The organism is Pseudoalteromonas sp. 78C3 (assembly GCF_002836695.1).
Taxonomy (GTDB): domain Bacteria; phylum Pseudomonadota; class Gammaproteobacteria; order Enterobacterales; family Alteromonadaceae; genus Pseudoalteromonas; species Pseudoalteromonas arctica.
On record NZ_PJAV01000140.1, the window covers coordinates 1 to 57671 of the forward strand.

The 57671-nt window shown below is 39.0% G+C and carries 47 protein-coding genes (1 of these 47 running past the window's edge); 31 read left to right on the forward strand and 16 right to left on the reverse strand.

All coding sequences use genetic code 11. From position 1 onward, the window contains the following. Positions 1-155 precede the first annotated feature (155 nt). Together CXF76_RS09040 and CXF76_RS09045 are read left to right on the forward strand one after the other, a co-directional pair. Entirely contained in the window at positions 156-1163 is a 1008-nt protein-coding gene (locus CXF76_RS09040) for a catalase family peroxidase (protein ID WP_101163485.1), read from the forward strand. A gap of 16 nt (positions 1164-1179) precedes the next feature. After that, positions 1180-1719 carry a cytochrome b gene (locus tag CXF76_RS09045; RefSeq protein ID WP_101163486.1) on the forward strand — a complete coding sequence of 180 codons (540 nt, stop codon included), beginning with the start codon at positions 1180-1182 and terminating at the stop codon, positions 1717-1719. Between the two features lie 79 nt (positions 1720-1798). On the opposite strand, the gene hisA is transcribed toward CXF76_RS09045, so the two are convergent. From hisA to hisG, 6 genes are read right to left on the reverse strand one after another with little or no spacing between them, the layout of a single operon-like run. Next, positions 1799-2524 carry a 1-(5-phosphoribosyl)-5-[(5-phosphoribosylamino)methylideneamino]imidazole-4-carboxamide isomerase gene (gene hisA, locus CXF76_RS09050; RefSeq protein WP_101163487.1) on the reverse strand — a complete coding sequence of 242 codons (726 nt, stop codon included), beginning with the start codon at positions 2522-2524 and terminating at the stop codon, positions 1799-1801. 33 nt (positions 2525-2557) lie between these two features. Next, complete coding sequence (hisH, locus tag CXF76_RS09055) at positions 2558-3148, reverse strand: imidazole glycerol phosphate synthase subunit HisH (RefSeq protein WP_002960265.1); 591 nt, start codon at positions 3146-3148, stop codon at positions 2558-2560. Next, the gene (gene hisB / locus CXF76_RS09060) at positions 3145-4206 is read right to left on the reverse strand and encodes a bifunctional histidinol-phosphatase/imidazoleglycerol-phosphate dehydratase HisB (RefSeq protein WP_007580650.1); all 1062 of its coding nucleotides are present in this window, start codon (positions 4204-4206) and stop codon (positions 3145-3147) included. Before hisB ends, hisH begins: the two co-directional genes overlap by 4 nt. After that, positions 4203-5312: a histidinol-phosphate transaminase gene (hisC, locus tag CXF76_RS09065; RefSeq protein WP_101163488.1), complete on the reverse strand. Its 1110-nt coding sequence runs from the start codon at positions 5310-5312 to the stop codon at positions 4203-4205. Before hisC ends, hisB begins: the two co-directional genes overlap by 4 nt. Then, the gene (gene hisD, locus CXF76_RS09070) at positions 5302-6603 is read right to left on the reverse strand and encodes a histidinol dehydrogenase (RefSeq protein ID WP_007580646.1); all 1302 of its coding nucleotides are present in this window, start codon (positions 6601-6603) and stop codon (positions 5302-5304) included. The genes hisC and hisD overlap by 11 nt, the downstream gene beginning before the upstream one ends. Positions 6604-6608: 5 nt before the next feature. Beyond that, positions 6609-7508, reverse strand: coding sequence for an ATP phosphoribosyltransferase (gene hisG / locus CXF76_RS09075; protein ID WP_007580644.1), 900 nt, complete (start codon positions 7506-7508; stop codon positions 6609-6611). Positions 7509-7927: 419 nt separating this feature from the next. Here hisG and CXF76_RS09080 point away from each other — a divergent pair, with 419 nt between their 5' ends. Next, the gene (locus tag CXF76_RS09080; protein WP_101163489.1) at positions 7928-8164 is read left to right on the forward strand and encodes a hypothetical protein; all 237 of its coding nucleotides are present in this window, start codon (positions 7928-7930) and stop codon (positions 8162-8164) included. Positions 8165-8276: 112 nt separating this feature from the next. Here the strand turns inward: CXF76_RS09080 and CXF76_RS09085 are convergent, their stop codons facing one another. Together CXF76_RS09085 and CXF76_RS09090 are read right to left on the reverse strand one after the other, a co-directional pair. Further along, positions 8277-10133, reverse strand: coding sequence for a cytochrome c/FTR1 family iron permease (locus CXF76_RS09085; RefSeq protein ID WP_101163510.1), 1857 nt, complete (start codon positions 10131-10133; stop codon positions 8277-8279). A 283-nt stretch (positions 10134-10416) separates the two neighbouring features. Further along, on the reverse strand, positions 10417-11700 hold the full coding sequence (locus CXF76_RS09090) for a cation:proton antiporter (RefSeq protein WP_007580638.1): 1284 nt from the start codon (positions 11698-11700) through the stop codon (positions 10417-10419). A gap of 332 nt (positions 11701-12032) precedes the next feature. Here CXF76_RS09090 and CXF76_RS09095 point away from each other — a divergent pair, with 332 nt between their 5' ends. From CXF76_RS09095 to CXF76_RS09105, 3 genes are all read left to right on the forward strand, one after another. After that, the gene (locus tag CXF76_RS09095; RefSeq protein ID WP_101163490.1) at positions 12033-13949 is read left to right on the forward strand and encodes an ATP-dependent DNA helicase; all 1917 of its coding nucleotides are present in this window, start codon (positions 12033-12035) and stop codon (positions 13947-13949) included. A gap of 9 nt (positions 13950-13958) precedes the next feature. Continuing rightward, positions 13959-14660 carry a tRNA (adenosine(37)-N6)-threonylcarbamoyltransferase complex dimerization subunit type 1 TsaB gene (gene tsaB / locus CXF76_RS09100; RefSeq protein ID WP_024591060.1) on the forward strand — a complete coding sequence of 234 codons (702 nt, stop codon included), beginning with the start codon at positions 13959-13961 and terminating at the stop codon, positions 14658-14660. 68 nt (positions 14661-14728) lie between these two features. Further along, positions 14729-15058 (forward strand): hypothetical protein, encoded by a 330-nt coding sequence (locus CXF76_RS09105; protein WP_101163491.1) that lies wholly within the window; start codon positions 14729-14731, stop codon positions 15056-15058. Positions 15059-15315: 257 nt separating this feature from the next. Here the strand turns inward: CXF76_RS09105 and CXF76_RS09110 are convergent, their stop codons facing one another. Beyond that, positions 15316-16605, reverse strand: coding sequence for an alkaline phosphatase (locus tag CXF76_RS09110; RefSeq protein WP_010552943.1), 1290 nt, complete (start codon positions 16603-16605; stop codon positions 15316-15318). A 413-nt stretch (positions 16606-17018) separates the two neighbouring features. On the opposite strand from CXF76_RS09110, the gene CXF76_RS09115 reads away from it, so the two are divergent. From CXF76_RS09115 to rnd, 3 genes are all read left to right on the forward strand, one after another. Beyond that, complete coding sequence (locus CXF76_RS09115; protein WP_101163492.1) at positions 17019-17870, forward strand: alpha/beta hydrolase; 852 nt, start codon at positions 17019-17021, stop codon at positions 17868-17870. A gap of 115 nt (positions 17871-17985) precedes the next feature. Continuing rightward, complete coding sequence (gene fadD, locus CXF76_RS09120) at positions 17986-19638, forward strand: long-chain-fatty-acid--CoA ligase FadD (protein WP_101163493.1); 1653 nt, start codon at positions 17986-17988, stop codon at positions 19636-19638. 51 nt (positions 19639-19689) lie between these two features. After that, positions 19690-20820, forward strand: coding sequence for a ribonuclease D (gene rnd, locus CXF76_RS09125; protein ID WP_101163494.1), 1131 nt, complete (start codon positions 19690-19692; stop codon positions 20818-20820). 316 nt (positions 20821-21136) lie between these two features. Here rnd and minE read toward each other — a convergent pair whose 3' ends face one another. Genes minE through minC form a run of 3 tightly spaced genes read right to left on the reverse strand, consistent with a single transcriptional unit; the run spans position 21137 to position 22921 of the window. Further along, positions 21137-21400, reverse strand: a complete 264-nt coding sequence (gene minE, locus CXF76_RS09130) for a cell division topological specificity factor MinE (RefSeq protein ID WP_004334706.1) — start codon at positions 21398-21400, stop codon at positions 21137-21139. A 1-nt stretch (position 21401) separates the two neighbouring features. Continuing rightward, positions 21402-22211, reverse strand: coding sequence for a septum site-determining protein MinD (minD, locus tag CXF76_RS09135; RefSeq protein ID WP_007583272.1), 810 nt, complete (start codon positions 22209-22211; stop codon positions 21402-21404). 5 nt (positions 22212-22216) lie between these two features. Beyond that, positions 22217-22921, reverse strand: coding sequence for a septum site-determining protein MinC (minC, locus tag CXF76_RS09140; RefSeq protein ID WP_007583271.1), 705 nt, complete (start codon positions 22919-22921; stop codon positions 22217-22219). Between the two features lie 155 nt (positions 22922-23076). On the opposite strand from minC, the gene CXF76_RS09145 reads away from it, so the two are divergent. Next, complete coding sequence (locus CXF76_RS09145) at positions 23077-23358, forward strand: YcgL domain-containing protein (protein WP_007583270.1); 282 nt, start codon at positions 23077-23079, stop codon at positions 23356-23358. Next, entirely contained in the window at positions 23351-24367 is a 1017-nt protein-coding gene (locus CXF76_RS09150; protein ID WP_007583269.1) for a lytic murein transglycosylase, read from the forward strand. The genes CXF76_RS09145 and CXF76_RS09150 overlap by 8 nt, the downstream gene beginning before the upstream one ends. A 40-nt stretch (positions 24368-24407) precedes the next feature. On the opposite strand, the gene CXF76_RS09155 is transcribed toward CXF76_RS09150, so the two are convergent. Further along, positions 24408-24953, reverse strand: a complete 546-nt coding sequence (locus CXF76_RS09155) for a GbsR/MarR family transcriptional regulator (RefSeq protein ID WP_010552940.1) — start codon at positions 24951-24953, stop codon at positions 24408-24410. A gap of 206 nt (positions 24954-25159) precedes the next feature. Between CXF76_RS09155 and adhP the strand changes: the two genes are divergently transcribed. Beyond that, positions 25160-26170 (forward strand): alcohol dehydrogenase AdhP, encoded by a 1011-nt coding sequence (gene adhP, locus CXF76_RS09160; RefSeq protein ID WP_007583268.1) that lies wholly within the window; start codon positions 25160-25162, stop codon positions 26168-26170. Positions 26171-26298: 128 nt separating this feature from the next. Here adhP and CXF76_RS09165 read toward each other — a convergent pair whose 3' ends face one another. Further along, complete coding sequence (locus CXF76_RS09165; protein WP_101163495.1) at positions 26299-28719, reverse strand: TonB-dependent receptor; 2421 nt, start codon at positions 28717-28719, stop codon at positions 26299-26301. Positions 28720-28937: 218 nt separating this feature from the next. Continuing rightward, positions 28938-30215: a Xaa-Pro dipeptidase gene (locus tag CXF76_RS09170; RefSeq protein WP_101163496.1), complete on the reverse strand. Its 1278-nt coding sequence runs from the start codon at positions 30213-30215 to the stop codon at positions 28938-28940. Positions 30216-30369: 154 nt separating this feature from the next. On the opposite strand from CXF76_RS09170, the gene CXF76_RS09175 reads away from it, so the two are divergent. From CXF76_RS09175 to CXF76_RS09265, 19 genes are all read left to right on the forward strand, one after another. Beyond that, a complete protein-coding gene (locus tag CXF76_RS09175) occupies positions 30370-32211 on the forward strand; it encodes a DUF885 domain-containing protein (RefSeq protein WP_101163497.1) in 1842 nt (613 codons plus the stop codon). Between the two features lie 97 nt (positions 32212-32308). Further along, entirely contained in the window at positions 32309-32821 is a 513-nt protein-coding gene (locus CXF76_RS09180; protein ID WP_024591051.1) for a YcgN family cysteine cluster protein, read from the forward strand. Continuing rightward, positions 32821-33339 (forward strand): RNA methyltransferase, encoded by a 519-nt coding sequence (locus CXF76_RS09185; protein ID WP_101163498.1) that lies wholly within the window; start codon positions 32821-32823, stop codon positions 33337-33339. The genes CXF76_RS09180 and CXF76_RS09185 overlap by 1 nt, the downstream gene beginning before the upstream one ends. Before the next feature lie 74 nt (positions 33340-33413). Beyond that, complete coding sequence (locus CXF76_RS09190) at positions 33414-34307, forward strand: substrate-binding periplasmic protein (protein ID WP_101163499.1); 894 nt, start codon at positions 33414-33416, stop codon at positions 34305-34307. 85 nt (positions 34308-34392) lie between these two features. Then, on the forward strand, positions 34393-35649 hold the full coding sequence (locus tag CXF76_RS09195) for a sugar MFS transporter (protein WP_101163500.1): 1257 nt from the start codon (positions 34393-34395) through the stop codon (positions 35647-35649). Positions 35650-35906: 257 nt separating this feature from the next. After that, a complete protein-coding gene (locus tag CXF76_RS09200; RefSeq protein ID WP_101163501.1) occupies positions 35907-37796 on the forward strand; it encodes a methyl-accepting chemotaxis protein in 1890 nt (629 codons plus the stop codon). A gap of 5 nt (positions 37797-37801) precedes the next feature. Then, entirely contained in the window at positions 37802-38884 is a 1083-nt protein-coding gene (locus tag CXF76_RS09205; protein ID WP_101163502.1) for a GGDEF domain-containing protein, read from the forward strand. A 13-nt stretch (positions 38885-38897) separates the two neighbouring features. Beyond that, positions 38898-39512, forward strand: a complete 615-nt coding sequence (locus tag CXF76_RS09210) for a DsbA family protein (RefSeq protein ID WP_024608111.1) — start codon at positions 38898-38900, stop codon at positions 39510-39512. A 241-nt stretch (positions 39513-39753) separates the two neighbouring features. Further along, positions 39754-40506 (forward strand): DUF3450 domain-containing protein, encoded by a 753-nt coding sequence (locus tag CXF76_RS09215; RefSeq protein ID WP_024591045.1) that lies wholly within the window; start codon positions 39754-39756, stop codon positions 40504-40506. A gap of 10 nt (positions 40507-40516) precedes the next feature. Next, the gene (locus CXF76_RS09220; protein WP_101163503.1) at positions 40517-41896 is read left to right on the forward strand and encodes a MotA/TolQ/ExbB proton channel family protein; all 1380 of its coding nucleotides are present in this window, start codon (positions 40517-40519) and stop codon (positions 41894-41896) included. 3 nt (positions 41897-41899) lie between these two features. After that, a complete protein-coding gene (locus CXF76_RS09225; protein WP_024591043.1) occupies positions 41900-42427 on the forward strand; it encodes a MotA/TolQ/ExbB proton channel family protein in 528 nt (175 codons plus the stop codon). Positions 42428-42481: 54 nt separating this feature from the next. Beyond that, the gene (locus CXF76_RS09230; RefSeq protein ID WP_024591042.1) at positions 42482-42892 is read left to right on the forward strand and encodes an ExbD/TolR family protein; all 411 of its coding nucleotides are present in this window, start codon (positions 42482-42484) and stop codon (positions 42890-42892) included. Between the two features lie 9 nt (positions 42893-42901). Further along, positions 42902-43507: an energy transducer TonB gene (locus CXF76_RS09235; protein WP_024591041.1), complete on the forward strand. Its 606-nt coding sequence runs from the start codon at positions 42902-42904 to the stop codon at positions 43505-43507. 45 nt (positions 43508-43552) lie between these two features. Next, positions 43553-44881, forward strand: coding sequence for a tetratricopeptide repeat protein (locus tag CXF76_RS09240; RefSeq protein WP_101163504.1), 1329 nt, complete (start codon positions 43553-43555; stop codon positions 44879-44881). A gap of 284 nt (positions 44882-45165) precedes the next feature. Next, positions 45166-49254, forward strand: a complete 4089-nt coding sequence (locus tag CXF76_RS09245) for a hypothetical protein (RefSeq protein ID WP_024591039.1) — start codon at positions 45166-45168, stop codon at positions 49252-49254. Between the two features lie 64 nt (positions 49255-49318). After that, positions 49319-52021 carry a TonB-dependent receptor domain-containing protein gene (locus CXF76_RS09250; protein WP_101163505.1) on the forward strand — a complete coding sequence of 901 codons (2703 nt, stop codon included), beginning with the start codon at positions 49319-49321 and terminating at the stop codon, positions 52019-52021. Positions 52022-52241: 220 nt separating this feature from the next. Then, positions 52242-53381 carry an aspartate-semialdehyde dehydrogenase gene (gene asd / locus CXF76_RS09255; protein WP_024591037.1) on the forward strand — a complete coding sequence of 380 codons (1140 nt, stop codon included), beginning with the start codon at positions 52242-52244 and terminating at the stop codon, positions 53379-53381. Between the two features lie 338 nt (positions 53382-53719). Next, complete coding sequence (locus CXF76_RS09260; RefSeq protein ID WP_232785110.1) at positions 53720-55609, forward strand: putative bifunctional diguanylate cyclase/phosphodiesterase; 1890 nt, start codon at positions 53720-53722, stop codon at positions 55607-55609. Between the two features lie 351 nt (positions 55610-55960). After that, on the forward strand, positions 55961-57085 hold the full coding sequence (locus CXF76_RS09265; RefSeq protein ID WP_024591035.1) for a DUF748 domain-containing protein: 1125 nt from the start codon (positions 55961-55963) through the stop codon (positions 57083-57085). A gap of 87 nt (positions 57086-57172) precedes the next feature. Here the strand turns inward: CXF76_RS09265 and CXF76_RS09270 are convergent, their stop codons facing one another. After that, positions 57173-57671, reverse strand: partial view of an ion transporter gene (locus CXF76_RS09270; protein ID WP_007583228.1) — the 3' portion only. The gene runs 311 nt beyond the window's last position; 499 of the gene's 810 nt are visible here — the last part of the coding sequence; its start codon lies beyond the right edge, outside the window; its stop codon occupies positions 57173-57175.

Sequence of the window (57671 nt, forward strand, 5' to 3'; positions counted from 1 at the left end):
AGTGTGTATAAGAGACAGGTATAACTAAATAAAAGCTATCCGATCTAAAGCATATCTCAGTAATGGTTAGCCATTAATTTAAAGACGTAATTAAAACTATGAAAAATTCCAAACATAATCATCATGAAAATAATCATACGAGGTCTAATCCTACCATGAGTAAAAAAATCACCTTAATTGCAATAATCACTTTATTTGCACTGACGATTTTATATTTTACCGGCGCTTTTAACAGCGATGCGGTTACTGCGCAGCGTTTTGTTAATTTACAACAAGGTGATCAAGCCCATGCGGGTTTTCGTCGTGCTCACGCTAAAGGTATTTGTTTAGCGGGGTCTTTTGAGTCTACCGGTGAGCTTGCTATATATTCACAAGCCAAGGTATTTGATTTAGGCGCCACTCCTTTTGTTGGCCGTTTTTCTATTGCAGGGAATAACCCAACCGCGCCTGATTTAAAAGCACCGGTGCGCAGTTTAGCGTTTTCTATAACTACCGATGATAACCAAGAATGGCGCGTGGCAATGAATACGCCTCCAGTTATGGCTGTAGCGACGCCAGATGCGTTTTTTAAACAGTTACAAGCGCTATCCCCTGATCCGGTAACCAAAAAACGCAGCCCTGAAAAAATTAAAGCCTTTTTTGCTGCGCATCCAGAAAGTGCCGCATTTAATAACTGGAAAGCCAGTTACAAACCAACCAGCAGTTTTGCCACTGAGCAATACCACAGCATTAACGCTTTTTATTTGGTTGATGAACACGGTAAAAAGCACGCCGTACGCTGGATTGCTAAACCACAATTAAATGATGAAAACATTCAACCACTTAATAATGATTCAGTCGATGCATTGCAGCTACAACTTAAAGATCAAGTAGCACAAGCCCCCGTTAAATTCGACATGCTGTTTAGCTTTGCAACCGCTGAAGATGATGAAAATAACCCAACTGTTTTATGGCCACAATCACGCAAAACAATTAACGCAGGCACATTAGTTATCTCAAGCCTTCAGGCGCAAGAAGGAGGCGTGTGTGCTGATATGAACTTTGATCCCTTGGTACTTCCTACAGGGATAGAGCCAAGCGCCGATCCTATATTACGTGCCCGTGGCGCGGCTTATGCTGAGTCATTTCGTCGTCGTGCTAAAGAAGTACTTTTAAATAATTAATAACAGGAAATATCGAATGAAAACAATTAATAAATACTCAGCGTCGAGTATGCTTATTCACTGGGCGATGGCATTAATCATACTTTCTATGTTATTTCTTGGTCTGTCGATGGTGCAAAGTTTAGCGGTTTGGCAAGTAGAGGCCATTGCGCTGCATAAGTCGTTTGGTGTTTTAGCGTTAGTGTTAGTTGCTATTAGATTAATCAATAAACTAGTCACCACCAGCCCTGCATTACCACCCAGTGTGCCTAAAGCTCAGGCATTAGCAGCGCATTTAACCCAAGTGGGTTTATATGCATCTATGATTTTAATGCCGATTTCAGGCTGGTTAATGCAAAGCGCTGATGGCCGCCATGTGAGCTTTTTTGGTTTATTTACTTTGCCTAGCCTAGTAAGTAAAGATATTGAACTATATGCTTTTTTCCGTGAAGCACATGGGTTTATTGCTTATGCATTTTTATTGTTTATTTTTATGCATGTTAGTGCCGCGCTTTACCATGGTTTAATAAAGCAAGATGGCGTATTAGGCTCTATGTTGCCGGGTAAGCATAAATAAACTGATTGTTTTATACAAAAAAGGCACAGATGCGCTCGCACCTGTGCCTTTTTTGATTTAGCTGCTTAGACCTATCTGTTTAGCTTAATTTAAGCGCCTCTTCTACGCTAAAGGCACCATCTAATAAAGATTTACCCAAAATTACGCCGCCCACACCAAGTTCGTTTAGCTTTTTAATATCATCCAACGAACTCACACCACCTGAGGCTTGTACTTTAATATCAGCGTTGTGCTTTACTAGGTCTTCGTATAGTTCAAATGAAGGGCCTGTCATGGTGCCGTCTTTACTGATGTCCGTGCATAAAAAATCAATAATGCCCAGCTCAACATAAAAATCAATAAGTTCAAATAGCCCAAACTCAGATTCATTTAACCAACCATGGGTTGCAGGCGCCCAACCGGACTCTGTTTTATTAACATCAAGGGCAATTACAAAGTGCTCAGCGCCAAACTTTTCAATCCAAGCTTTAACCTGTTCACGCTTTTCAACTGCCATAGAACCAATAACCACTTGGTTTGCACCGGCTTTTAGCCAATCGCTCACGTCTTGCTCTGAGCGAATACCGCCGCCCACTTGGTACGGTACGTTAAGTGCTTTGGTTGCAGCTTGAATATGTTTCCACTGCTTTTTACTTGGATCGCGTGCACCTTCTAAATCAACAAGGTGTAGTTTACCTGCGCCGCTGTCGGCGTATTCTTTTAAACGCGCGCCAAGTTCGAAAGGGTAAAACTGTGCTGTGTCGTATTTACCTTGGTACAAGCGCACAATTTGATTTTGTAATACGTCTAATGCTGGAATAATCACAAATAATCTCTTTTTTGTTAGTTAATGGGCAGCTTATAACTGCCAATCAACAAAATTTTGTAATAAACGTGCGCCAACTTTTGCGCTGCGCTCTGGGTGAAATTGCATGCCCGCGTAATTGTCTTTAGCAACAATGGCTGAAAAGGTTTGACCATATTCGCCGCTCACTAGTGTGGCGTCGTTTACGGTGTGCGCAAAGCTGTGAACAAAATACACTTGCTCATCGAGCGTCAGCCCTTTAGTTAATGCATGCTCTTTATTAACGCTTAAGTTATTCCAACCCATATGCGGCGACGTTAAATTGCCTACATCAAGCGCTTTTACTTGCCCTGGTATTTTACCTAGGCACTGTACGTTACCTTCTTCGGTGCTTTCGCACAGTAACTGCATACCTAAACAAATACCCATAAGCGGGCGCTGGTATTCATTTATAGCTTGTTGCCAGCCGTTATCGACTAGGCGTTTCATGGCAACCGACGCGTGACCTACACCTGGCAATATAGCGCGCTCAAAACCCGCTAATTGCTCTGGTGATGTAATTACTGTTGGCGTTTGCCCTAAGCGTTCAAACGCAAAACGTACTGAATTTATATTGGCACAACCGGTATTAATTATGGCAATCATAAACATCCCTTAGAGCTGGCTGTTTGTTGGGTCGTGTCTTGTGCTACTGCCATACGAAGTGCACGTGAAAACGCTTTAAATAAGCCTTCTACTTGGTGATGGCAGTTCCCGTCGCTTACCGATAAAATAAGGCTAATAGCGGCGTTATCACTTAAGCTTTTGAAAAAGTGCTCAACCATTTGTACGTCTAAATCACCGGCTTTTTCGCGGCTAAAGTTAGCGTTTAATACAAACGATGCACGACCCGATAAATCAATTTGTGCTTCAGCTTTACACTCATCCATAGGAAGAGCAAAACCATAGCGTGCAATTTGCGATTTAGTACCTAGGGCTTGTTTAAGTGCAACACCAAGAGCAATACCAATGTCTTCAACCAGGTGGTGCTCGTCTATGTGTAAATCGCCTTTGGCTTTAATGTTTAAACCAATGTTTGCGTGCGTGCGAATTTGATCAAGCATGTGATCAAAAAAGCCAAGTCCGGTGTCTATGCTGCCATTTTTAGTTTGATCTAGGTTTATTGCCACATCAATTTGGGTTTCTTTGGTATTGCGTGTAACACGACCTTCGCGGTTTGCAGTGGTCAATTTAGTTACTATCGCACTCCAATCGCCGTCGTATAAAATACCTTCACAACATAAGTTTTGAGCAAGGCCAATATCAGTTTCACGGTCGCCAATAACAAAAGAGCGCGCTAAGTCTACTTTGCCTGAGCGCATAAGCTCGGTAAGTAAGCCTGTTTTAGGTTTACGGCAATCGCAGTTTTGCTCGTTAAAGTGAGGGCAAATTAATACTTCGTCAAAGCTAATGCCTTGGCTTTGCATTATGTCCATCATTTTGTCTTGTGCAATATCAAAGTCAGCAGTCGGGAAGCTATCTGTGCCCAAACCATCTTGGTTAGATACCATAACTAAACGGTAACCTGCAGCTTGTAATTGTAATAACGCAGGGATAACGCCAGGTAAAAATGCTAGCTTTTCAAGGCTATCTACCTGTTTGTCGGTAATTGGCTCTTCAATGATAGTGCCGTCGCGGTCGATAAATAAATAGGGGTTACTCATGATACTTCGTTTCCTGCTAAAGATGCTGTGGAAGCTGGCGTTTGTAAGCCATCTAACCAAATTTTTACTTGTTCAAGTTCTTGTTCACTGCCAATTGAAATTCGTAGCCAGTCGTCTTCACCGTATAGCGTAAAAGCGCGCATAACCAAACCTTGCTCAAGTGCAATTTTAAAATAGTTTTTATCGGCTAATTTTAAAGTAACAAAGTTACCTTCACCAGTGAGAATTTTTAATGCAGCAGGGGAGGCGTTTAGCCAATCTACTAATTTAGCTTTTAAGCTATTTAAAATAGTCACTTGGCGGCGCATTGATGTAATTGCATCGGGTGCAATTGCTTGCGCTGCAATACTTGCTACAACACCTGATACCGGATACGGCGCAATGACTTTACGAATTGGCGCAAGAGTTGCTGCTTGTGCAAGGGTAAAGCCTGTTCTGAGGCCTGCCAACGCAAAGGCTTTAGAAAGCGTACGCAAAACCACTACATTACTAAACTCATTAATAAGTTTAGTAGCGCTTTGCTCTGGGCAAAACTCTATATAGGCTTCATCAACAATAACCAGTGCTTTACCCATAAGCGCTGTTGTAATCGCTTTTACTTTATCAAGTGGTGTTAGGCTGCCCGTTGGATTATTTGGGTTACAAATAAATACCAGTTTTGAGCTGCCAACAGCTGCAACTATTTCGTCAGCACTGCCACTTAATAATAATTCTTGGGTAAGCGCGTTAATACCAACGTTGTGTGTATCGGCGGTTACTTTGTACATACCGTAGGTTGGTAAAAATAGCGCAATACTATCTTTAGCTGGCTCACAGTATGTGCGCACTAAAAGCTCAATGCCTTCATCTGCGCCGCGCGTCATTAATATATTTTCGCTTTCAAGCTCTGTATAAGCGGCGTACCTGTCAATAACCAGTTGCGGTTGTGGATCAGGGTAGCGATTTAAATCTTCAATACTCAGTTCAAGATTTTTAGCATAAGGGCTTTCGTTAGCATTGAGCCACGTAGTACCGGTTAGCTTTTCACTTTTTGCAGAGCTGTATGCAGCAAGGGCTGCAATATTCTTAGGTAATAAGCTAGACGCTTGTGCGCTCTCATTGCTCATTTTTAATTGCCTCTAAACGAATTGAAACCGCATTAGCGTGGGCATCAAGGCCTTCTGCATCTGCAAGTGGTAAAATAGCTTTCGAAAGCTGTGTTAAACCACTTTTGGTAATTGTTTGCACTGTGTATGTACGAAAAAAATCAAGTAAGTTTAAGCTAGAATATGTTGCACTGTAACCATAGGTTGGTAACACGTGGTTAGTACCCGATGCGTAATCGCCCGCTGATTCTGGCGTGTAGTCACCTACAAATACTGAGCCTGCGTTTTTAACCTTATCTAGGTATGGTGTTGCATCGCCTAGTTGTAAAATTAAGTGCTCTGGTCCGTATTGCGCCGATACATCAAATGCTTGCTCAATTGAATCAACTAAAATAAGTGAAGAATTAGCGAGCGCTTGCTCGGCTGTTTCTTTGCGGCTCAAATTAGCTAACTGGCGTGTAAGTGCCTGCTGAGTTTGTTCTATAATACTCTCGCTGTTACATAATAAAATAACTTGCGAGTCTGCACCGTGCTCTGCTTGTGAGAGTAAATCGGCGGCTATAAATTCTGGGTTTGCACGTTCATCTGCAATAACAAGTACTTCAGACGGACCTGCTGGCATATCAATTGCCATACCTGGAATAGTTTGCGCAACGAGCTGTTTAGCCATTGTTACAAAGCTATTTCCTGGACCAAATATTTTGTTCACTTTAGGAACCGATTCGGTGCCATAAGCCATTGCTGCAATTGCGCCTGCGCCACCACTTTCTATTAAAGTAGTAATGCCACATAACTTAGCTGCATATAAAATAGCAGGGTTAATCGCTTTATCACCTTGTACCGGTGTAGCAAGTACAACGGTTTTTGCGCCGCTTAACTGCGCTAATACACCCTGCATAATAACCGACGATGGCAGTGGAGCACTGCCACCGGGTACATAAATACCGACTGCTTCGATGGCTTGATATTTCAGTTCACATACAACGCCTGGTTGGGTCGATAATTTAATATCTTTTGGCAATTGCGCTTCGTGAAAACGTTTAACGTTTGCATAAGCAGTATCAATTGCGTATTTAAGCTCTGCACTTAGTGCTTGCTCTGATGCGTTAATTTCATCAAGCGGAACACATAAGCGAGGGTTAGATCTATTATCAAACTCTTTAGCCATGCTAAGTAAGGCTTCATCGCCTTGCTCTTTTACGTTAGCTAAAATAGTTTTGCATATAGCTTCAACCTTGGCACTGGCAGAAACTGCAGGGCGCATTAGCGCCGCTGCTTGTACTTGTGAAGATTCCTCATTCCAACGAAGCATGGCACTTACTCCATCATTTTTTCAATTGGCATAACTAAAATAGAGTTAGCGCCTAAGGCTTTTAACTGCTCCATTGTTTCCCAAAATAATGTTTCGCTGCTTACCATGTGAAGTGCTACGTATTCATCGTTACCAGCAAGGGCAAGTAGAGTAGGTTGACCAGAACCTGGTAAAATTTCACAAATTTCATCAAGTTTGTTCTTTGGTGCGTGTAGCATGATGTATTTGCTTTCTTTAGCTTGTCTAACACCACGTAGGCGCGGCATAAGCTTATTGATTAGTGCTAGTTTGTCAGCATCTTGAAGATCTTTATTTTGAATTAAACAGGCGTTTGATTCTAAAATTGTTTCGCCTTGAATTAAGCCGTTAGCTTCAAGTGTTGCGCCAGTAGATACTAAATCACAAATTGCATCAGATAAACCCGCACGCGGTGCTACTTCAACAGAACCCGTAAGCATTACTGTACTTGCGTTAATGCCTTCGCGCTTTAACCACTGAGTTAAAATTTCTGGGTAGGTAGTCGCAATACGTTTGCCTTCAAACCAGCTCTTATCGCGAGCGCCAAGCTCTTGTGGCCATGCAAGTGCAAGACGACAGTAACCAAAGTCTAGTTTTGAAAGTTTGGTTACTTCACTTGGAACACCTTGTCGTTCACGTTCTGCTTGAACTTCTACAAGTACGTTTTCGCCAACTATGCCTAAGTCACATACACCGTCCATTACTAAACCCGGAATATCGTCATCGCGCACACGTAGTACGTCAATTGGCATATTAGTTGAGTGTGCAATTAAGCGTTGTTCACGAAGGTTAAGTTTAACACCTAACTGTTTAAGCAGATCTTGACAATCTTTAGATAGGCGGCCGCCTTTTTGGATGGCGATACGTAGACGATTACTGTTGTTCATTATTCATTTTCCTTTAATTTAAAAACTAAAAACCCCGAGGGGAACCTCAGGGCGAAAATGAATCAATGTTATTTGAATCGCCAGAGGTTCCTTTTAGGAATAACCTCTCAGCGAAAGACCTGACAGGTTATTCCGGTGAATGGTGGTGATGATGTACTGTTGTCAGGTTTAAGCGCATTTTTTATCCTATGTAACTGCCCGTTGTTTTGTTAACGTGCAGTTGTTATCTGTTTAAATAAATTTCGCACTCATAAAAACATAAACAGCTATATTATGGCAAGTTTTTTTTAGCTTAATTAAAGCATATGTTATAACTGTCGATAATATTAAGATAATAAGCGCAATTTTCGCCAACAATTGGTTGTTTATCACTCAAACCAAGTGGTTAATGAATAAAATGAAAAAATAAGGAAGTACTTATGGATATTATGATCCCTTATTTAGGAAGAATAACTAGGCTAGAAGTTGAGTCAAAAAGTGCTTTTCATATTGCGGGTGTGCAAAGTGGGGCTGCCGCTGAAAAAGTTGAATTAGAGAATAAAAAAAGGCGTGAGTTACAAAAAAAGAAAAAGCTCAATATGCTTGATGATCAAAATAGTAAAAAAAAGTCTAACGTAGATGATGACGAAAACACCCATTTAGATACATGGGCTTGATAATACCAACTTTACTAAATACATAAGCAATTAACTCAAAAAGGCCCTTGCGGGCCTTTTTACTATGTATTTTGCTTATGCCAATTAGCTTAAACTCTTAAGCAGATAGGCATTACTCTTGGTTTTTGCTTTTAAATATATAAAAGCTAAATATAGCGAACACACATACTTGAGCCACAATACCTTGCCATGTTGATTTTATACCAAGCCATGCAATATCAAAGCTCATTGGTAGCGGCGTAATACCTATTATGTCGGCCTCTTGTAATGCAATAACGGCTTTGCCCATAAGTACAAACGAGAGTGCAAATAATAGGTAAGTGGTAATTGCAAAAAACTTAGCAACCGGTAATTTAATTGAGTACTTAATTAATACCCACGTAATAATAGCCAGTATTGCTACAGCTATCGCAAAACCCGAAGCAATAGATGAATATTGAGCAGGCGAGCTTTGCGTTAATAAAGACTGATAGAACAGTACGGTTTCGAATACTTCACGGTATACGGCTATAAACGAAAGCCCTGCTAAACCCCATAATGTACCCGACTCAAGACGCTTATCTATATTGTCTTTGATGTATTTTTGCCATTGCTGCGCACTGGTTTTACTGTGCATCCATACGCCAACATAAAGTAAAATTACAGCGGCAAACAATGCACCAGCACCTTCCATAACTTCGCGACTTGCACCACTTATTTCTATTAATGTTTGCGCCGCAGCCCACGTTAAGCCACCAGCAATAAGTGCGGTTACCCAACCAACATGTACATATTTAAGTGCGTCTTGGCGTTTAGTTTTAATAAGTACAGTCATAAGGGCAATAATAACGAGGAGTGCTTCTAGGCCTTCGCGTAGTAGTATAACTAAACTCGCTGAGAGGAGTGCACCATCAGTTAGTTTGGTTTCGTTTAGCATGCTATCTGCTTTAGCGAGTTGAGCTAGCGCTGCACTTACTTTTTCGCCAACGATGGCTGCATCTTTCTCGTTTTTAAATGTTTGGCGCAGGTTCATCAGTTGTACTTCGATGTTTTTACGCAGTGTTTCGTCGTAGGCATTTAAGTTGTTTTCAACAAGCTCAAAGCCATCTAGGTAAGCGCTAATTGCTAAATCACTTGCTTGTGAGTAATTGCCTTTAGCATGCGCGGCTTGTGCTGCAAGTAACTGCGTGCGAGTAACCGTTATCGGATTCTTTTTACCGGTAAATAGTTGCTCTGGATTACCACGAAGCCATTTAACGTAATGAGCTTGTGCTTCACTTTGACCTGCCGATAATTGTGCAGGGTTTAAGTTTACAATCTGCGAAGCGGTAATGTTTTGCTCTAGATTTTGTGGTTTTTGAACATCTTTAAATGCCAAGCTACCTACATAAAAAGCTAAAGACCAACGTTGTTGTTCATTAAATTGAGTAAAAGCAACCATTGGCGTGTCGTTAATACCGTTACTTACAGCGTCAAATAACCCCATTAATGAGCGGTTAGTTGCGCGTTCTTCATCGGTAAAATTGGTAGGCTCTGGTGATAAGTTTTTTGCAAGCGGGCCGTCGCCTTGACCACTTGGGCCGTGACACATTGAACAGTTAGCAGCAAAAAGCGCTTTAGTTTGCTCAACAGGAAGTAGTGATGTAGGTAACGATAGTTGCGGCATAAAGGTCAGTAGCGACTCACGAAGCGCTGAGCTTGCTGCACGTACATCGGCAACACTCGCTTTATTAGCAATCGCTGTATGCAGGGCTTTAGCTTGTGCCTTTACTGTATCAAACTCATTTGTTTGGCTTGATAGTTGCCCAGCTTGCTCAATAATGACGTGCGAAAATTCAGTCATTTCTTGATATTCGTCAGGATCAAGTATTTCACCATTTCCAACAGCTGCCACGTAATCAACACCTACATACTCTGCAAGCTGTGCAATTTGTTTTATTTTTGTTTGCTCATTAGGCGAGGCTGAAACACTAAAGCTTGCCATGACCATTATAAAAAGCATAAAAAAACATTGAAATTGTCGTTTGCTCAGAGACACCAAATTTAAAAACATGTGAGAATTATTTATGGACATCGAAAAGCCCTGTAGAGGAAAAGTCAAAATTATAATTGTTTTCATTTGCATTTCAAGCGGATTAATTTAAACAAAGCAGATAAATAAAAAGGATAACAATTTATAGAACTTTAAAGTGTTTTTGTAACACGTGAGTAACAGTAACCAAGTGATTTTTATAATAACTTGGTTACTGAATGTGTTGCAGACAAAGCATTTATTACTTGGCTTGCTCAGCTGACTTAATGCTACTTTGAATAAGCGGCGAAATAGTTAAGCCTTGTACAATAATAGAAAATATAACCACTACGTAAGTAACAATAACGATTAGGTTATGTAGGTCTGAACCGCCTACAAAAACTTGCTCGCGTGGGATTGCTGCCGCCATTGCCAGAGCAAGGCCACCACGTAGTCCACCCCAGGTCAAAATTTTAACACTGTGTTTATCGTAAGTTCTAAAGCGTTTAAAAATTACAAATGGTGCGCCTACACTTATAAAGCGTGCTAGCAGTACAACAGGTACCATTAATAACCCTAAACCAATTTCGCCAAGCGTGATTGGCATAGTGACTATTAGCATACCTATTATTAAAAACAGTAGAGCATTTAGAAAGCTGTCGGTTGCATGCCAAAAATCTTTTACGTAGCGCGTGTCTTCGGGGCCCGTGCGCTCGGTTGCTTTAGTGCGGGTAATATTACCCATTAATATGCCACTGGTTACCATGGCAAGTGCGCCAGATATTTCCCAAATATTTGCTGCAGCAAAACCTGCTGTTGGGATAGTTAAGGTAATTAATAAGCGAATATTTACATCGCGGCTATTAATAATTAAAAAGTGGCCAACTAATGCAATGACTAAACCAAACGCAATGCCCCCTATTGCATCTACAAAGAATAGCTCTGCTATGTCACCAAATTGTGCATCTGTGCCATAAAAAGCAACAGAAAATATAGTGGTAAATATAACTAAACCAATACCATCGTTAAATAGCGACTCACCTTCTACTTGAACTGAGATGCCTTCTGGCGCTCGCATTTGTTTAATAATAGCAAGTACAGCGATAGGGTCGGTTGGGCTAATAAGCGCGCCAAACAGTAAACAATAAATAAAAGGGACATCAAAACCAAAAACTGAAAATAAATAAAAGCTTAAATAACCCACAATAAATGTGGAAGCAATAGTTGAAAACAATACTAGAGCAGTAATTTCCCACCGCTGCTTACGCAGGGCAAGTAGGTTTATTTCGAGCGCACCCGCATAAAGTAAAAACCCCAACATTCCTTTAAGTAGTAACTCGTTAAAGTCAATACTGGAAACAATTTGGGTCATTGCTAATGCGTTCTGATCGCCTAATAATTTTACTGCAATAATCAGTAATAAAGAAATAACCACAGAGCCAGTAGTAATGGCAATGGTAGTTTGCATTTTGAGGATGTACTGGTTTGCAAAGGCTATAAAAATTGCAATTGCAGAGAGAAAACAAATGAGGTACCAAGCATTCATTGATTAACCTTAACTATTTTTTAAACGACACACAAAAAGGAGGATTATAAACCCGCGTATGTTACTCCTGTAATATTTGAGAGTCACAGTATTTATGCCTAAATATAGCTTTTAATACGGATTGTTTTTAGTAAGAGTTAATAGGAAATTAGGCTTTGTAAATATTGTCATTATTAAATTAAATGTACGTTATAAATACAGTGTTTGTTGTAAACTTTAGTGGTTAATCACATTATTGAAACGTGTGTTGCATCATAAAATAAAAGTCGATTTTGTAATTACTTGCCCTAAATGCTTTGCTTACGTAAAATCCCGCTATTATTTATTTTAAAGTGATTGGTATTATCAAACAGCTGTTTAGTGCAACCGGGCCTTTGGCGTCATCGTTAGATGGATATACACCTCGCCAACCACAAATTGATATGGCAGTAGCTGTTGCAGATGCATTAAAAAACAGTTCGCAATTAGTTGTTGAAGCAGGCACGGGTACTGGTAAAACATTTGCATATTTAGCCCCTGCACTTAAATCAAAAGGCCGAACGATAATATCGACTGGTTCTAAAGCCTTACAAGAACAGTTATATCACCGCGATTTACCTCAATTAGTGAAAGCGCTTGGTGCTTCTAAAAAAACCGCCTTATTAAAAGGGCGTGCCAATTACTTATGTACCTACCGACTTAATCAGCATGTTGCGCATGTGCCTACTGACGACTCCGACGTAATGCATCAACTAGCGATGGTGGCTAAGTTTGCCAGTGAAACGCAATCAGGCGATTTGGCCGATTGTATTGGTATAGAAGATGACGCGAAAGTACTGCCTTATGTAAATTCAACAGCCGATAATTGCTTAGGTAAAGAGTGTCCAGATTTTCAAAGCTGTTATATACGCAAAGCACGTTTAACTGCGGCCGATGCCGACGTAGTTGTGATTAATCACCATTTATTTTTTGCCGACATGGCCGTAAAAGAAAGTGGCTTTGCTGAGCTTATGCCAAAAGCCGATGCGTATATATTTGATGAAGCCCACCAGTTAAGCGAAATTGCCAGTGATTATTTTGGTGAGAGTATTAGTACTAAAAAGCTGGTGGATTTAATTAATGATTTACGTGCTATTTATAGAGCCGAAATTCCCGATATGCTGCAGCTAGGTAAAAGCTTAAATAAGCTTGAAACAAGCGTTGCTGATTTACGATTACAGTTTGGTGTTGATGGCAGTAGAGGCGATTGGCGAGAAAAGCTAAGTGATAAACAAATATGCGCGGCACTTCATCGTGTGATCAGTGATTTAGATTTTGTTTATCAAGTACTTAAACTTTGCCTAGATAGAAGCGACAAAATTGAGCATCCATTTGAACGTGCACTTGCGTTTAAAGGACAGTTAGAGCGGGTTTTTGATACAGCCCAAACCGGCTTTAGTTATTGGTATGAAACAACGCGCCGTTATTTAACAATTAATATAACGCCATTAAATGTATCAGCTAAGTTTGCTCAAATGATGCAAGACACGGGCGCAGGCTTTGTATTTACTTCAGCAACACTTTCGGTCGACAACAAACTAGAGCACTTTAATGCAAGCCTTGGTTTAAAACCAAAGCAAAGCATGATGGTAGATAGCCCATTTGATTACCCTAATCAGGCGTTGCTGTGTTTACCGCGTTACTTACCTGAATCGCACGCTGATAATATGCCGCATGCGATTGTAAAATTAACACTTGAGCTTATAAAGTCAGCGCAAGGGCGTTGTTTTGTGTTATTTACGAGCTATCGAATGATGCACTTAGTTGCCGAAGGGCTCACCACACAAATAGACTACCCAGTTTATATGCAAGGGCAAATGTCTAAGCGTATTATTTTAGAGAAATTTACCCGCCATGGTAATGCGGTATTACTCGGCACGGCTTCTTTTTGGGAAGGTGTTGATGTACGCGGCAGTACACTAAGCTGTGTTATTATAGACAAATTGCCATTTGCAGCCCCTGACGATCCATTGCTTCAAGCTAAAATGCAAGATTGCCAAATGCAGGGAAAAGACCCTTTTTCACACATACAATTACCGCAGGCTGTTATTGCGCTAAAACAAGGTGTAGGGCGTTTAATTCGAGATAGTAAAGACAAAGGCGTACTTGTAATATGCGATAATCGCTTAGTTACACGCCAATATGGCCAAGTATTTTTAAAAAGCTTACCGCCGATGCGCCGCACGCGAAGCTTAGAAGATGCCAATACATTTTTAAAACAAATTAATTAGAGTAATAAAATGATCAAAAGTAATATTCTTGCCCTTGATGCTTCAACTGAAGCACTTTCAATTGTTTTACATTTTCAGGGCCAAACATTTCATCATTTTGAAGAATGTCCGCAGCAACATAGCCAAAAAATACTTCCACTTGTGGATGAGCTATTAACTAAAGCAAACTGTAAATTAAAAGACTTAGATGTCATTGGTTTTGGGCAAGGCCCGGGCAGTTTTACTGGTGTGCGTATTAGTGTAGCAATAGCACAAGGTTTAGCGTATTCAACTAATTTGCCGCTTGTAGGTGTGTCTACTTTGGCTATTATGGCGCAACAAGCATTTGAACAAAACGGTAGTCTTAGTGTTTATCCAAGCATAGATGCACGCATGGGTGAGATATACTTTGCACATTACCAAGCGCAAAATAATCTAATGCTTTTAGTTAACCAAGAATGCGTTATAAAACCTGATTTACTAAACAATGATTATATAGCGACCAGTGAGCCATCTGTAGCGGTAGGCACGGGCTTTAAAACCTATCCTGATGCGCTTAATGACTTTGAAAACGTGACAATTAATACTGATATTACATTGCCTGATGCGCGTTATATGTTAGCGCATGTTGAAGCCGCGTTTTTAGCGGGTGACGTTGTAAAAGCGAGTGACGCTCAACCTAAATATGTGCGCGATACGGTAACGTGGAAAAAGCTACCAGGACGTGAGTAATCATATTATTTGCAAATTGGTTGTTTTTAAATCATAATTTTATGCAATATTAAGGTTGGAGATGCGTAATGACGCTGCCTATTGGTTCAGGTTTTTTTACCGGAGATATTCCGGGTAGGGTTAGCCCTACTAAAGTTGTTACTAATAAACCACAGAGTTTATTAGACCAGCCGGCTGCTGAAAAAACGAATACCGATTATGTAAAAAGCAGTGTCGAGGGCGTCGAACTGGCTAATCAACTGTTTAAAAGCAGTGCTAAAAGCAATGAATACAGCCAAACAATTTACGACCAACCGACAGCTCAAGTAAGTAAAGCGATTTCTACTTATACTGAATTTGCCAATTTAGAACGCAGAGCCGAAGTACAAAATTTAATAGGCGTTGATATATACGCTTAAAGCTCATTCAAACGTTTTAGATAAATACAGCGATAAAATTCAATAAAAAGCCCGAACATGTGTTCGGGCTTTTTGTGTTAAAAACGAGGTGAAATTATACCAATTCGCTTAATTAAGTGATCTATTTTGAGGGAAGAAAATCGTGTCGATAACAAGGCAAAAATTTCGTTATTTAGTTGTTCTATATCAGAAATTTTTAACGTAGTTAACGTCAGATTTAACCCCTCAAATTGATTAAGTATTATTGCGGATTGGTATTACTGTTCAATAAAGCCAATTAGCTTATCGGCAATATCAGTATTATTTTGTGAGCCAATAAATTGCTCACTGCCTTTGCCATAGGCAAATACTTGAACGTCTACAGCGGTGTGTCCGCCGGTTGTCCAGCCAGTAAAGCTCGCATCACTAATAATACTTTTAACAGCTAAATTAAGCGCTTTTTCGCCCATTTTTTTAGCTTGCTCTAGTTTGATTTGGTTTTCGGTTGTAAATTCAATATTGGTGTTAGCAGTCCATACTGGTTTTAAGTCTTTAGACTCCATAAGTTTGTCTGTTAACTTACTAGCCGTTGCCTTAACACCTTTAATTACGTCTGTTTCCCATTTAAATTGGCCGTGCGAACCAATAGTTAAACCGCCCGTTGAGTGATCGGCTGTAACTACAAGTATCGTGTCTTTATTTTTATCAACGTACGCTTTTGCTTTTTCGATTGATTTAGCAAAGTCGTCCATTTCAGCCATCGCACAGGCTATATCGTTAGAGTGACCACACCAATCAATTTGGCTGCCCTCAATCATCACAAAAAAGCCTTCTTCGTTCTGGTTATCTAGCAAACCAAGCGCTTTAGATGTTAACTGAGTAAGGCGAGTTGGGTTCATATCAAGTGCAAATGGCAGGCCTTTGCTTGCATACAAACCAATGGCAGGTATTTGTGTAATTTGGCCCAGATTATTAATATCGTCACCGTATTGATAACCTGCCGCTTTAAATTCTTCAACTAAATTACGGTCATCACGAATAAAATATTTAGTACCGCCACCTAGCATTAAATCAACGGGTAATTTACCAGCAATCTTATTATCAATATAATCGTTGGCGATATCATCGTAGTTGTAACGAGATTCATTGTGAGCTGTAAAGCTAGCAGGTGTTGCATGGTTTATTTGTGACGTTACAACAAGCGCTGTTGTCATACCACGCTCTTTTGCTATTTCAAGCATAGTTTTAACTGGTTTCTTGTCTGTATCTACAGCAACTGCGCCATTATAACTTTTATGACCGCTACTAAGCGCTGTAGCACCCGCAGCACTGTCTGTTACATAAGTATGGTCGTCAGGGTAGGTATGAGCCATGCCTTTTAAAATAGTGTCAAAAACCGTGCCTTCTACTTCTTTTGTTGCAGGGTCGTCTTTAAAATAGCGATAAGCCGTGGTGTAAGCCGGACCCATGCCGTCACCAATCATATAAATTACATTTTTAGGTGCTGATTCTGCGTAAGCACCAGAAGCGGTGCATAAAAGTGCCAATAAGCTGATCTGTTTTTTCATGGTTGTACCTTATGAGTGTACCTTATTTAATAGCCGCTGATATTGTATACAGATAGGATGATAAATAAATGAATATCTGAGATATTTATAATTTATACTTTGATTTTATATACATAGAATTGTAGTTAACGCTGTTAGTTCTATTTATTTAAATTATACTGGTTATAGCCTAAGTACATATAATACCACTACCTTTTGATTGTTTGAAAAGTATACAAAACAAGCTTGTTGAAAACGGTTAGTTTGTTTTTTTAAATTTAAGTAGTTGATAATGTTAAGTTTGATTTTCATTCTTTGCTTTTTTTACATCATAAAGATAATTAAATCGTGAATTTGGCACCATTTTCTAAGTTAGTGGTCTGACAACTTGTATGCTATAAATAATGATGCTCTAAATTAATAAAGGACTTACCTTGCAGCCATTTAATATTGAAACCAATAATTTAAATATTCATGGCTTAAAAGTAGGTTCAGGGAATGAAATAGTAATAGCGTTGCATGGATGGTTAGACAACTGCCATAGCTTTATGCCAATGTTAAACAACGTTAACCCAGAGCACACTTGGTACTGCATTGACTTTGTTGGGCACGGTTTATCGTCTTGGCGAAGTGATGATGCACACTATTATTTTATTGATTATATTGATGATGTGTACCAACTTATAAATGCGCTTGGTGTTAAAAAAGTACATTTAGTAGGTCATTCAATGGGGGCTATGGTTGCAGGTCTTTTTGCTAGCTGCTTTAGCGATTATGTAAAGTCTATTACCTTTATTGAGGGAATTGGTTGTGTTACAACCCCTAGTGAAGGTGTGTGTGAACAGTTAAAAAGTGCAGTACTAAATAGAGCGCGTTTAAAAAATAAAAAGTCGAGAATTTATAAATCGAAAGAACTTATTTATGAAGCACGCGCTCAAACAACCGATTTAAATAGCGAGCTTATTACGCTATTAATGCAGCGAAATATAAAACAGGTTTTAGATGGTTTTGCGCTAACAACAGATCCAAAGCTCAAAAATCACTCAGGTTTTAGGTTTGATGAGGCGCAATGTATTGGTGCAATAAAAGATTTAATTGCACCATGTCAATTAATTTTAGGTAACGAAGGTTATTCGTTTGTAAAACAAAATTTGGCAAAGTATATTAGTTATTACAATAGCTTGAAGGTCATTAATGTAGATGGTGGGCATCATTGCCACATGCAAAGCAGTGAACACTGTTTTGAGCATATTCAAGACTTTATGCTGCAAAATGGTGCATGTTAATTGTAAGTTTGTGTTAAATGTGGGATTATTCCTGCATTAGAGTATTTGCTCAATTGTTAAAGCGCCTTACTTAGATTAAGGTTAATAAAAATATAATTATAAACAGGGGCTAAGAGTGGAAAAAATCTGGCTTAAGCGCTACCCAGAGGGTATGCCTGAAACAATCGATCCTGAGCATTACAACTCGTTACTCGAAGTGTTCGAAAAAAGTTTTAGTGACTACACCAATTTACCTGCATTTACGAATATGGGTAAAACGATGTCTTACGATGAAATAGACACAGCAACAAAAAAAGTTGCTTCCTATATTCAAAATGATTTGGGTCTTAAAAAAGGCGATAAAGTCGCCGTAATGATGCCTAACTTACTACAAACACCAGTCACAATTTTAGGTGTTTTGCGTGCAGGTTGTGTGGTTGTAAATGTTAACCCACTTTACACGGTACGTGAATTAGAGCATCAGCTAAAAGACTCTAACACTACGGCTATTTTCATCCTAGCAAACTTTGCTGACACACTTGAAAAGTCACTTGCTCATACTGATGTTAAGCATATTGTGGTCACGCAAGTAGGCGATATGGTTGGCGGGCTTAAAAAGCATGTAGTTAACTTTGTTGTGAAGCACATTAAAAAAATGGTGCCAAAGTTTAACTTGCCTAACACAATTAAATTTTCAGACGTTTTAGCTGCAGATGAAGCTAAATACACGCGCCCTGAAATGAGCTTGTCTGATCTTGCATTTTTACAGTACACCGGTGGCACAACAGGTGTATCTAAAGGGGCAATGCTGAGTCATGGCAACATGGTTGGTAACCTTGAACAAGTTTCAGGTTGTTTAGACAAAGTGTTAAACCGTGGTGAAGAAGTGGTTGTGACTGCTTTACCGCTTTATCATATATTTGCCTTAACAGCTAACTGCCTAACATTTATGAAGTACGGTGGTTTAAATATATTAATTACAAACCCACGAGATATGACTGGGTTTGTTAAAGAGCTGGGTCAGCACAATTTCACAGCTATTACCGGTGTTAATACATTATTTAATGGTTTATTAAACACACCAGGTTTTGCTGAACTTGATTTTAGTCATTTAAAAATGTCTTTAGGCGGCGGTATGGCCGTTCAACGTCCTGTTGCTGAAAAATGGCAAAAAGTGACTGGCTCAAAATTAATGGAAGGTTATGGCCTTACAGAATGTTCTCCTTTAGTTACTATTAGTCCTTTTGATTTGAAAGCATATAATGGCTCTATTGGTTTACCTGCGCCTAACACTGATATTAAATTGGTTTTAGATAACGGCGAAGAAGCAGCTAAAGGTGAACCTGGCGAGCTTTGTGTTAAAGGCCCGCAAGTAATGGTTGGCTATTACAAACGACCAGATGCAACCGCTGAATGTTTAAAAGATGGCTGGTTTGCTACAGGTGATATTGCGACTTATGATGACGAAGGATTCTTCTTTATTGTAGATCGTAAAAAAGACATGATCATCGTATCTGGCTTTAATGTTTTCCCTAATGAGATTGAAGAAGTAGTGGCTATGCACGAAGGTGTGCTTGAAGTAGCTGCTATCGGTATTCCTCACGATGTAAGTGGTGAACAAGTTAAAGTTTTTGTTGTGAAAAAAGACCCTTCTTTAACTGAAAAAGATATAATAAGTCACTGTCGTGATAATTTAACTAATTACAAGGTCCCCAAGCTGGTAGAGTTTAGGGATGAGTTACCTAAAACTAACGTAGGTAAGATACTCCGAAGAGCCTTGAAAGATTAGCAACCTATAAAAAAGCCGACATATGTCGGCTTTTTTATTGTAGGAGATTAAGTGCAATACCAATTGATCGAAACCCAAAATCAACTGAACACTTTTGTTGAACAAATAAAAAATAAACCTATTTTAGCTATTGATACTGAGTTTATGCGTCGTCGTACTTTGTATCCAGAAGTTGCACTTATCCAAGTTTTTGATGGTGAGCATTTAGCGCTTATTGACCCATTAGCGGAACTTTCACTATTTGATTTTTGGGAAATACTTAAAGATCCTGCAGTTTTAAAAGTACTGCATTCTCCTTCAGAAGATATTGAAGTTTTTCAAAAGTACGCAGGCTTTGTCCCAGCCCCATTATTTGATACACAATTTGCGTTGCAGCTACTCGGTGAAGGTAACTGTATGGGTTTTGCTCTTATGGTAAAAGAGCTGCAAGGTATTGAAATAGATAAAAGCGAGTCACGCACTAACTGGCTGCAACGCCCGTTAACTAAAAAACAATTAGACTACGCGGCTGCTGATACTTTTTACTTATTACCGTGTTTTGAGCTGATTATCGATCGCATTAATGCCGCTGGCTTCTTTGACATTGTAATAAACGAAAGTGAATTGATTGCCAAAAAACGTGCATTTCAAACACCTGACGAGCTTTTATATAAAGATATTAAAAATGCATGGCAACTTAAACCGCACGAACTAGCGGTGTTAAAAGAGCTTGCTGTATGGCGAAGAAATAAAGCTATCAAGAAAAATTTGGCGCTTAATTTTGTGTTAAAAGAACATAACATGACTGAAATTGCCAAACGTGGTCCTTCAAGTTTAAACGCTCTACGTCAAATTCCTGGTGTTGAAGCTATTGAAGTTAATCGCTCTGGTGTCGATATAATAAAGTGTATTGAAGCTGCCAAAGAAGTTCCAGATGCTCAGCACCCTGATGTACTTAAGCGCTTAATTGATTTTTCTACTTATAAAAAAGTAGCAAAAGATATAAAACAAAAAATCACTAAAGTAGCTAAAGAGCACAATATACCAGAAGACGTTATGGCCTCTAAAAAGCAAGTCAATCAACTGATTAGTTGGAATTGGAAGCTAACTAATGAGCAAAAACAGAGTCATATAAAGCCTGATTTACTTAGCTCTTGGCGATATACCTACGTTAAAGACGCTTTAAAAGAATGGGATACTTAAGACTAAATATTTTCTTTAACTGTGTAATACTTATACCAATCCGCAATAATACTTAATCATTTTGCGGCGCTAAACGTGTCGTTACCTGTGTTAAAAAAATCTCATTTAGAACAACTAAATAGCGATTTTTTTGCCTAGCTATCAACACGTTTTTCCATCCTCAAAATTGATCACTTAATTAAGCGAATTGGTATTATCTATAATTTTTGTGTTACATAGTGAAAAAGTTTTAGTTGCACGAAGGGGATTAAAACGTAGGTATTTAGAAAGTTATTGCGAAAATAAAGAGGGCGCTTATAAAGCGCCCTTTTTTCAATTACTTCTTTTCTTCATCAGGTAGTGTAACGTTTAGCTCAAGTACGGCTAAATCGTCTTCGTTCTGATCAAACTGAACCTGAACTGCATCGGTACTTACGTTCACGTATTTACGGATCACATCTAAAATGTCTTGTTTTAATTGTGGTAAGTAATCCGGCGTTCCTCGTTGAGAACGCTCGTGCGCGACAATGATCTGCAATCGCTCTTTTGCTAGTGACGCACTGTTTTTCTTTTCTGAGCGGAAGTAGTCAAGTAAAGACACGTTAACCTCCAAAAATCCGTTTAAATAAGCCTTTTTTCTCAACGTCTAAGAAGCGAAAATCGACGGTTTCACCTAGTAAGCGGTTAATTGCATCAGAATAAGCTTGGCCTGCATCAGATTCTGTATCCAATATAACAGGTTGGCCTGAGTTTGAAGCACTTAATACCGCTTGCGATTCAGGAATAACACCTAATAGTGGGATTGACAGAATATCTTGCACATCTTCTACCGATAGCATTTCACCTTTTTCAACACGACTAGGATTATAGCGTGTTAATAGTAAGTGTTCTTTAATGTTTTCTAGGCCTTCTTCAGCACGTTTTGATTTGCTGTGTAAAATACCTAAAATACGATCTGAATCTCGAACTGACGACACTTCTGGATTTGTTGTCACGATTGCTTCGTCAGCAAAGTACATTGCCATCATAGCGCCAGCTTCAATGCCTGCTGGTGAATCACACACAATGTAATCAAAGTCTTCTTTTAATTCGTTTAATACGCGTTCAACACCTTCACGAGTTAATGCATCTTTATCACGAGTTTGTGAAGCGGGTAGTAAAAATAATTTATCTACACGTTTATCTTTAATAAGCGCTTGGTTAAGGTTTGCCTCACCATTAATTACGTTTACAAAGTCATAAACAACACGGCGTTCACAACCCATAATTAAATCTAAGTTACGTAAACCAATATCAAAGTCGATAATAACTGTTTTATAGCCTTTTAACGCTAAGCCTGTGCCAATTGCAGCACTTGATGTTGTTTTACCAACACCGCCTTTACCTGAGGTAACGACAATTACTTTTGCCATGAGATTTATCCTTTAACCAAAGCTGAAATTTCTAATGATTCGTCTTTTTGTTGTATTTGCACTGCATTTCCCCAATGTTCACCTTGTAGTGAATCACTGATCCAGTAGTTACCATCTATTGAAACCAGCTCGGCCTCAAGTTTTTGGCAAAAAATGTGTGCTTCTTTAAAACCTTTTGCGCCTGCAATAGCGCGACCGCGTAGCGTGCCATAAATATGCACATTTCCATCGGCAATAACTTCAGCACCATGACTAACCGCGCCAAGTACTATCAAATCTCTATCTTTTGCATAAACTTGTTGTCCAGAACGAACTGTACCGCTAATAATTTGCGCTGGTAAATGCACTGTTTTTTCTACAATCGACGTATTAGCCTCTTGTTTAACAGGTTCGCTCTTAACGTCTTGTGAATAATTCAAAACAGATAAGCCAGCAGCTTTAGCTTGTGTATGTTGCTCATCTGAGCCATTACATACACCAACAGCGTTAAAGCTCATACGCTCGATTAATGACTTTAAGTGTACAAAATCAAGTGAACTGTTTTTAATTTCAATTAAATTAACAACAATAGGAGCACCCTCAAAAAACTTAGGGGCCTGGGCTATTTTTATATATAGTTGTTCTGCTAAAAGGTTTATATCAGTACTATAAAGATGCAAAACTGATAACGTAAAAAGATTCCCTTTTAACTCAAAAATTTGGTCCGACATACACGCTCAATTGAATTGTCTGATTAGAAATTAATTTTAGATAAACGTAGGCTGAATAGGGCCTTTATTGAAATTTCTAATCTAATTTTTCTAACTTATTATTACTCTCATGTTATAGTGTGCGGCATTGTTAAGCAAGAATTTATAGGGTCATAATGCTCACTGCAGTATATAAAAGTAAGAAAAAAGCGGATACGTTCTTATTTGTTGAAAAAAGAGATGATTTTGACAAAGTTCCGGAACCTTTAATGGCTATGTTTGGTCAACCTCTTTATGTGATGATCATCAACTTAGCAAAACGTGAGCATTTAGGTGGGTCTGATTTAGAAGCTGTAAAAGGTGCACTAAGTGATCAGGGTTATTATTTACAACTTCCTCCACCGGAACAAAATTTGCTAAGTCAGTTACGAAAAGAAAATGGAGTTGATAGTGATTAAAAAACTTATCGTTATATTATGTGGTGTATGTTTAAGCTCATCTGTGATGGCAAAAACACAGGCCGAATTTCAAGATTATTTAGCAAATTTAAAGCAAGAAGCCATCTCAAAAGGCTATGAAGCAAAACTTATTGATGATGCTTTTGCAACAGCAACATATAAAGAAAAAGTGGTTTCGGCTGATAAAAACCAGCCAGAAGTAAAAGAAACCCTTGAAACGTATTTACCAAAACGCGTACCACAGTGGAAAATAGACCGCGCACGCAAGCTTTATGCAGAAAACAAAGATGTACTTGAAAAAGTAGCGAAAGAGTTTGGCGTACAAGCACGCTTTATAGTGGCATTGTGGGGACTTGAAAGTAACTTTGGCGCCATTCAAGGTGGCCATAATGTTATTTCGTCACTTGTTACACTTGCTTTTGATGGACGCAGAGAAGCGCTTTATAAACGCCAACTTTGGGCTGCACTGGATATTTTAAAATCGGGTCACATTACCTTAGATAAATTTAAAGGGTCGTGGGCAGGTGCTATGGGGCAAACACAATTTATGCCTACATCGTTCAACGCTTATGCGGTTGATTACAATAATGATGGTCGCAAAGATATTTGGACCACAAAGGAAGATGCTTTTGCCTCAATTGCTAATTATCTAAAGCAAGAAGGGTGGAACGACTCTCTTACGTGGGGTCGCCAAGTTCAATTACCTGAAAACTTTGACAGTAAATACGTTTTAGTACGCGGTACTAAAACACGTAAGCAGTGGTTAGAATATTGGAATGACTCAGAGCGCTCATTAGCTGATTGGCAAGCACTGGGTGTTCGTAAAGCTGATGGTTCTGATTTACCTAATGTAGACGTACGTGCTGCACTGGTTATGCCTGATGATATAAATGGCCGTATGTACTTAGCGTACGATAACTACAAAGTGTTTATGCATTGGAATCGCTCGTATTACTTTGCTACTAGCGTAGGTTACTTGTCGGATAGAATTGGTTATCCAAAAATCTAATTATTAAAATATACATAAAAATAAAGCCGCAATTGCGGCTTTATTCTTTTTTGAATATCTTATCTTTTAAGTCAATAACTTTACCAATTCCAGAACCTAGCTTCATCAGCTTATTAAGTTGCTCTGGTGTTAAACGTTGCAGCTCTGATGACCATTTAGTGACGGTTTCAAGCAGGTTGTGAATTTCACCCATTTGTTTTTGTGCGTAAAGTTCATCGTCGTTACTGGCTTCGTCTAATAAATTATCGCGTAGTAATGTTAAGGTGGGCTCAATTTCGCGCTTTTTACGTTCTTCAAATACGCGATTAGCCATATCCCAAATATCGCCAGCAGGGGCGTAGTACTCTTTACGATCGCCAGGAATATGCTGCACTTTAATTAATTGCCACGATTGCAACTCTTTAATACCCATGCTTACATTACCGCGAGAAATACTAAGCGCATCTGCAATCTCATTGGCTGTCATAGGATTTTTAGTAATAATCAGCAAACCACACATTTGCCCAATCGTACGATTGAATCCCCAGCGGCTGCCCATCTCTCCACAATGCATTACAAAGGCAAAATTCTTTTCGGATAAACTCATAGCTTAGTAACTTTCAGTAATTTCAGAAAGTAAATGCTAGCACGCTCATTTTGGATAGCAAGTTCTTAGCCATTTTATAAATTGATTTTAACGACTAAAGTATGATTTAGATTAATATTTATACATCTATATTGGGATATGTTGTACACAAAAATACGTAAATAAATCCTTATTTTTAATTTTTTTTCACATACGATGGAATGACTATGAAAGCTGCAATTAATAATGAATACAAAGGTAAATTACAAATAACAGATCTGCCAATTCCTGAGGTTGGAATAAACGACGTTTTAGTAAAAATAGCGGCCTGTGGCGTTTGCCACACCGATTTACATGCCTGTCATGGTGATTGGCCGGTAAAGCCAAAAATGCCATTAGTTCCAGGGCATGAAGGAGTTGGTGTTATTGATAAAGTTGGAAGCAACATTAAGCACTTAGAAGTTGGCGATAGAGTGGGTATTCCTTGGCTCTATAGTGCATGTGGGCACTGTGAGTTTTGCCTAGATGGCAAAGAAACACTGTGTTTATCGCAGCATAATACTGGCTATTCTATTGATGGTAGTTATGCAGAATATTGTTTAGCGCATGGTGATTATGTTGTAAAAATACCTGAGGGATTAGGCTTTTCTGAAGCTGCTCCATTATTTTGTGCAGGTGTTACAACCTATAAAGCATTAAAAGTATCCGGTGCTAAACCTGGGCAGTGGGTTGCTATTGTTGGTGTAGGCGGGCTTGGTCATTTAGCAGTACAGTACGCTAAAGCAATGGGTTTTAATGTAATAGCTGTTGATACAGGTAAAGAAAAACTCGCGCTTGCTAAAGAGCTAGGCGCAGATATTACCCTCGATTTTAAAGAAGTTGTTCCTAGCGAAGCTATTTTTGAACAAGTAGGTGGCGCGCATGGCGTTGTGTGTACTGCGGTATCTAAAGCTGGGTTTGAACAAGCTTATAAAAGTGTACGCCGTGGTGGTAAATGTGTATTAGTGGGATTACCTCCAGAGGATATGCCGCTTCCTATTTTTGATACTGTGCTTAATGGCGTGTCAGTAGTGGGCTCTATTGTTGGTACACGTAAAGATTTGCAAGAATGCTTGGAATTTGCCGCTCAAGGTAAAGTAAAAGCAATTATTGAAGAAAAACGCTTAGAGGACATTAACGAAATTTTTGATGATATGCTCAAAGGTGAAATTAACGGTCGCATAGTGGTTACTATTTAATTTAGATTAAGCGTTGATCAAACACAAAAAAGCACGGCTTCTAAATTAGAATACCGTGCTTTTTAAGTATTTAATTAACCTGAGCTCTGGTTGAGATAGATTTATTATCCAGAGTTCAGGTTAGCTAGTTAAAGTGTGTAACTAAAACTTAGTTTTGCATTACGCTCTTCGCCTGGCATACCACCTAAAAACATCGCTTTTGAGTAATACTTTTTGTTGAACAAGTTATTTAAGTTTAACTGCATATGCCATTTATCCGTTGTATACGATACCGCTGTATCGTAAGTAGTGTAACTTGGTACGTAACCATCAGGAATCGAGAACGAACTTGAATTAGTACTTCTGTTATCTACAAATGTAATACCACCACTTATATTTACAGCTTCAGGTAAGTTAAACATATCCGCGTAGTAGGTTACCCACGTACTTGCTGTTACGTAAGGCACACCTTTTTGGCGTGTGTCGTAACTGCTGCTGTTAGGATTACTTTTGTCACGTGCATCTTGATAAATACCGTTTACGTTTACTTTCCATTTATCATTTAAGTAAGCGTTTAAATCAAGTTCAATACCTGTTGTTTCTTCTTTACCATCATAATAGCTTTCAGGTACATTTGAGCCTGATGTTAAAGCGTCATAAAGCGGATTTGCGTATTCTAAATTAGTACGAGAGCTTTCGAATATAACAACAGAAGCTAGTAGTTGATCATCAAACGCTTTAAATCTAAAACCTAAATCGTTACTCATTGATTCAGAATCTTCTCTGTCTGCTTCATTACCCGCCACAGAGCCTAATACACTATACGCTGTACGGCCTTTTGAATGATTTACAAATACAGATAAATCTTCAGATGGCTGATACGTCGCACCCAGGTTATACGTTAAGCCAGAATCTGATGTACTCGCTTCAGGTGTTGGCTCTGCGCGGCTTGAGCTATAGCGCTCATCTACACCAAAGTGCTCGTAAGTTTGCTCAATTCGGTTATATGCTACACCAATACGCGTTGTAAGCTCTTCAGTAAGATAACCAACATGTTGAATGCCTAAGCCCCATGCTTGTACTTTTTTATTGTAGTCGCTGGTTTTAAGTGGATCGAAGTCATCAAAGCTGCCAGATGGCCAATTTGGTTCTCTTATATCGTAAATATACGGCAATGAACCTTGGTACGTTACATCACCATCATTGTTTGTGAGTACGTAATCTTGATCCCATATTGAGAATTGTTTAAAACGAATATCTCTATCTTCGTAGTTTGCGTTAACAAGTAATTCGTTATCTACGTCGCCTAACATAAAGTCATAACGTAAATCTAAAAAGTACTGCCATGATTTTTCATCTGCTTCTACTTGGCGGTATTCTTGGCGGCGTGCTGCATACGGGTAAAGTACACCGTCTTCAACTAACGGAGCACGAGGGTCGTTATTAATAATTCCATCACGAGTAGAGTAAACGTAGTTATAAGCACCTGTTTGGCGCGCAAAACTTGATGTGTAGTTACGGTACTGTAGCTGCTGGTTTAAAAACAAATCGTCAGTAATGTAATAGTTATGCGTTAATTTAAAACGCAGTTCTTCACCTTCGTTAGCATCAGCCATTGGTGAAATAATACCATTTGTGCCAAAGCTATAAGGTGTTAATCCATCAGATGCAGATAGCGAATTAGCAAGTTGGTCGCGTTGTGCATCACTTAACTGTACGCCGCTTCCTGTCGGATCGTTTACTAAATCGGCACCGGTTACTTCACCCGCGCTTAAACCATTTGCAGTTTCTGCATTGTAAATACGAATAGGGTGACCAATAGAATCAACCGCTATTTCATCTTTTATATAGGCTGCAGAAAGCATGATGTTTTGTCTGTCGTTTAGCACGTATTTAAGCGAAGTATAAATTTCGTCGCGATCTTCTTTTAAATCTCGAAAGCCGTCACTTGACGCTGTTTTAGCCATTACACGATAGGCCAAGTCATCTGTTATAGCGTTAGTGCTATCAAACGATAATGAATAGCTATCCCACTGGCCAAGCTCAGCCGATACTTTGTGTTTTTCTTCAAACTCTGGCTTTTTCTCTATTAGGTTAATTACGCCACCCGCACTACCAATGCCATATAAACCTGTTGCAGGGCCTTTTAAAACCTCAACAGATTCAACATTTGTAAGTGAACGAGTTGGGTTAAATGTATTACCTAGGCCTGCACCACCATACATACCATCGTAGGTGTAGTTTGCATCTAAACCACGAATTACTAAGTTATCACCAATACCGTAGTTATTACCTGCTTGTGTTAAACCACTTACGTTTCTAACTAAATCTTGTAGGCTATCTACACCTTGAGATTCAATAAGTTCACGGTCAATAATAACAACCGGTGCAGGTGTTTCCATTAAAGACATGTCTGATTTAGTAGCAAGACCAGAGCTCATCACCACGCGGTTTTGTTTTTCGTATACGCTGATGCGTTCAATATCAGCATCAACTTGTGTATTTTGAGCAAATGCCATATTTGCATTTAAACAAGCAAGAGTAATAAGAGAGTACTTAAACGTTTTCATAGAGTGATAACTATTCGCGTTATTGAGTTTGCGCGAATGATAATGGTTATTGTTTTTAAAGTGAATAGAAAGTTCATTTTATTTGATTAAATAAAACTGTTCGGATAATTAATAAACAAAACCAAGCCTAATAAGGGTACGGCGTACCTTTTATAGGATATTTGAGATGGCTGAGGGGTTTATTAAGGCTAAGTAAGCTCAGCCTTAATAGCGTGTATTTACAATTGGTTTTTATAAACAACACCTGCTTTCATAACAAAGGGTACTGACTCTAAGGTTTTAATGTTTTTAAGAGGGTTTGCTTTTACAGCAATTATATCAGCTGCAAATCCGGTTTTAATTTGTCCTAACTGAGCATCCATTTTGAGTAATTTAGCGCTATTAATCGTGGATGCTTGAATGGCTTCTAGTTCTGTCATGCCAAATTCAACCATGCGGCTAAACTGTTTTGCATTGTCGCCATGCGGGTAAATTGCAGCATCGGTACCGAACACCATTTTAACGCCCGCTTTTACAGCACGGTTAAAGCTATCACGCTGCCTTTTAGAAACTTGGCGCTCTTTATTTAGGTTTTCTTCGTCTACGCCGTTTTGCTCGCCATAAGTTAGCGTGTATTCGGTGTTATAAATATCCATAGAAAGCCAAGTACCATGCTCTTTGGCAAGCGCTATCGCTTCGTCATCTAAAAAGCTGGCGTGCTCTACGCTATCAACACCCGCTTTAATGGCCGTTTTAATCCCGCTTGTACCGTGTGCATGAGCTGCAACAGGTAAATCTCGCATATGGGCTTCATCAACAATGGCTTTCATTTCTTCAAAGGAATACTGCTGTGCACCTACTTTAGTCCCTTTTGAAAATACTCCACCTGTGGCGCAAAACTTAATAGCGTTTGCCCCGTATTTAATGTTTTCGCGTACTTTTATACGCGCAGCCCATGGACCGTCTGCAACGCCACTTGAAGTATATTTAAGCTCAGGAGGTAGGCGGTTGTTATCACAATGCCCGCCAGTAATTCCGAGTGATGGGCCTGCAGCCCAAATACGAGGGCCAACTATGTCACCTGCATTTATGCCGTCACGCACTGCTATAACGCTGTAACCTTCAGCGCCAACATTACGTACAGTTGTAAATCCGGCTTCTAAGGTTCTTTTAGCAAAATGAGCCGCTTTAATCGCCATACGCGGTACCGATTGGCCTAAACGTTCACTGCGCGGCACTGTCGGATCGCTTGTTAAATGCACATGCATATCCATTAAACCTGGCATAAGGGTTAAATCAAGTAGTTGAATATGTTCATCATCTTTAGTCAGCGTTGGTTTTTTATTTTGTTCAATGTGTGTAATTACGCCATCATCAATAGTAATCAAGGGCGATTTAATGAGTTTGCCATCTTCCACATTAACCATGGCTTTAGCCGATAGGTATGTAACGGCATGGGCATTAAAAGTAGTTAAACAAAGTAAGGCAATAGAGGTGCTGAGTAGTTGTTTTTTCATTTTATTTTTCTTTTAAATCATATTTGAATTAATAGAAATGTAACAAGCTCAGATAAAAGTGCAAATTTAATACGATGAACGCAATCTATCGTAATTACTTTATTAAGTAAGGCTTAATGCGCATAATCAAAAAACGATATTAAAAAGGATTATCATGAAATCAATTAAATTAGCATTAGTTGCCAGTGGCGTTATGTTTGCTTTAAGTGGCTGTATGAATACTGGTATTAGTACACACACTAATACCAGTGCGCAGTTAAACACCGTTAACGCATCGGCAGGTATTGTTTCAGAGCTTTCGGCAGAGCAACAGCTTGATGTACTTGTTGCACAGTATTACGATGAATCGCTTACATATAGCCCCATCAGCGCAACGTATAATGGTCGTAACGAGTTTAACGATCAATTTACGCCTGAGATTTCAAAAGAAAATAGAGCTAAAAAAGCGGCTTTTTATAAAAAATATCAACAGCGCTTAAACTTTATAGATAAAGCACAGTTAACAGGGCAGTCGCTTTTAAGTTTTGAAATATTAGAGCGCGACCTTGCACTTAAATTAGAAGGCATGCAGTTTCCTGATTATTTACTACCAATTAACCAAATGGCGGGTGCGCATAACACCTTTGCAGGTTTTGGTTCAGGTCAAAGTGCTCAGCCGTTTAATAGTGTTGAAGATTACACGGCTTTTATCTCGCGTAGCGAAGGTTTTGTAAAGTGGCTAGCTAGTGTAGAGCGTTCAATGGCGCAAGGCATTAAACTAGGTATTACGTTACCAAAACCACTTGCTGAAAAACTGCAGCCACAATTTGCAGCTCATGTAGTTAAAAATGCCGAAGATTCACTGTTTTGGGGACCAATTAAAAAATTACCAGACTCGTTTAGCGCACAGCAAAAGCAAAAAATTACAGCGCAGTATCGTCAATTGATTATGCAGCACTTAGTACCGGCTTATAAAAGCATGAGTGACTTTTTAGCTAATCAGTATATTGTAAATAGCCGAGAAAGCGTTGGTTACAGTGACCTACCAAACGGTAAAGCATGGTACGAATACCAAATTAAGAAAAACACGACGCTTAGCTTATCTGCTGATGAAATTCATGACATTGGTTTAAGTGAAGTGTCGCGTATTTTAAGCGAAATGAAAAAAGTAAAAGAAACCGTAGGTTTTAAAGGTGAGTTATCTGAATTTTTTGACCATTTGCGCGATTCAGATGAATTTTACTACGACACGCCCGAGGAGTTAATTGCGGCATATGAAAACGTTAAGAAAAAAATAGACGCGCGTTTGCCTCTGCTTTTTAACATCGCACCCAAAGCACCTTATGTTGTAAAAGCTGTTGAAGCATACAGAGCGCAGTCTGCAGCAGGTGCATCGTACGCATCTCCGGCGCCTGATGGCTCTCGCCCTGGTATTTTTTATATCAATGCTTATAACTTAAAAGCGCAGCCTAAATTTTTACTCGAAACTTTATCGATTCACGAAGCAGCCCCGGGCCATCACTTTCAAATAGCACTTCAGCAAGAAATAGAGGGCTTACCTGATTTTCGCAAATTTGGAGGTTATACTGTGTTTGCAGAAGGTTGGGCGCTTTATGCAGAAAGCTTAGGCAAAGAGCTAGGTTTATTTACCGACCCTTATATGTGGTACGGACGTTTATCGGATGAGCAATTACGCGCTATGCGTTTAGTGCTTGATACTGGTTTTCATGCAAAAGGGTGGACGCGTCAACAAGGTATAGACTACATGCTTGCAAATTCGTCTATGGCTAAAAGTGATGTAATTGCTGAAGTAGAGCGCTATATAGCATGGCCAGGCCAAGCGCTTTCTTACAAGTTAGGGCAATTTAAAATTCAAGAATTACGTGATTTTTCTAAAAAAGAACTCGGCAATAAATTTGATATTAAAGCGTTCCACACGCAAATATTAATTGATGGCGCATTGCCAATGCCAATCCTTGAGGAAAAAATTAAGCGTTGGGTTAAATCTCAAAGCTAATTTGTAGCGCAAAGCCTGTACTTTGAAAGGGTATTGGCTTTGCGCCATTTACAGCAATACGGTAGAATGCGCGCTCTTTAGGGGGCACGAGTAAACTATGTTTGATCAACAATTAGCAAATACACAATTTTGGCTTAAAAAAAGCTTAAGCGACATGAGTCAAAACGAATGGGAAGCCATTTGTGATGGATGCGGAAAATGTTGTTTAAATACGTTTATTGATAGCGAAGATGAAGACGAATTTACCGCCACCGATCAGTTACGCGAAGGTGAGCAATTAATATTTACTAATATTGTATGTCAGTATCTTGATAACAACACCTGTGGTTGTAGCGAATACGAAAACCGCCAAACGCTTGTTCCTTCTTGTGTAAAACTCACAAAAGAAAACCTTAAAGACATCTTTTTTATGCCACAAAGCTGCAGTTACCGTCGTTTACATGAAGGTCGTGGTTTGGCTTCTTGGCACCCATTATTAAACAGTGGCGATAAAACAAAGATGCATGAGCTAGGTATTTCTGTAAAAGACAAAACAGTCAAAGATTGCGATGTAAAGCTAGACGACTTTGATTTGTACATTGCAGAGTGGCCAACAAAGGACGCTGAGTAATGAGCAAACAACAAGCGGTAATTGGTTTAATCAATCCTAAAAGCCCGACTAATGTTGGCGGTGTATTACGTGCAGCAGGTTGTTACGATGCCAAACAGGTGTTTTTTACCGGTAATCGTTACTTAAACGCTAAAAAGTTTCATACCGATACTAAGAACGCACTTGAGCGTATCCCTTTAACTGAAACCAATAGTTTAGAAGCGGTAAAACCAGAGGGCGCAACGGTTGTTGTTATTGAGCTTATTGAAGGTGCAACACCTTTACCTGAGTTTAAGCATCCTGAAAATGCGTTTTATGTTTTTGGCCCTGAAGATGGCTCTGTGCCAAAAGACGTTTTAAAGTGGTGTGATGAAGTGGTATATATTCCAACTATTGGCTGCATGAACTTAGCGGCTACCTGTAATGTTGTTTTGTATGATCGCTTAGCTAAATTAGGCGGCGTTGAGAGTAGTGACGATACTATTATTAGCTCTCGTGATACGAACAATAAAATGAAATGGCAAAAAGCATCTGATTAATTGAGGTTTATTTGTGCAAAAATGTTAGTTTTGGCTAAACTTAAAAACATTGTAAATCATAAATAGATACTAGAATGCGCTTGTTTTATTTTATATTATTACTGACAAGTAGTAATTGTTTTGCTGAAACATCAGTTGAGTATTATCAAAATGGTACTCAACATGTTTTAAATGGGCATTATCATAAATCAGGAGTGCTCTATGAAGCGAACAAACCCAAACAAACACTCCATTTAGCCACACTCGATTGGCCTCCTTATATTGGTAATAATTTATGTAATAAAGGCTGGGTTTATCAATTTTCAATTGCCTTGTTAAATAGTAAGGGCTACAGCGTATATATTGAATTTTTGCCTTGGGCAAGAGCTGTACGAAATGTAGAACTAGGCAAAGCTGATATATTAATGCCTGAATATTTTATAGAAGATACAGCCCCCTCCGATTATGTTAATGGTAAAACACGTCGAGAATTACTCGGTTTATCTAATTCATTTAAAGGTGGCGAAATTGCATTTTTAAAAAGGAAAGGCGATACAGACCGTTTCACTGGAAACTTAAAATCGCTTAAAGGGCAAAAGATTGGTGTTGTTCGTGGGTATCAAAATACGCCTGAGTTTGATGCTATGATGGACAATGCTGAGTTTGAAGTTATTACCTCTGTTGATGATTTACAGCTTGTTCAGCTTCTGGTTGCTAAACGTGTTGATTTGATTATAGGCGACCCTCAAGTTCTTAAATTCTCTGTAACTTATTCTTCTTTAACTAAACCTGAAAAACAATCTTTGCTTTCTTCTATTGAGCAAGAAAGCATTCCTCTGCAATACAACCCTTTATATTTTGCTATTAGTAAGCTTACACCTAAATGGCTTTTAGTCTTAGAGGACATAAATGAAGGGCTTTATCAGTTTCATAATAGTGGCGAGATAGACCGTATTATCAATACGACAAATACTCAATGTAAGCCATAAAATTGGAACGTTCCTTTGTTGTGCTGACTAATTTATATATAAACATGTAGAATCGTTTCCAACTTGTTAATGGAGTGAAAACGACGTGAGTGAAATAAATACAAATCAATCATTCGCGGTCAACGAACAGCCAAATAAAAATTATCTGTTTCCACTGACTGCAATGACGACCCTATTTTTTTTATGGGGTTTTATTACTGTTTTAAACGATGTACTAATACCACGATTAAAAGGCGTATTTGATTTAAGCTTTTTTGAAGCGATGCTAGTACAGTTTTGTTTTTTTGGTGCTTATTTTATTGTTTCTATCCCTGCGGGGATTTTAGTTAAGCAGTTTGGTTACAAAAAAGGGATTTTAACCGGTTTAATTGTGGCTTCAATTGGCTGTATGTTGTTTTACCCTGCTGTTGTAGTACATGAGTATTGGCTATTTTTAGGCGCTTTATTTGTACTTGCCGCTGGTGTAACGGTGCTTCAGGTTTCTGCCAATCCTTATGTTGCAGCTCTTGGGAGCGAAAAAACAGCTTCTTCTCGTTTAAATTTGGCACAAGCACTTAATGCGCTTGGTACTACCGTTGGGCCTTATGTAGGTGGTTTATTATTTTTTGGTACAGCAGGTAGTCTAGCTGCTTCTGCAGCAACTGCTGAGTCTGTAAAAGTGCCTTATTTAATGCTCGCTGGTGCCTTATTACTTATCGCTATTATATTTGCCTTTATAAAGCTTCCAGAAATTGAAGCCCATAAAGAGGAAAATAATGCTGCAGTAGAATCTCGTTCATTAACTCAAGCACCGCACTTAACTATGGGTGTACTTGCTATATTTTGTTATGTAGGTGGGGAGGTTGCCATTGGCAGCTTTTTAGTTAACTACTTTGGTGAGGCGCACATAGCAGGACTTGAAGAGCATACTGCGGCTGCACTTATTAGTTATTACTGGGGCGGAGCAATGGTAGGGCGTTTTATTGGCTCTGTATTATTACAAAAAATAGCGCCTTCTAAGGCGATCGCATTTAATGCATTTAGTATTATTGCGCTATTGCTGATCACCATTTTTACTCAAGGTGACGTCGCTTTATATTCAGTATTGGCAATTGGTTTATTTAACTCAATTATGTTCCCGACTATATTTTCAGTTGCAATCGAGCGACTAGGATCATTGACCAGTAAGGGTTCTGGTTGGTTGTGCTTAGCTATTGTAGGTGGTGCACTTGTACCATTACTGCAAGGGTTTATAGCTGACACAGTAAATATACAGCAAAGCTTTTTTGTTCCAATGTTATGTTATGTATTTATTGCATGGTATGGATTAAATGTTGTTCGCTTAGCAAATAAGTGGAAATAACAGACTATACAAGAGTGACTGAATACGTATTCAGTCACTTATAAAGCTACATTTAATAGGAACGTTCCATAAGTAATTAATACGAGTCACAATTTATTTCAATATTAGTCAGTTATCCCCTACAGCCTTTTGTTTTTTAATCCTTTATCCTTATTTTTATCTAATAACCTAGTCACAAGCCTTATTTATTAGGACATTTAGCTAAATTTTTGCTAAAACTGTATGGATAATAAAGATAAATAATAAAAAGGATGTATATGCTTAACTCGTTGAAATTTACTTCCAAAGTGACTATTGCAGCCTCTTTAATTTTGGTTTTGGTGCTAGGGTTATTTACTTTTAATAACTACATTGCGATGCGCAAGCAAACCGAGCAGCAGTTAAGCCTAGTATTACAACAAAATTCCGAATCTGTTTCACAAAATATAGCGAGTTGGTTAAATGCAAAGTTGGGGATTGTTATATCAATTGCTAAAACCCATAAAGCTAATGATTCTAAAGCACTCACCCTTTCACAATTAAATACTGCAGAGCTTGCCGGAAGCTTTAAAAATACGTATATAGGTAAATCCAGCGGCACGTTTATATTAAACGATCAATCAGTCGTTTTACCTGCTGATTTTGATGCGACCTCTCGCCCTTGGTACAAATTAGTCGAAAACAAATCAAATACCGCTTTTACAACTCCCTATATTGATGTAACAACTAACGAGCTTACAATTTCAGCGGTAGTACCCATGCTACAAAATGGCCAGTTTAGCGGCGTTGCAGGTGCCGATATTGATATGCAAACCGTGACTGAAATTATTAACGATATTGATTTTTTAGGTCTCGGTTATGGTTTTTTACTCGATAACAAAGGTCAAGTGTTAAGCCATCCTAATGCTAAGTTAAACTTAAAAAATACATCAGACATTTTTGGTACTAATACGCCCTTGCAAAGTGAGTTTACCCAATACGAGATAAATGGAGAGTCTAAGCTTATCTCGTTTACAAAAATCAGTGGTATTGAAAACGTAGATTGGTACCTAGGTGTTGTCATAGATAAAGATAAAGCGTATGTCAGCGTTTCTAACTTTGGCCAAACCGCGGCTGTATTTATGGTGATAGGGATCATTACTATCATTATTATGATGCAGCTTTTATTACGCTATTTAATGCAACCTATGAACCGTTTAAACGATGCCATTAAAGATATAGCACAAGGCGAAGGCGATTTAACAAGGCGCTTAACCGTTGAAAATGATGATGAGTTTGGCGACTTAAGCCATTCATTTAATATTTTTATCGAAAAAATTCAGCATTCAATAGAGCAAGTAAAAGAGTCAACAGAGCAATTAGATACAGCTATTGAGAGCTTGGTATCACAAACACATTCATCACTGTCTATGTATGATGATCAAAGTAAACGAACCGATAGCGTTGCAGCGGCTATTAATCAGTTTTCAGCTACATCAATGGATATTTCAAGTAATGCAGAGAGTGCTTCGCAGCTTGCTAAAAATGCAGATGAGCACTCAACACAAAACCAAGAAGCATTAAGCCACAGTGTTGCAACCATCCACCAGCTTTCAGCTAATATGGAGAAAGCTCAGCAAACTATAAACAGTTTAAATACACACACAGCCAGTATTGGGCAAGTGCTTGAAGTTATTAAAGGTGTAAGCGAGCAAACTAATCTATTGGCACTCAATGCAGCAATAGAAGCCGCTAGAGCAGGAGAGGCAGGACGCGGTTTTGCCGTTGTAGCAGATGAAGTACGCCAATTAGCACACCGCACTCAACAATCAACGCAAGAAATTGAAGACACGGTGAGCCAGTTACAAAAAGGCTCAAACCTTGCTGTAGAGCTTATGAAAACAAGCCTTCAAGACAGTGAAAAAAGCGTACAACAAGCAGATGCCGTCGGCAATTTAATGAGTCATGTTATACAAGCTATTAAGCAAATTAACGATGCAAATCATTCTGTGGCCAGTGCAACAGATGAGCAAAACCAAGTTGTTAAGTTATTAGATACTGATATTCAAACAATTAGTGCGCTTTCTATACAAGGCAAGGCTAACTTAAATGAGACACTTAACGAATGTACCAAATTAAAACAGCAGTTTAGTGCCTTAGAAAATATGGTTCAAAAGTTTAAAGTATAAAATTAATGACTAAAAAAAATGTAAATAAACCAAACTGGCTCAGTCTAATAAATATCGACAGTGTTTATAGCTCAGACATGCAACGCAAAGCGTTTTCTTTATTTACCATGATTGGGATATCAATTGTGGTGATTGCTGTATTAGTGTTTTTGAATTATAAGGTTTACTCACCGATACTCACTGCTTCATTAATTATCGTTAACATTACAAATATAAGCTGTTCTATCTACTTTATAAAAACGGGTAATCTTCAAGTAGTGGCATTAATAAGTATGAGCATTGTATGCATGATGTTTGTTGCACTTGTTTATACCGGTGGTAAAGACAACACCGCGCTATATTGGCTAATGTTTTATCCTGTAGTGACGTTTGCATCTTTAGGGGTCAGGTTAGGTGCTTGGTTAGGTTTTACTTTACTGTTTTCTTGTATTGTTATTTTATACGGCCCTGACTTTGGTCAAGTTAGCTATGGCAATGTAGAAAAAACACGGTTTATAGCGTCCTTTTCTATGGTGTTTTTATTCTCATTTATTGGTGAGTATTTTAGGCATAAAAGCCACATGGCTATTGCCGATATTACACTAGAGCAAAAACAAGATGCTTATACCGACCCCCTTACTGGTATAGCAAACAGACGTTTCATTACCTCTCATTTTTTAAAGCTTGCCCAAACACGCCCAGAGCAGTACTTACCTTTTTCAATTTTGTTAATTGATTTAGATAACTTCAAGTCTTTAAACGATACGCATGGTCACGATTTTGGTGATACGGTATTGATTGAATTTACCAAGCTCCTTGAATCTCAGTTTTTGGCAACTGCGTTAAAGGCCCGTTATGGCGGTGAGGAGTTTGTTGTTATTTTACCGCAGGTTACTGTTTCTACAGCCACTGTAATAGCAAACAAATTTCGAGAGGCTGTTGCAGGGCACGTTATATTTACTGATGACAAGCAGCGTATTTCAATCACCTGTAGTATTGGTATTTCCCAAGTAAATAAAGTAACTGATTATGATGATTCGTTAAAACAAGCTGATGAAGCTCTTTATAGTGCAAAGGCTGCTGGTCGTAATAGTGTCGTCTCGAACTAGTTGAAGGATTAATATGTCTCAAAGTAAATTAATATATGTTCATGACCCAATGTGTAGCTGGTGTTGGGGTTACTCACCAACCTGGCTTAAGCTAAAATCAGAGCTTGCTGGTAAAGTAGCAATTGAATATAAAGTAGGTGGATTAGCACCTGATAGCCAAGACCCAATGCCACAAAATATGAAAGAGATGCTTGAGGGGACTTGGCATAAAATTTCAGCGCAGTTAGGTACGCAATTTAATTATAACTTTTGGCGCGATTGCCAGCCAAGGCGTTCAACGTATCCCGCATGTAGAGCCGCACTTATAGCGCGCAAAGCAGATAAAGAAGCTCAAATGGTGGCTGCAATTCAAAATGCTTATTACCTAAATGCGCAAAACCCGTCTGATGAAAGTACATTAATTAGTTTGGCTGAAAAAATTGGCTTAGACAAAAATGAGTTTACCGCGCAGCTAATGTCAAGCGAGCTTAATGATGAATTTAATGCTGAGTTATCCTTTGTTCGTACACTACCAATCCAAGGTTTTCCCTCACTAGTGCTTATTAAAGGTAACAAAGCATACCCAATTGAAATAAATTACACTGATTGGCACTATTCTCTTAATCAAATTAATTCAATTTTAAAATAACCCAGCCTGTTTATAGGGCATTTGGTTAACAAATGCTCTTATCATCTTAAAAACCCCCTCGTAAGTCTTAATTATTACCACTGTCATAAAAGCGACTTTTTTGCGCAACATCCTTGTCATGTTTCATCTATAAACTCCTGCTCATTGAAATTATTAAGTCATAAATTATTTATATAACAAAGTTTATGACCTAAAAAAACAAACTAGCAAATCCGCTAACTAACGAGTAAAGGTGTATGCGATGAAAGGCGTTAAACCATTAATCTTAGCTGGTATTGTGGCCGCAAGTGCAGCAGTACACGCAAACGATTTAGATAAGGTTATTGATAAAAGCAGTGAAATTAATAAATCAGCTGCGCAATCACAAACAAAAATAGACAAGATTGCAGATTCAATGCAAGGACGTTTACAGCAATTTAAAACCCTCAATAAAGAAATTGACGGTTTAGCTGTTTACAACGCTCAGCTAACTAAACAGTTAAATAATCAAGTAGAAGAGATGGAATCTTTAAACCTGTCTATGGATCAGGTTTCTATTATTGAACGTCAAATTACACCTTTAATGATGCGTATGATCACAGGCCTTGAGCAGTTTGTATCACTCGACGTGCCATTTCTACAAGACGAGCGAGCAAAACGTTTAGCCTCATTAAAAACTATGATGGATCGCGCTGATATCACCTCAAGCGAGAAATTTCGCCGTGTTCTAGAAGCTTATCAAGTGGAAGTTGATTACGGGCGTACCATTGAAGCATATACCGCTCTATTAGAAGTCAGTGGTAAAGAGCGAGAAGTAGACTTTTTACGCATTGGTCGTTTAGAGCTTATTTATTTAACGCGAGATGGCAAGCAAGCAGGTAGTTGGGATACAGACACAAAAACGTTTGTAGCGCTTCCTGACTCTACTATAAGCCAAATTAACAAAGGTCTTCGCATAGCGCGTAAGCAACTTGCCCCAGATATGTTAACTCTGCCAGTACACGCAGCAGAATAAGAGGTTAAAAATGAAATTGTTTACTCAAATGACAAAAACGGCTCTTTTTGCTGCAAGTCTTACATTAAGCCTAGGTTTTACAGGTAATAGTATCGCGGCAGAGTCAATGAATCTTGACTCGTTACTTAAATCAATCGAAGACGGGAAATCGGTTCAAAGCGCACAAAACAAACAACGAGAGCAAGAATTTACCTCGCGTCAAAACCAACAAGTGCAAATGCTAAAAGATACACAAGCAAAACGCAGTCAAATGCTTGGTGAGTCAGAGCGATTAGAAACACAGTTTGAAGAAAACGAAGTTAAGCTTGCTAATTTAACCGACACTTTATCAAAGCGTATGGGATCACTTAAAGAACTATATGGCGTTCTTCAGCAAGTTGCTGGTGATTCAAGCAATAAATTTGCAACATCGGTTGTATCGGCAGAAATTCCGGGGCGAAGTGCTTTTATGGACGATCTCGCTCAAAAAATGGGTTCAACATCAAAGCTTGCTTCAATCGACGATATTGAAAAAGTGTGGTACGAGCTGCAACGCGAAATGACCGAGCAAGGTAAAGTAAGTCGCTTTAATACAACGGTTATAGTGGAAGGTGGTAATAAAGCACAGCAAGAAGTTGTTCGCGTAGGTGCTTTTAACCTTGTATCGGGCGGTAAGTATTTAGAATACAACCCTGGTACGAATACACTAAGCGAACTAACTCGCCAACCAGTATCGCGTTACACATCGACAGCGGGCGATTTACAAGACGCTAAAACAGGTGTTGTGCAGTTTGCACTTGACCCAACGGGTGGTTCAATTTTAGGTTTACTCGTTCAAGCCCCAGATACTGCAGAGCAAGTACATCAAGGTGGCGCTGTTGGTTACGTAATCTTAGGTGTAGGTTTACTTGCATTATTAATTGCAATTGAGCGTTTTGTATCGCTATTACTTGTTGGTGGGAAAATTCGCCGCCAGCTAAAAGACAGCGTAGCGAGAGATGACAATCCACTAGGTCGTGTTATGAAAGTTAAAGATGACTACCCAAATGTTGCCTACGACACGTTAGAGCTTAAATTAAGCGAAGCTATTTTACGCGAAATGCCAAAAATAACGCGTAACTTAACACTTATCAAAATTATATCGGTAGTTGCACCGCTATTAGGTTTACTTGGTACGGTAACCGGTATGATCAATACCTTCCAAGCAATTACACTATTTGGTACTGGCGACCCTAAACTAATGGCTGGTGGTATTTCTCAAGCACTAGTAACAACCGTATTAGGCTTAGTTGTTGCAATACCAACCGTATTTATTTACACGCTACTTAATACTCGCTCAAAAGGTTTACTGCTTATATTACAAGAGCAAAGCGCCGGTATTATTGCAGAGCGAAGTGAGAAAGGAGAATAAGCCATGGTGCTATTGATTGACTCAATCAATGCTATCCGTGATTTTCTCGACACTGGTGGCCAAGTTCTCTTGGTCATTGGGGTGTTAATCTTCGCGATGTGGTTATTGATACTCGAGCGATTTATTTATTTTTTTAATGGTTTTCGTGGTTATAAAAAAGACGCTAAAAGCACATGGAGTTCTCGCTGTGAGCGTAACAGCTGGAATGCAGAGCAAATTCGTCAAGCGATGATCTCGCGTGCAAGTATGCGCCTAAATACTAATTTACCGCTTATTAACGTAATGGTTGCGTTATGCCCGTTACTTGGCTTATTGGGCACAGTAACAGGAATGATTGAAGTATTTGATGTGATGGCAATTACAGGCACAGGCAGTGCGCGCTCAATGGCATCGGGTGTATCTAAAGCAACTATTCCAACAATGGCGGGTATGGTAGGTGCGTTATCGGGTGTATTTGCATCAACGTATTTACAACGCAAAGCCAAGCGAGAAGTAGAGCTACTACAAGACAGCATGGTTTTAGACCATTAAGCAAAATTTTGATAAGCGGCCCATTTAAAGCCGTTCATCCTAGGAGAATAAAAAATGAGAGCCCCTTTAGGTAATTTAATGCAAGAAGACGAAGCTGAAGAAATAAACATGACACCTATGTTAGATGTTGTATTTATCATGCTTATTTTCTTTATTGTTACAGCGTCGTTTGTAAAAGAATCGGGTATTGACGTAAACCGACCTGAAGCAGCAACAGCTGTTAAAAAAGAACGTGCAAACATATTAGTGGCGATTTCTGACACGGGTGAAATCTGGATTAATAAACGTCAAATAGACATACGTGCAGTGCAAGCCAATATTGAGCGTTTAAAAGCTGAAAACCCGCAAGGTAGTGTTGTTATTCAAGCTGATAAAAAATCAACAACCGATACTTTAATAAAAGTAATGGATGCAGCACGCGCAGCAGGTGTGTTTGATGTGTCGATTGCGGCTCAAGAAGCATAAGGGCAGGCAATGCGTTATTTAGTAGCATTAGTTATAGCCGGTGTAGTGACCTTTATGTTGTTTTTAGGCATGCAGGCACTTATTACTGGTGGCGAAGGTGTAATGAGTGAACCCGCCAAGGGTAACGTACTTGATTTTGTCAGGCTTAAAAAAGAAGAAAGCGTGCAAAAAAAAGAACGCAAACCACAAAAACCACCAACGCCTAAAGAGCCACCTCCGCCAATGGAATCGCCGCAAATGCAAAATAGCGACGCGACTGCGAACGCTAATAACTTCGACTTTGGCGCCAATGTGGATGCAGATGTAAATTTAGCCGGTGGTTTAGCGCTTGAAACAAGTGATGGTGAGTATTTACCTATTGTTAAAGTGGCGCCTGTTTATCCTCGTCGCGCATTATCACGTGGCATTGAAGGCTACGTTATTGTTGAATTTACAGTAACTAAGCAAGGTACGGTGCGAGACCCACAAGTGATTAAAGCAGAGCCTGAGTCTCTCTTTGATAGAGCGGCGATGGATGCAGCCCTTAAATTTAAATATAAACCGCGCGTAGTAAATGGTGAAGCCGTTGAAGTTGCGGGTGTTCAGAACAAAATATCTTTCCAAATTAGCGGTTAATTTAGTAATTAACCACGAGTAAACGGACAGAAATGCGAGGCGATTATGAAATTACTACCTATAGCTAAATTTTTAAAATTAACACTATTTTGTACTGCTGCGATCAGTACAAGTATTGTTGCACCAAGTGCCCTAAGCCTAATACCAGGGTTAAATGTAGCTACGGCATATGCAGAGCAAGAGCAAAAAACAAAACGTGTACCAGCGCTTCGCGAAAAGGTCTACAGCCAACTCGCACGTGCACAAAAACTCGCTGATGATGGCGATGTTAAAGCAGGCCTTGAAGCGCTTGATAGCATTCAAGAGCGAGCTTCGAGCATGAACTCGTACGAAATTGCGATGATGCATAATTTTTATGGGTTTATTTATTACAACGAAAACGATTTACCAAAAGCGATAGCTTCGTTTGAAAAGGTCGTAGCAGAGGAAGCCATTCCTGAGTCGCTTCGTTTAAGCACTACGTTTAGTTTGGCGCAATTAGCTATGGCTAATAGTGATTACACTAAAGTTATCGCATTTTTAGATGACTGGGACAGTATTAACACTAAGCCTAAAACAGAAGGCTATTACTTGTTAAGGGCTCAAACATACTATCAGTTAAAGGATTATAAAAAAGGGCTTGAGTACATATCTCAAGTAATTGCTTTAAGCGACAGCGAAGGCAAAATCCCTAAGGAAAACTGGTTAGTACTACAGCGTGCAATGTATTACTCACTTAATCAAACTGACAAAGTTGTTGAAGTACTTGAGCGCATGGTAAAGCTTTATAACAAGCCTGAGTATTGGGTACAGTTATCGGGTATGTATGGTGAAACAGGGCAAGAAAAGCAGCAGTTGGCGGTAATTGAAGCGGCTTATCAGCAAGGATTTTTAACCTCTAAGTCTGATTTACGTCAATTAGCGCAAGTGTATTTATATAACGGCTTAGCATTTAAAGCCGCAGACGTTATGAGCGATGCGATTGAAAAAGGGATTGCAGAGCAAAACGCTAAAAACTATGCCTTTGTAGCTGAGGCGATGATTCAAGCAAAAGAAGACGAAAAATCAATAAAATACTTTGTGAAAGCAGCCGATTTATCACCCAGTGGTAAGTATGATCAACGATTAGCTGAAGTATATGTTAATACTGAGCAATATGAAGAAGCGGCCGACGCAGCGCGTAAAGCACTTAATAAAGGCTCACTTGATTTTGAATCAAATGCATTTGTAGCCTTGGGTATGGCTCAGTACAACTTACAAAATTTTGATGCCTCAATTTTAGCGTTTGAACAAGCCGAAAAACATAAAAAATCACAGCGTTTAGCGCAGCAATGGATTAAATATGTAAAGCGCGAAAAAGTGCATGCAGAAACATTAAGAACGGCACTGCTTTAAGCTTTAGTAATAACGTTTAAATATAATTTCATAATCGCAAATCCAAACCACACTATTTTTAGTGTGGTTTTTTTATGTTTTTAATAAATTAACCACTTGAATTTTATGTAAATAACTTTGTCATCTTATGTTTATTAAAGTGTAACTGTAATGTCATATAGCTACCGTAAGGTAGGCGCTGCTGATAACTCAAGTGACCTTAAAGCATTACTTAATGTTTTAAGGTGACTTGAGTTTATTTAAAGCACTTAACAAAATAATTAAATACTTTAACGGAGTGAACAATGAAATTATCTGACTTATTTAAAGTTAGTTTGATTGCAACTGCAGTATCTTTAGCGGGTTGTGGTGGTGACTTAGTAGTATCTGAAGGCGACACAACAATAAATGAAGGCGACACAGTTACTAATGTTGTTGAAGGTGGCAGTGGTACAGTAGATGAAACATCATCGCGTGATGATTCTCAAAATGGAACTACGGGTTTCCCTGCTGATATCGACAATGCACTTGTTCAAGGCTTAGCAACGGATGTCTCAAGTGAATTTCCAGCAATAACAGATAAACCAGTGTATCGCTTAAGTGCTGATACAACATTGATTGCTGATGTTTCACTAACTAATGATGCACATTGGATTGTGAATGGTCGTACTGCTGTGGGTAATGACCGCGCAGATAGTACAACGCTTTATATTCAGCAAGGTACAACGATTATTGGTGAATCAGGTGATGACTTTTTAGTTGTGCGTCGTGGTTCCCAAATTGAATCAGTCGGCACTGCAAGCCAGCCAATTACGATGACATCAATTCAAGATGTTACGGGTAGCGAGACAGCAATTGGCCAATGGGGTGGTTTGGTATTACTTGGTAATGCACCTGCAAACTCATGTGGAGACCAACAAGGTGAAGCAACAGCTGATGAACTTGCTAATTGTGGCGTGTCAGCTGAAGGTGATGCAGGTCAGTTCGGTGGAAATATCAGTGATGATAATTCAGGTACTCTAAAATATGTACTTGTTAAGCAAGCAGGTAAAACGCTTGGTAATGGTGATGAGTTAAATGGTATTACGTTTGCCGGTGTAGGCTCTGCAACTACGGTTAATTATATCCAGGTTCATGAAAACCTTGATGATGGTATCGAGTTTTTTGGTGGTACGGTTAATGTAAGTAATGTAGTGCTGACTAACATTGGTGATGATTCACTTGATTGGTCTTTTGGTTGGACGGGTTCGGCTACTAATGTTTACATTCAACAAGCCGCTAACGTAGGCGATAACGCTATTGAAGCTGATAACTCTGAGTTTGATTCAAGCGCCACGCCATTAACACTGCCTACTATATCTAACGTTACAATCGTCGGTGCAGAAGGTAATAATGGTATTCGTCTACGCGCTGGTACTGCGGGCGCTCTTAAAAATGTATTTGTAACGGGTCCTGCTACTTACGAAAACTGTTTACGTGTAGGGTCTGATTCAGTTCCTCGCGCTGAAGATGGCACACTAACGATTGTAAACTCTATTGTGGCGTGTCAAACAACGGCAAATAATTTTGGTAGTGAAGTAATTAACGGTGGCGACGTACAATCTTGGTTTGAAGGACAAGATGGTAACCAAGTACTTACGCCTGCAGAGCTTATGCTTGCTGATGACGGTTACACGCCACTTGCTGGTTCACCGCTTATCGCAAATGGTCAAATTGGTGCTTTTGATGGATCAACTAACTGGATGGAAGGTTGGACTGTCGGTATTAATGGCGGCTTCCCTACTGATATTGATAACGCGCTTGCACAAGGCTTAGCATCAGATGTTTCTAGTGAATTTCCAGCAATTACAGATAAACCAGTATACCGTTTAACTGAAGATACAACGTTCACAGCAGATGTAACGCTTACTAACGATGCACATTGGATTTTAAATGGTCGTACTGCAGTTGGTAATGACCGTGCAGATGCAACTATATTATATGTTCAAGCGGGTACAACGCTAATTGGTGAAACAGGTGATGACTTTTTAGTTGTACGTCGTGGTTCACAAATTAATGCCAATGGTAATGCAACTGCGCCAATCACTATGACATCTATTCAAGATGTAACAGGCGCTGAAACAACGATTGGTCAATGGGGCGGCTTAGTATTATTAGGTAATGCACCCGCTAACTCGTGTGGCGATCAAACCGGTGAAACGACAGCTGAAGAATTAGCTAACTGTGGTGTATCAGCTGAGGGTGACGCTGGTCAGTTTGGTGGTGATATTATCGATGATAACTCAGGTGTTCTTCGTTATATTGTTGTTAAACATGCAGGTAAAACGCTGGGTAATGGCGATGAACTTAACGGTATCTCATTTGCAGGTGTTGGTTCACAAACGAAAGTTGAATACATTCAAATTCACCAAAACCTAGATGATGGTGTTGAGTTTTTTGGTGGCACAGTTAATGTTCGTAACATTGTACTAACTGATATTGGCGACGATGCATTCGATTGGTCATTTGGTTGGTCGGGTCGTGCACAAAATATCTATATTCAACAAAGTTCAGTTGAGGGTGATAACGCAATAGAAGCTGATAACTCAGAATTCGATTCAAATGCGACACCATTGACTAAACCACTAATTTCTAACGTAACAATTGTAGGTGCTGATGGTACTAACGGTGTTCGTTTACGTGCAGGGACAGCGGGCGTTCTACGAAATGTTGTTATAACGGGACCTGAAGGTTACTCAAACTGTTTACGTGTAGGCTCAGACTCTGCTGCTAATGCAGAATCGGGTGAGTTGTCTATCGAAAACTCAGCTGTTGCATGTAATGAAGATAATAACTTTGGTTCACAAGCAATTGGTAGTGGCAATGTGCAGTCTTGGTTTGAAGGTCAAACGGGTAACTTAACGCTTACAGCTTCAGCACTTAATTTAGCGACAGACGGCTTTACACCAAAATCGGGTTCACCTTTATTAGGTGCTGGTGGGGATTCATCTGAGCTTGACTCGTTCTTTACCAAAACAGATTACATCGGCGCATTCGATGGCGATAATAATTGGATGGATGGTTGGACAGTTGCTATTACACCAAGCTTTCCTGACGATATTGCTAATGCATTAGCACAAGGACTTGCAACAGATGTTTCTGCTAGCTTCCCTACAATTACAGACAAACCTGTATATCAATTAACCTCTGATGTTGTATTTACATCTGATGTAACACTGACTAACGATGCGCATTGGATTTTAAAAGGACGTACAGCCGTTGGTAATGACCGCGCTGACAACACTACACTTTATGTTCAGTTTGGTACAACGTTAATTGGTGAGTCGGGTGATGACTTCTTAGTTGTTCGCCGTGGTTCTAAAATTGAAGCGGTAGGCAGTGTAAATCAACCAATTACTATGACGTCAATCCAGGATATGACGGGCGGCGAAACTACGATTGGTCAATGGGGCGGTTTAGTATTATTGGGTAATGCACCTGCTAACTCATGTGGCGACCAACAAGGTGAAGCAACAGCAGAAGAACTTGCCAGTTGTGGTGTATCTGCAGAAGGCGATGCAGGCCAGTTCGGTGGTAATGACCCTGAAGATAATTCAGGTACGCTAAAGTATGTTGCAGTTAAGCAAGCGGGTAAAACGCTCGGTAATGGCGATGAACTTAACGGTATTACACTTGCGGGTGTTGGTCGTCAGACTGAACTAGATTACATTCACGTTCATGAAAATCTAGACGATGGTGTTGAATTTTTTGGTGGTACTGCAAATATTAGTCACCTTGTTTTAACAAGCATAGGCGATGATTCACTTGATTGGTCGTTCGGTTGGACGGGTAAAGCGCAATATGTACTGATTAAACAATCAGACTCTGAGGGCGACAATGCAATTGAAGCTGATAACTCTGAGTTTGATTCAAGTGCAACGCCACTAACAATGCCAACTATCTCTAATGTAACAATTATTGGTAATGTGGGTGTAAATGGTATCCGCTTACGTGCAGGTACTGCGGGTATGCTTAAAAACGTAGTGGTTACAGGTGGTGCAGACTATTCAAACTGTTTACGAGTAGGCTCTGATTCAGCGCCGCGAGCAGAGGACGGTACATTAACTGTTACTCACTCAATCGTTGCGTGTGAAACCGCTAACAACTTTGGTACGCAAGCAATTGGTACAGGGAATGTTGAATCTTGGTTCTTAGGACAAACAGGCAATTCAGTTCAAGTAGCCGCTGACCTTGGGCTTGCAGATAATGGCTATATGCCAACTGCTGAGTCGTTATTACTTGGTAATGGCTTTGATTCATCAAGCTTAGATAGTTACTTTGATTCTGTAGATTACATTGGTGCGATGGATGCACAAACAGACTGGACAGCAGGTTGGGTAAAAGTAGGCCTTTAACCCACACCACATTATAGCCGAGCGAAAGCTCGGCTAATGTCTTGTTTTGTTTCGGAGTATAAAAATGAAATCTTTTAAACCCTCTACACTTGCTTTATCAAAATTAAACTACGCTGTAATGGCTGCGTTACTTGGTTTATCAGTAAATACAGCCACGGCTGCTGAGCAGCAAGTAGAAGAGCAAGAAATAGAAGAAGTTGTTGCTGTAGGGCAACGATTAAAGGGCAGTGCGGGTGCTGTACTGCAAGAACGTCAAAACCAAGCGTTTGTTGCTGATATTATGGGTGCAGACCAAATATCACGTACTGGTGATGGCGATGCCGCCTCTGCACTTCGTCGTGTTACTGGTTTAACGTTAGTCGATGGCAAATTTATTTATGTGCGTGGTTTAGGTGAACGCTATTCTAGTACTCAGCTAAATAGCATGTATGTACCAAGTCCTGATCCTACTCGCTCAGTGGTTCCTTTGGATTTATTTCCATCTGAAATTATTGAAAGCTTGAGTGTACAAAAGTCATTTTCACCGGATATGCCAGCGCATTTTGGTGGAGGTAATGTAAATATTCGCACTAAATCAATTCCTTCTGACTTTTTATTAAAAGTACAAGTGGGTACATCGTACAATACTTCTAATAGCGATACCGGTTACTTTTACAGTGGCGGTGATGATGACTGGATGGGTCGAGATGATGGTTCGCGAGCATTATCGGATGTGTTTACTACTGCGCTTACCAGTGATGCTGGTCTTGAGGGCAATATAAACACTACGTTAGCTGAGCGTAAAAACCTGATTCAATCGCTTGATTGGGATGTAGGTATTTCAGAAAAGGATGTTGACCCTGCTATGAACTTCTCTATTGCCTTAGGTGATAGATTTGAAAGTGAGGTCGGTACTTTTGGTGTGCTTGCAGCCGTATCTTACGATAACGAGTGGGAAGTAGTTCAAGAGCAAAGCGGCTCAAGCCTTGGTAGCTTAGGCTGTGAAGACAAATGTTTTGCCCAGTATTACGATGGTACATCGACTGAGCAAAATGTACGTTGGAGCGGCACATTAAATTTAGGATATGAGTTAAACTCAAACCATAAGTTTGAGCTTACTAATATTGCACTTCATGACATGAGTGACCGCGTACGTAACCGCGATTACTTTGATGCAAATGAAACCGAAGAAGGTGTCACCGAATTACGCCGAGTAGATATTACGTACGAAGAGCGCGAAATGTTTTCGACTCAGCTTAAGGGGACGCACAACTTTCCAGAGCTAAATAATTTATTTTTTGATTGGTATGGCGGTTTAAGTCGAGCAAACCGTAATGCACCAGGTGGTTTAGATGTTGTTTATCAGCAAAACTTAGTTGATGGCGTGCTTGAATCTGAACAACTGCAAGATGTAGCTGCAACAAATATCACCCGTGAGTATCAAGTATTACACGACGATGTTGAAACATTTGGTTGGAATATGGGTATGCCTTTTTATGGTGACGGCTATGAGCTTGAGTTAAAAATAGGCGGCGATTTTTCAGAGAAAAAACGTGATGCAAGTAATGTGAAGTTTGGCATTACGCACCGTGGTATAAGCGATGAGTACTCGTTCGGCTCTAACGTAAGCGATATTTTTGCTGATGAAAACACGGCGAATGACGCTTTTTATGCAAGTGTAACCGGCTCAGGTATTTTTGATGACGGCACCACTGATGGTGATAAGTACAGTGCAGCGCATAAATTAGATGCTTATTATTTTATGGCGGATTACTTCTATCAAAACACTTGGCGTTTTACTGGTGGCGTTCGATGGGAAGATTTTTCTCAAGTATCAGTCGGTTATGAAGCGCATACTAATTTCTTTGAAAATACGTTACAAGAAATCCAAGATGTAGCTATTAATGAAGATAACTTTTTTCCTTCTTTAGCTGTTACGTACATCATGGATGAAGAAATGCAATTTCGCTTAAATTTAAGTGAAACAACCATTCGCCCTGATCTACGTGATGTAAGCTCTTCTTTCTTTGTTGACCCGTTAACTGAGTTTCTGGTGAGAGGATCACCTAGTTTACAAAGTTCTAATTTAAAAAATGTAGATTTTAGGTTTGAATGGTATATGCCATCAGGTAATAACCTTTCTGTTGCATTGTTTTATAAAGACATTGAAAACCCAATTGAAATGGTTGAGCTTGCGGGCGTAGGTGGTGCATCTCCACAGTTATTAACAGCAAATGCTCAGTCGGGTAAATTGTCGGGTATTGAAGTTGATTTTTTAACTGACTTTGGCTTTATAAATAAAGATTGGTCTTCAGCATTCTTGTCAGGCAACGTTACGCTATCTGACTCAAGTGTTAATTTGGGGATTAATGATTCAGACGGTGTTGACTCACTGTTTGAAACACAGCTTAAAGAAGCCCTTGAGGCCGATACAGTATCGAATATTGTAACTAACAATGAGCGTCGTTTAGTTGGTCATTCTGAGTGGGTTGCAAACTTACAAATGGGCTATGACTCGGATGATGGATTTCATTCTACTTCACTAATTTATAATGTGTTTGGCCCTCGTATAATTGTACCTGGTACACGTGGTAATGAAGATGCCGAAGAAAAGTCGTTTCACTCAGTTGATTTAGTTTATTCTTACTTCCCTAACTTTAACTCTAAAGTTAATTTTAAGGTTAAGAATATGCTTGGCCAAGAAAAAGAAATTGAACAAGAAGGTCTTACCCTTTGGGGACAAGACACCGGCACTGAGTTTAGTTTAAGTTATAGCTATGAGTTTTAAGCTTTATTTAAAATAAAACTCAAGGAATGAAATAATAAACTTCACTATCTATTAGCTCTGTATTTTAATACAGAGCTTTTTTGTGTTTATGCTCAGTATGAAAAATATTTAAGTTCTGTTTTATTCGCTAGTTTTAGCCGTCTACGAGTGTTAGTTTAGCGTTAATGAAAATTAAATCTCACGCAATGAATTTAATTTTTAATGTATTAAGGCATCTTTTATGAATCAAACAGTGGAACAAACAATGAAAAAAGTAGGATTAGTCGGTTGGCGTGGCATGGTTGGCTCTGTGTTATTAGAACGTATGCAGCAGCAAAGTGATTTTGCCCATATCGACACCACCTTTTTCACCACCTCACAAGCGGGTCAACTAGGCCCAGATATAGCAGGCGACGCAAAACCATTACTAGATGCAAGTGACATTAGCGAACTTGCTAAAATGGATATTATTGTTACTTGCCAAGGCGGCGATTACACCAATGCGGTATATCCAAAACTTCGAGAGTTGGGTTGGGATGGTTACTGGATTGATGCAGCTTCAGCACTGCGTATGAGTGAGGACAGCATTATAGTGCTGGATCCCGTAAACAAAGATGTTATTGAACAAGGCTTAGCGCAAGGCGTTAAAACCTTTGTGGGCGGTAACTGTACTGTATCGCTGATGCTACTTGCATTAGGTGGTTTATTTGAGCAAGACCTAATTGAGTGGGTAAGCCCAATGACTTACCAAGCGGCTTCGGGCGCTGGTGCACGAAATATGAAAGAGCTTATTGCACAAATGGGCGCTATTCATGCAAGTGTTGCAGATAAACTAGATAACCCAAGCTCTGCTATTTTAGAAATTGATAAAATAGTAAGCGAAACAATGGCGTCAAATGACTTACCACAAGACCAGTTTGGTGTGCCATTAGCGGGCAGTTTAATCCCGTGGATTGACGTACCTATGCCAAGCGGTCAGTCTAAAGAAGAATGGAAAGCACAGGTTGAAGCGAACAAAATTTTAGGTTCTTCTAAGCAACCAGTGCCAATTGATGGTTTATGTGTACGTATTGGCGCTATGCGTTGTCACTCACAAGCGATGACCATTAAATTACGTGAAGATATTAGCGTAGAAAAAATTGAAGAAATTTTAGCGTCTCATAACGAGTGGGTTAAGATTATTCCTAACGAGCGTGAAATTAGCGCAACAGACTTAACACCCGTTAAAGTAACAGGCACTTTAAGCATTCCTGTTGGCCGTATTCGTAAATTAGCGATGGGGCCAAAATACATCAGCGCATTTACAGTAGGCGATCAGCTTTTGTGGGGAGCGGCAGAGCCACTTCGTCGTATGCTACGCATAATTGTTAATGGTGAGTAATACCAATTCGCAATAATACTTAATCAATTTGAGGGGTTAAATCTGACGCTAACTACGTTAAATATTTCTGATATAGAACAACTAAATAACGAAATTTTTGCCTTGTTATCGACACGATTTTCTCCTCTCAAAATAGATCACTTAATTAAGCGAATTGGTATAATATATAATCAGTATTAACAAAAGGGGTTGGCAATTTGCCAGCCCTTTTTAGTTTAATGGCTTATAAAACCGCTTAAGAGGCTTAAACAATACTTTTTTATGAATGTTCACTGTTGTTTATTATTGAACTTAAGTAAACTGTTTACATTGTGCAACAGCCTATTCAAGTAACATTAATGACCTCTCACATAAATAACTTTGCCAATAAGCGATTAGCATTTGTTAGCTCCTATTTTAGTTCTGCAATTGCTATAAACACGGTTGTTTCTTGTTTTCTTATTTTTAGCAGTATTAACCACAGCGCCTCGCAAGAAAAACTTTACTGGCTTTTTACATTATCATTTATTTCATTACTTCGAATAGCCAGCCATGTATTTGTTAACAACACCCATGCTTTTAAATATCATCTGTATTTTATAGGTTTATTATTAACGGCTTTAACATGGGCTGCTTTCCCCATTTTATTTTATGAAAATATGCAAATGCAGGAGAAGTTTGTATCACTCGTTGTTTTTAGCTCCCTTGCTGGTGGCGGTGTAAATGTTTTAGCTTCTGATATTCGTTCCTCCTTGTCGTATATAACCTGTTTACTGGTTCCTTTTAGTATCTTATTACTTTTACAGCCTATTGAAGATGAGAATGTACTAGGTATTTTAGGGCTCGTTTTATGGTTTATTTTGTGTTTTGTTACTGCTGTACGTTCTGCCAAAGATGTAAAGTCATCAATTAATAATGAACTTAAGTTAGATCAATTTATTGAAAACTTAGAAAACGAAGTGCAACTTCGTACCGAACAAATAATCCTTTTAGAGCAAAAAGACAATTTAACTAAATTGTTTAATAGAGGGAGCTTTGTTTCTAATGTCGAACTTGATTTAGCCAATCAAAATGATGATATTAAAGCCGTTTTATTTTTAGATATGGATGACTTTAAAATCATCAACGATAAATACGGTCACGATTTTGGTGACTTTGTGCTGGCCCAAACAGGTAAACGATTAGTTGAAACGCAAACTCAAGGCGATTTTATTGCTTGTCGTTGGGGAGGGGATGAGTTTATTTTTTATTCTCGTAGTAACACCGAAGACGAACTTTTTGACTGTGTTTTTAGATTAGTTAAAACTTTAACGAAAACAGTAAGCATGGATAGCTATCAAGTAAACCCTTCTTTTAAAGTTGGGCTGTATTTTACGCGTGAAAATTTTAACCTTGAAGACGCGATTAAATATGCTGATGTTGCTATGTATGAAGGTAAGAAAAGCCGTAATGAAATATCGGTATTTGACGAGCAAATGCATGAATCGCTTAAAAGAGAAGAAGTACTTCGTAGCTCAATTAAAGAGTGCGTAGAAAAAGGTGACTTTCATCTGTGTTATCAACCTATTGTTGATATAAGTACAAATGAAATAACCACGTTTGAAGTACTACTTCGTTGGCAGTTTAATGATGAATTTATTCCCCCTTCAGAATTTATAGATATTGCAGAGCGATATGGAAAAATTAATATATTAGGTGAATTTGTACTAGAGCAAGCCATTGCGAGTTTAAGTAAGTTAAACGCTGTGAATAGTAAGATTGGATTGTCGATTAATGTGTCGGTGTTGCAACTAGAAAACCATAATTTTTTAGATTTTTTAGTTGCTCTTCTAAATAGATATGCTGTTAAACCATACAATGTGCATTTAGAAATAACAGAAACAGTGATGATTAAAAATTTACCGTATTTGTCAAAAGTGATTACGGCCATAAAAAATACCGGTGTGCGTATCTCTATTGATGATTTTGGTACTGGGTTTTCTTCTATATCGGTTTTAAAAGAGCTGTCAGTTGATTACATTAAAATAGACAAATCTTATATTGATAATATTTGTGAGTGCTCAAAAGATAAAAGTATTGTATCTGCGGTAACTAACATGTCGCATATGATTGGTTGCCAAGTAATAGCGGAGGGCGTAGAAAATACAGCTCAGTTAACGTTATTACAAAGCTTACAAATTGATAAGTATCAAGGTTTTATATTCAGTAAACCAGTTAGATTTGATCAAGCATTTTCACTTATAAATTAAAGGGATACACTCGCTTTATATTCAATTAAGCATTGCTGTATAAATTACATTTTACAGCAATGTCTTATTTTAAATACTGGATTTACATCATTTTTTCAGAAAAACTTAAAATCTATATTGCATTTTACTACCTTAGAATATTTCCCTACTCGTACTTTTGAATCTTCATATTCATCGTTCACTCTTAAAGTGGTATAACCTTTGCTTTTAATAAGTAGATTAGCCTGTTTAGCTACAATGAGGCTACCAACGATGTATTTTAAATGCGATCTACGTAGTGTTATTACAATTTTGCGTAATTCTTACATGTTTAAAATGCTCATTTGAAAGTATTAGGTAAAGGAAATTACAATGAGCTCGGTTTCTAATGTATTTCAAAGCAAATGGTTTAACTCATTAGCGGTTATTTTATTAGTCATTATTATTGCCAGAATAGCCGCACCTTATGCGCTTCAGCAGTACGTAAATTATCAGCTAAAACATACGCAAGGTGTTACGGGGCATGTTGGTGATGTAGATTTGTTTTTATATCGCGGTGCCTACGCGATTGACGACGTTGAAATTTACGCTGTTGATGCAACTTCAGCTCCTAAGCCTTTGCTGAGTATTCAAACTCTCGATTTTTCACTCGCGTGGTCAGCCCTTTTAAAGGGTAATTTAGTAACAAATATGGCATTCACGCGTCCTAAAATAGTTATTTATGATAAAGACCCCAATGCCTCTGAGCAAAATAAACAAGTAAAAGACGAAACTACTTGGGTAGGGCTCGCCAATAATTTAGTACTGTTCTCTATTGATACCTTAACAATTGAGCAAGGCAAATTAACTTTAGTTAACTCAACGAATAGTGGTGAAAAACCCACTTTTATATCAAATATCAACGCTCGAATTGAAAATATAACCAACGCGCAAAACCTATCAAAAACACTAGTGACTACTCTAAGCGTAGAAGGTGCATTAATGGGGGAGGCCGGATTAAAGCTTGATGGCAAATTAGATCCCTTTAGCAAACAAGCCAATTTTGATTTTAACGCAGAGGTACAGCGTTTCTCTGTTAAAAATTTAGACACTGTATTTAAGGTATACACGCCTTTTGATATTGAAGCGGGTGGCATTGATGGCGCTATGGAACTTGTAGCTAAAGACAATAACTTAAATGGTTATGTAAAAGCGGGCGTTCAAAACTTGAGTGTGTTCTCGTGGCGCGAAGATATAGAAAAAGATGACGACGGCATATGTACGGCCATATTTGAAGGCAGTGTTGATTTACTGGGCTCTATACTCGAAAACGATGAGTCAAAACTTGTTGCTGCACGTATTCCTATAGAGGGACAACTAGATAATACGGATGTTTCGACTTTTCAAGCTGTGATTTCGGTATTAGAAAACGCATTTTTTGATGCGTTTAAAATGAAAGTAGATAACGTTATTTCTTTTGAAGATACGGATGAAAAACCTGATAACGAGGAAAATTAAAGCTCTTTGGTAATTCTATTTCAATTAGATCTTTAAATTGCACCCACTTTTTAAACTTTAAGTGGGTGCTTTAGTACTCTTATCAGATTAGTTTTTGCGGTTACTCAATAGCTCTTTAAGCTCAGCAATTTGGGATTGTAGTTCGTTTACTTGCCCTTGCGTTGCAGGTAATGAGCTGTCGTCTGCGAGCTCTTCTCGCGCTTTGCGGTGCTCCTCACTCATAACTTCTAAAATGGCACCTACCATCATATTTAAAAATACAAATGCGGTTAAAAATATAAACGTAAGGTAATAAATCCAGCTTAGTTCGTACACCGCCATTGTTTCGTACATTATGTCGGTCCAATCTTCAAACGTCGCCACCCTAAACAAGGTAAGCATTGAGATTGATACGTCTTGCCAAAGTACGGGGTTTATTTCAGCAAACATCATGCTGCCCATTGCAGCGTATATATAAAAAATAACAAACATTAATAGGGCTATATAACCCATTTGTGGAATGGCTTTAAGTAATGAGTTAACTAATAAGCGCAGCTCAGGGATCATCGATACCAATCGCAGTACTCTAAATATGCGAAGTAGACGA

Excerpts from the sequence above, each read along its gene's own strand:
- CXF76_RS09190 (WP_101163499.1), top strand. The coding sequence starts at position 33,414 with ATGCGCTTGTTTTATTTTATATTATTACTGACAAGTAGTAATTGTTTT.
- CXF76_RS09265 (WP_024591035.1), top strand. The coding sequence starts at position 55,961 with ATGAGCTCGGTTTCTAATGTATTTCAAAGCAAATGGTTTAACTCATTA.
- CXF76_RS09180 (WP_024591051.1), top strand. The coding sequence starts at position 32,309 with ATGTTTGATCAACAATTAGCAAATACACAATTTTGGCTTAAAAAAAGC.
- tsaB (WP_024591060.1), top strand. The coding sequence starts at position 13,959 with ATGATCAAAAGTAATATTCTTGCCCTTGATGCTTCAACTGAAGCACTT.
- CXF76_RS09045 (WP_101163486.1), top strand. The coding sequence starts at position 1,180 with ATGAAAACAATTAATAAATACTCAGCGTCGAGTATGCTTATTCACTGG.
- CXF76_RS09080 (WP_101163489.1), top strand. The coding sequence starts at position 7,928 with ATGGATATTATGATCCCTTATTTAGGAAGAATAACTAGGCTAGAAGTT.
- CXF76_RS09245 (WP_024591039.1), top strand. The coding sequence starts at position 45,166 with ATGAAATTATCTGACTTATTTAAAGTTAGTTTGATTGCAACTGCAGTA.
- CXF76_RS09170 (WP_101163496.1), bottom strand. The coding sequence starts at position 30,215 with ATGAAAAAACAACTACTCAGCACCTCTATTGCCTTACTTTGTTTAACT.
- CXF76_RS09260 (WP_232785110.1), top strand. The coding sequence starts at position 53,720 with ATGACCTCTCACATAAATAACTTTGCCAATAAGCGATTAGCATTTGTT.
- CXF76_RS09220 (WP_101163503.1), top strand. The coding sequence starts at position 40,517 with ATGAAATTGTTTACTCAAATGACAAAAACGGCTCTTTTTGCTGCAAGT.
- minC (WP_007583271.1), bottom strand. The coding sequence starts at position 22,921 with ATGTCGGACCAAATTTTTGAGTTAAAAGGGAATCTTTTTACGTTATCA.
- CXF76_RS09205 (WP_101163502.1), top strand. The coding sequence starts at position 37,802 with ATGACTAAAAAAAATGTAAATAAACCAAACTGGCTCAGTCTAATAAAT.
- CXF76_RS09215 (WP_024591045.1), top strand. The coding sequence starts at position 39,754 with ATGAAAGGCGTTAAACCATTAATCTTAGCTGGTATTGTGGCCGCAAGT.
- CXF76_RS09085 (WP_101163510.1), bottom strand. The coding sequence starts at position 10,133 with ATGGTCATGGCAAGCTTTAGTGTTTCAGCCTCGCCTAATGAGCAAACA.
- CXF76_RS09210 (WP_024608111.1), top strand. The coding sequence starts at position 38,898 with ATGTCTCAAAGTAAATTAATATATGTTCATGACCCAATGTGTAGCTGG.
- CXF76_RS09175 (WP_101163497.1), top strand. The coding sequence starts at position 30,370 with ATGAAATCAATTAAATTAGCATTAGTTGCCAGTGGCGTTATGTTTGCT.
- CXF76_RS09110 (WP_010552943.1), bottom strand. The coding sequence starts at position 16,605 with ATGAAAAAACAGATCAGCTTATTGGCACTTTTATGCACCGCTTCTGGT.
- CXF76_RS09145 (WP_007583270.1), top strand. The coding sequence starts at position 23,077 with ATGCTCACTGCAGTATATAAAAGTAAGAAAAAAGCGGATACGTTCTTA.
- CXF76_RS09240 (WP_101163504.1), top strand. The coding sequence starts at position 43,553 with ATGAAATTACTACCTATAGCTAAATTTTTAAAATTAACACTATTTTGT.
- asd (WP_024591037.1), top strand. The coding sequence starts at position 52,242 with ATGAATCAAACAGTGGAACAAACAATGAAAAAAGTAGGATTAGTCGGT.
- adhP (WP_007583268.1), top strand. The coding sequence starts at position 25,160 with ATGAAAGCTGCAATTAATAATGAATACAAAGGTAAATTACAAATAACA.
- CXF76_RS09225 (WP_024591043.1), top strand. The coding sequence starts at position 41,900 with ATGGTGCTATTGATTGACTCAATCAATGCTATCCGTGATTTTCTCGAC.
- hisD (WP_007580646.1), bottom strand. The coding sequence starts at position 6,603 with ATGCTTCGTTGGAATGAGGAATCTTCACAAGTACAAGCAGCGGCGCTA.
- CXF76_RS09105 (WP_101163491.1), top strand. The coding sequence starts at position 14,729 with ATGACGCTGCCTATTGGTTCAGGTTTTTTTACCGGAGATATTCCGGGT.
- CXF76_RS09155 (WP_010552940.1), bottom strand. The coding sequence starts at position 24,953 with ATGAGTTTATCCGAAAAGAATTTTGCCTTTGTAATGCATTGTGGAGAG.
- CXF76_RS09090 (WP_007580638.1), bottom strand. The coding sequence starts at position 11,700 with ATGAATGCTTGGTACCTCATTTGTTTTCTCTCTGCAATTGCAATTTTT.
- hisB (WP_007580650.1), bottom strand. The coding sequence starts at position 4,206 with ATGAGTAACCCCTATTTATTTATCGACCGCGACGGCACTATCATTGAA.
- CXF76_RS09165 (WP_101163495.1), bottom strand. The coding sequence starts at position 28,719 with ATGAAAACGTTTAAGTACTCTCTTATTACTCTTGCTTGTTTAAATGCA.
- hisG (WP_007580644.1), bottom strand. The coding sequence starts at position 7,508 with ATGAACAACAGTAATCGTCTACGTATCGCCATCCAAAAAGGCGGCCGC.
- minD (WP_007583272.1), bottom strand. The coding sequence starts at position 22,211 with ATGGCAAAAGTAATTGTCGTTACCTCAGGTAAAGGCGGTGTTGGTAAA.
- CXF76_RS09250 (WP_101163505.1), top strand. The coding sequence starts at position 49,319 with ATGAAATCTTTTAAACCCTCTACACTTGCTTTATCAAAATTAAACTAC.
- CXF76_RS09185 (WP_101163498.1), top strand. The coding sequence starts at position 32,821 with ATGAGCAAACAACAAGCGGTAATTGGTTTAATCAATCCTAAAAGCCCG.
- CXF76_RS09040 (WP_101163485.1), top strand. The coding sequence starts at position 156 with ATGAGTAAAAAAATCACCTTAATTGCAATAATCACTTTATTTGCACTG.
- CXF76_RS09230 (WP_024591042.1), top strand. The coding sequence starts at position 42,482 with ATGAGAGCCCCTTTAGGTAATTTAATGCAAGAAGACGAAGCTGAAGAA.
- CXF76_RS09235 (WP_024591041.1), top strand. The coding sequence starts at position 42,902 with ATGCGTTATTTAGTAGCATTAGTTATAGCCGGTGTAGTGACCTTTATG.
- hisC (WP_101163488.1), bottom strand. The coding sequence starts at position 5,312 with ATGAGCAATGAGAGCGCACAAGCGTCTAGCTTATTACCTAAGAATATT.
- hisH (WP_002960265.1), bottom strand. The coding sequence starts at position 3,148 with ATGATTGCCATAATTAATACCGGTTGTGCCAATATAAATTCAGTACGT.
- CXF76_RS09200 (WP_101163501.1), top strand. The coding sequence starts at position 35,907 with ATGCTTAACTCGTTGAAATTTACTTCCAAAGTGACTATTGCAGCCTCT.